30 protein-coding genes and 2 pseudogenes are annotated in these 40,890 nt (G+C 61.8%); 8 read left to right on the top strand and 24 right to left on the bottom strand.

The window, feature by feature from the left end; all coding sequences use genetic code 11:
* From JFX23_RS08565 to JFX23_RS08550, 4 genes and pseudogenes are all read left to right on the top strand, one after another.
* Window positions 1–201, top strand: a pseudogene (locus JFX23_RS08565) (ABC transporter ATP-binding protein); the annotation flags it as partial.
* Window positions 198–1,139, top strand: a complete 942-nt coding sequence (locus JFX23_RS08560) for a metal ABC transporter permease (protein ID WP_005961854.1) — start codon at window positions 198–200, stop codon at window positions 1,137–1,139. The pseudogene JFX23_RS08565 and the gene JFX23_RS08560, both read left to right, overlap by 4 nt.
* Before the next feature lie 47 nt (window positions 1,140–1,186).
* The gene (locus tag JFX23_RS08555; protein WP_198776540.1) at window positions 1,187–1,579 is read left to right on the top strand and encodes a Fur family transcriptional regulator; all 393 of its coding nucleotides are present in this window, start codon (window positions 1,187–1,189) and stop codon (window positions 1,577–1,579) included.
* A complete protein-coding gene (locus JFX23_RS08550; RefSeq protein WP_005961856.1) occupies window positions 1,576–2,094 on the top strand; it encodes a hypothetical protein in 519 nt (172 codons plus the stop codon). The genes JFX23_RS08555 and JFX23_RS08550 overlap by 4 nt, the downstream gene beginning before the upstream one ends.
* A 216-nt stretch (window positions 2,095–2,310) precedes the next feature.
* On the opposite strand, the gene JFX23_RS08545 is transcribed toward JFX23_RS08550, so the two are convergent.
* The 14 genes and pseudogenes from JFX23_RS08545 to JFX23_RS08480 all read right to left on the bottom strand — a co-directional run bounded on the left by JFX23_RS08545 (window position 2,311) and on the right by JFX23_RS08480 (window position 22,237).
* A complete protein-coding gene (locus JFX23_RS08545) occupies window positions 2,311–2,637 on the bottom strand; it encodes a DUF4176 domain-containing protein (protein WP_005961857.1) in 327 nt (108 codons plus the stop codon).
* Between the two features lie 24 nt (window positions 2,638–2,661).
* Window positions 2,662–3,153, bottom strand: a complete 492-nt coding sequence (locus JFX23_RS08540; protein WP_198776539.1) for a hypothetical protein — start codon at window positions 3,151–3,153, stop codon at window positions 2,662–2,664.
* 119 nt (window positions 3,154–3,272) lie between these two features.
* Entirely contained in the window at window positions 3,273–4,259 is a 987-nt protein-coding gene (locus JFX23_RS08535; protein WP_005961859.1) for a hypothetical protein, read from the bottom strand.
* Window positions 4,256–4,570, bottom strand: coding sequence for a hypothetical protein (locus JFX23_RS08530; protein WP_005961860.1), 315 nt, complete (start codon window positions 4,568–4,570; stop codon window positions 4,256–4,258). Before JFX23_RS08530 ends, JFX23_RS08535 begins: the two co-directional genes overlap by 4 nt.
* A 240-nt stretch (window positions 4,571–4,810) precedes the next feature.
* Complete coding sequence (locus tag JFX23_RS08525) at window positions 4,811–5,632, bottom strand: isoprenyl transferase (protein ID WP_005961861.1); 822 nt, start codon at window positions 5,630–5,632, stop codon at window positions 4,811–4,813.
* Complete coding sequence (gene recO / locus JFX23_RS08520) at window positions 5,632–6,366, bottom strand: DNA repair protein RecO (protein ID WP_040313497.1); 735 nt, start codon at window positions 6,364–6,366, stop codon at window positions 5,632–5,634. The genes JFX23_RS08525 and recO overlap by 1 nt, the downstream gene beginning before the upstream one ends.
* A gap of 254 nt (window positions 6,367–6,620) precedes the next feature.
* A complete protein-coding gene (leuA, locus tag JFX23_RS08515) occupies window positions 6,621–8,375 on the bottom strand; it encodes a 2-isopropylmalate synthase (protein ID WP_198776538.1) in 1,755 nt (584 codons plus the stop codon).
* Window positions 8,376–8,773: 398 nt separating this feature from the next.
* A pseudogene (locus tag JFX23_RS08510) lies at window positions 8,774–9,719 on the bottom strand (IS110 family transposase).
* Between the two features lie 394 nt (window positions 9,720–10,113).
* Window positions 10,114–10,545 (bottom strand): very short patch repair endonuclease, encoded by a 432-nt coding sequence (locus JFX23_RS08505; protein ID WP_233050713.1) that lies wholly within the window; start codon window positions 10,543–10,545, stop codon window positions 10,114–10,116.
* Window positions 10,535–13,531 carry a Z1 domain-containing protein gene (locus JFX23_RS08500; RefSeq protein WP_198776537.1) on the bottom strand — a complete coding sequence of 999 codons (2,997 nt, stop codon included), beginning with the start codon at window positions 13,529–13,531 and terminating at the stop codon, window positions 10,535–10,537. Before JFX23_RS08500 ends, JFX23_RS08505 begins: the two co-directional genes overlap by 11 nt.
* Window positions 13,528–14,508: a PD-(D/E)XK motif protein gene (locus tag JFX23_RS08495; protein WP_198776536.1), complete on the bottom strand. Its 981-nt coding sequence runs from the start codon at window positions 14,506–14,508 to the stop codon at window positions 13,528–13,530. Before JFX23_RS08495 ends, JFX23_RS08500 begins: the two co-directional genes overlap by 4 nt.
* Entirely contained in the window at window positions 14,501–16,018 is a 1,518-nt protein-coding gene (locus tag JFX23_RS08490; protein ID WP_198776535.1) for an ATP-binding protein, read from the bottom strand. Before JFX23_RS08490 ends, JFX23_RS08495 begins: the two co-directional genes overlap by 8 nt.
* A gap of 3 nt (window positions 16,019–16,021) precedes the next feature.
* Window positions 16,022–19,405 (bottom strand): DUF499 domain-containing protein, encoded by a 3,384-nt coding sequence (locus JFX23_RS08485; protein ID WP_198776534.1) that lies wholly within the window; start codon window positions 19,403–19,405, stop codon window positions 16,022–16,024.
* A 3-nt stretch (window positions 19,406–19,408) separates the two neighbouring features.
* Window positions 19,409–22,237, bottom strand: coding sequence for a DUF1156 domain-containing protein (locus JFX23_RS08480; RefSeq protein ID WP_198776533.1), 2,829 nt, complete (start codon window positions 22,235–22,237; stop codon window positions 19,409–19,411).
* A gap of 176 nt (window positions 22,238–22,413) precedes the next feature.
* Here JFX23_RS08480 and JFX23_RS08475 point away from each other — a divergent pair, with 176 nt between their 5' ends.
* Together JFX23_RS08475 and JFX23_RS08470 are read left to right on the top strand one after the other, a co-directional pair.
* Window positions 22,414–23,514, top strand: a complete 1,101-nt coding sequence (locus JFX23_RS08475) for a DNA cytosine methyltransferase (RefSeq protein ID WP_198776532.1) — start codon at window positions 22,414–22,416, stop codon at window positions 23,512–23,514.
* Between the two features lie 13 nt (window positions 23,515–23,527).
* On the top strand, window positions 23,528–24,373 hold the full coding sequence (locus JFX23_RS08470) for a hypothetical protein (protein ID WP_198776531.1): 846 nt from the start codon (window positions 23,528–23,530) through the stop codon (window positions 24,371–24,373).
* A gap of 1,864 nt (window positions 24,374–26,237) precedes the next feature.
* Here the strand turns inward: JFX23_RS08470 and era are convergent.
* From era to JFX23_RS08435, 7 genes are all read right to left on the bottom strand, one after another.
* Complete coding sequence (gene era / locus JFX23_RS08465) at window positions 26,238–27,527, bottom strand: GTPase Era (protein WP_198776530.1); 1,290 nt, start codon at window positions 27,525–27,527, stop codon at window positions 26,238–26,240.
* Between the two features lie 4 nt (window positions 27,528–27,531).
* Window positions 27,532–28,851, bottom strand: a complete 1,320-nt coding sequence (locus JFX23_RS08460) for a hemolysin family protein (RefSeq protein ID WP_198776529.1) — start codon at window positions 28,849–28,851, stop codon at window positions 27,532–27,534.
* Window positions 28,848–29,297 (bottom strand): rRNA maturation RNase YbeY, encoded by a 450-nt coding sequence (gene ybeY / locus JFX23_RS08455; protein WP_198776528.1) that lies wholly within the window; start codon window positions 29,295–29,297, stop codon window positions 28,848–28,850. The genes JFX23_RS08460 and ybeY overlap by 4 nt, the downstream gene beginning before the upstream one ends.
* A complete protein-coding gene (locus JFX23_RS08450) occupies window positions 29,294–30,343 on the bottom strand; it encodes a PhoH family protein (RefSeq protein ID WP_198776527.1) in 1,050 nt (349 codons plus the stop codon). The genes ybeY and JFX23_RS08450 overlap by 4 nt, the downstream gene beginning before the upstream one ends.
* A gap of 305 nt (window positions 30,344–30,648) precedes the next feature.
* On the bottom strand, window positions 30,649–31,242 hold the full coding sequence (locus JFX23_RS08445) for a TetR/AcrR family transcriptional regulator (protein WP_198776526.1): 594 nt from the start codon (window positions 31,240–31,242) through the stop codon (window positions 30,649–30,651).
* Complete coding sequence (locus JFX23_RS08440; protein WP_198776525.1) at window positions 31,239–31,994, bottom strand: ABC transporter permease; 756 nt, start codon at window positions 31,992–31,994, stop codon at window positions 31,239–31,241. Before JFX23_RS08440 ends, JFX23_RS08445 begins: the two co-directional genes overlap by 4 nt.
* Window positions 31,991–32,764 (bottom strand): ABC transporter ATP-binding protein, encoded by a 774-nt coding sequence (locus JFX23_RS08435; protein ID WP_040313498.1) that lies wholly within the window; start codon window positions 32,762–32,764, stop codon window positions 31,991–31,993. Before JFX23_RS08435 ends, JFX23_RS08440 begins: the two co-directional genes overlap by 4 nt.
* Window positions 32,765–32,989: 225 nt before the next feature.
* Here JFX23_RS08435 and hrpB point away from each other — a divergent pair, with 225 nt between their 5' ends.
* Both hrpB and JFX23_RS08425 read left to right on the top strand, forming a co-directional pair.
* Window positions 32,990–35,713 carry an ATP-dependent helicase HrpB gene (gene hrpB / locus JFX23_RS08430; protein WP_332874693.1) on the top strand — a complete coding sequence of 908 codons (2,724 nt, stop codon included), beginning with the start codon at window positions 32,990–32,992 and terminating at the stop codon, window positions 35,711–35,713.
* Window positions 35,714–36,236: 523 nt separating this feature from the next.
* The gene (locus tag JFX23_RS08425) at window positions 36,237–37,049 is read left to right on the top strand and encodes a DUF6630 family protein (protein WP_005961884.1); all 813 of its coding nucleotides are present in this window, start codon (window positions 36,237–36,239) and stop codon (window positions 37,047–37,049) included.
* A gap of 368 nt (window positions 37,050–37,417) precedes the next feature.
* On the opposite strand, the gene lysA is transcribed toward JFX23_RS08425, so the two are convergent.
* Genes lysA through JFX23_RS08410 form a run of 3 tightly spaced genes read right to left on the bottom strand, consistent with a single transcriptional unit; the run spans window position 37,418 to window position 40,733 of the window.
* Window positions 37,418–38,845: a diaminopimelate decarboxylase gene (gene lysA, locus JFX23_RS08420; protein ID WP_198776524.1), complete on the bottom strand. Its 1,428-nt coding sequence runs from the start codon at window positions 38,843–38,845 to the stop codon at window positions 37,418–37,420.
* Between the two features lie 2 nt (window positions 38,846–38,847).
* On the bottom strand, window positions 38,848–40,527 hold the full coding sequence (gene argS, locus JFX23_RS08415; protein ID WP_198776523.1) for an arginine--tRNA ligase: 1,680 nt from the start codon (window positions 40,525–40,527) through the stop codon (window positions 38,848–38,850).
* A 47-nt stretch (window positions 40,528–40,574) separates the two neighbouring features.
* Complete coding sequence (locus tag JFX23_RS08410; RefSeq protein ID WP_198776522.1) at window positions 40,575–40,733, bottom strand: hypothetical protein; 159 nt, start codon at window positions 40,731–40,733, stop codon at window positions 40,575–40,577.
* Window positions 40,734–40,890: the final 157 nt, after the last annotated feature.

The following is a 40,890-nucleotide window of genomic DNA, read 5'->3' as shown; positions in this document are numbered from 1 at the left end:
GTCCTCCACGAACTCGGCGAACTCGGCCCCCTCCTGGACCGAGAGCTCCACATCGGATCGGGACACATCAGCTACGACGGCGCACCCCACGTCCTCGACGACCACGAGCAGCACGCAGACGAAGGCGGACACCACCACGCTCACCCGACGGCCCCCACTGGCCCCGCCCTCGTCGACGACATCTTGAAGGGGGCGCAATGAGCACCATCATCGAAGGACTCATTTCTCTTCTCTCCTCCTCCCTCATGCAGCGCTCCCTCATCGCCGCGCTCCTGGTCGGCCTCTCCGGCCCCGTCATGGGCACCTACCTGGTTCACCGGCGCCTCGCGATGCTCGGCGACGGGATCGGTCATGTCTCCCTCACAGGCGTAGCACTGGGCTGGCTCGCGGGCACTTTCGCGAATGCGACTCCCCAGGATTCTTGGGCCCTTCCCGGCGCGATGATCGTCTCCGTGCTGGGCGCGATCACCATCGAGTTGATCCGCCAGTCGGGCCACACCTCCGCCGATGTTGCCCTCGCGATGCTGTTCTACGGGGGAATCGCAGGCGGAGTGCTCCTCATCGGTCTGGCGGGCGGTACCTCCGCACAGCTCAACAGCTATCTTTTCGGCTCGATCGCAACCGTCACCTGGGATGACATCCTCATTATCTCGACGCTTTCCGTTCTCATCTTGCTGGTCGGCGTTGGTATCGCCCCGGCTCTCTTCTCTGTGACGAACGACGAGGATTTCGCCCGCTCCACAGGCCTGCCCGTGAGGGGATTGTCGATGGTGATCGCCATTCTTTCGGCGCTAACCGTCGCTATCGCCATGCGCGTCGTCGGCTCCCTCCTCGTCTCCGCCCTCATGGTGATCCCCGTCGCCATTGCGCAGCTCAGCGCCCGTTCTTTCATGGCGACAATGGCGCGTTCCATGGTGTACGGCGCACTCATCTGCATCACGGGCCTATCTTTCACCTACTTCGTGGACCTTTCACCCGGGGCCTCGATCGTTGTTCTCGCCATCGGCATCTACGCGCTCGGATTCGCGGTGCGCACCATTATCGATGCGAAGCAGCGGGCCACCCGTATGCGCCAGGTCAGAGCCTCCGCGGAGCACCCTGAGCTCGCTCACCACAACGAACCCGCAGAGCGGGTATGAGCCGTGCCGGGTATGCTCCCTGTGGAGAGGAAGAGAAGGGTTACCTTATGCAGAGAATGACGAAGCAGCGTCAAGCGGTATTCGCCGAGCTATCCCGGGTGAACGACTTCCGTTCCGCGCAGCAGATCTTCGAAGACATCCAGTCGCAAGGCCAGCGCGTCGGCCTTGCGACCGTGTACCGCAATCTGCAGTCCCTCGCCGATGAGGGCACAGTCGATGTCCTTCGCTCCGCCGAGGGCGAGTCCCTGTTCCGCCACTGCAAGTCGACCGAACACCATCATCATCTCGTGTGCCGCAATTGCGGTGCCGCAGCGGAGATCGCGCAGCACGAGATCGAATCCTGGGTCAGTGAAGTCGCGGCCGCCCATGGTTACACCGATGTCTCCCACTCGATGGAGCTTTTCGGTCTGTGTTCGAAATGTACGAGGTCTGCTGAATGATTCCCGAATGGGCCGCTTCTGGGCCAAACCTGTTCATCTTCTTGTTCTTCGCCGTATTCTTCCGCGCACAAGGAACCTACTGGTTGGGACGCCTGACTGCCAGGGGTGCTCTTTCCGCCTCGCATCGCCAAGGCATCGTGGGGGCGATCGGTCGCTGGTTCGAAGGTCCGATCCCACGTAAAGGTGCCACGCTTTTGGGCCGTTGGGGAATGATCCTCATCCCTTTGAGCTTCCTCACCGTCGGTGTTCAAACCGCAGTGAACGCCGGTGCAGGCATCGTCGCGATGAAATGGCGAACATACACTCTCGCCATGCTCCCCGGCTGCGTCCTCTGGGCCCTGCTCTACGGGCTGGGGCTTCTGGCAATCTGGACAGCGGCAATCGCCGCCATCGCAGGTTCAACCGCGGGCCGAGTCACTATCCTCGTCCTCGTCCTCGCCCTCGTCACGAGAATCCTCCTACGCCGCCGCAAGCGCGGTGCACTCGCCCCGGCTCCCAGGCCCGCAATCGACTGAAGGCGCATCCAACCAAGGCAGAGTGCATCCAATCGTGGGAGGGTGGGTGCAGTCGGCGTGTCAGTCCCAACGCCGGGAATCACCTTGTCTGCTCCGCACCGCGCGGCAGAGTAACTGAGGCTTGAGCCTCGCACTCCACCAGTGATTACACAAAGGACCAACACTCCGATTGGAACTCGTCATCGAGTAAGGACACAGCTCGACGTTCTTGAAAGACTAGGAGCGAATATCGGCGGTGTTCAGTCGTTGGTAAGGAATTCCGCCTGAGGCAAGGGCCGAGGTGTAGGCCGTTTGGATAGCCTCATCTTCCTCATCAGCGAAACCTTCGAAAAGCACCTCCGCGATGTCCTCGGCGTTAAAGTATGCGACCGAGTCTTCAGTCAAACCGACCGGGTATCTCATCGCCATGTAATCGAAGTAGCCAAAAATACTCTCATCCCGATAGAGGGGGACGCGCCCGATAATCATCAGTTTGACATCACCGTTGTGGAGAACAACGACAGAACCGAGCGGCAAGAGCGGGCGAAGCGTTGAAACCGACATATCTATTCCTTTCAGTGGGGTGAATTATGTGGATCGGAGGGTCTGGCTCCACCGACGGCCCCATTGATGACGATGATGCGCGGCACGCGCCGCGTAAACAGACATTGGTGCAAGACCGAGAGCGAAGGCAGCACCGATGAGGTGATCTACCCGAGCCGTCGAAGCGGCGAACACGGCAAGGACGATGAAGAGAACAAAATGAGCGGGGGCGAGCAATGCGAGAATCTGGCCCTGTGGACGAGAACGCACTAGGAGGTCGAGCAGAGCTCGAGTTTCGATTTCCGAGCGCTCAAGCTCGAGGCTTTGACGAACCGCACCGAACTCGATGACAGCGGCAACTGGGAGGGCAGCGAGGCCAACTACGAGGAGAAGCGTTCCTAGCGTGGGTTCTCCGCCGAGAAGGGCTGAAGCAACAAGGGAGAGCACGGGAGAAAGGACAAAAGCACCAGCCCATGCGCCGATTGAAGCCGCGTGGGGTCCCGAAAAGCTTCGCTCAGCTGAAAGTAAGTACGGCACGCCATCTCCTACCCCAACAAACACGGCTCTGCCGTAATACTGCCCGATTGGGAAAAGATCTCTGCGGCGCAGGACAACCCCCCCGCTCTTCGGAGTGCTTTCGGACATCACAAAATAATTCACCTCCACCGCCCGAGAATTGCGTTCCCAATGCCCTTCCAGCCCCCGAGAGCATCGTAAGCAGCATCAAAGAGCCCCGACCCAGCAATTGACAGGACCGAACCTACGACAGCACCGCCGAGCGCGCCGACAACCGTTCCGACACCGGGGAAGACCGACCCCATAATCGCACCGGCTGCAACGGCCGAACCAATGCCGATTCCAGTATGAGCCGCCGTCTTAATGACAGCGTCACCGACATCCTGCTGCCCGGCTCTCACCGCCTGCATTTGCCCAGTGAAGTCTATGGCCGCGCCAATACCAACCGCGCCGAATTTGAGAAAGCCTCCCGCGGCTTTGACCAAGGCAGGGTCAGGAATGGAAACCGTTGCGACGCCACCGCCAACGAGCGCTCCAGCCCCTGCCCAAGATGGTGTCACTGCGGCGATCGCGGAAGCAATGCCCTCAGCAATCCTCTGAGCAACGTGGTCCTGCACGAGAGCTTTTCCTAGTTCGAAGAGGAAGCTCCGCACTGCCTGAGAGAATTGAAGGCAGGTCGACGATCGGAAGAATTCTGCGGCGGCATCAATCGCCCGTTGGACCAGGCGCGCGCACTCATCAAGGTCACTATGGACACTCGCCGCATCATCAGCAGTCGGTGGCGCGACGACCGAACCTTCAGCTGTGATCGTTAGACCACGCGAGGCCGCATAGTCGAGGGCACTGCGAACGTTGTTCCTCGTGCGATCAACCTGCGCTGCATCCGTGTCAAGATCCTGTGCTGTCTTGTCGATCTGCGAGGCAAGTTCGCCGAGAGCATTCGACAGATCTGACAGCTTGCGCCTTGCGGCATCTGCACTCTTCCCACTCCACTCGTCTCCGGATGGTCGGGCATTCCCAATGTCGTCCGCGACCGTGTAGATTCTTCGAGCCGTCATCGTCAATTCTGCTGAGGCCTGGCGGAGGGGCTCAGGATCCCAGGTGAGAAGATCACTCCACGTTGTCATCGCTCCCCTCCGATACTTTGAAGAAGGCCGCGCCCGTGTCCCTCAATTTGAGCGTCAGTGGTTTCCATATCGGATTCGAATGCGGCGATCGCATCAGCGGTTTCGACAAGTCGAGCCGCAGCTTCCCTCGTGAGTTCCATGAGGGCATCGCGCACCCTCGCATAATTCACTTCCATACCTGATCCGGGTGCCGCTGCCAGAACCATCTCACCAAGATCTGGAACCTGAAGTGCACACAAGTCCTCTGCGCTCACACTCAGTTCGTTCCGAGCTCTCGAAAGCGCCGCCCCATTGATGATGAGATCTGTCATTCTCACACTCTATCTGTCCGCCCCTGCTCTGCTCAATCGTCAGCGTTCTCGACCTTCAACGAGCGTGCTCGCGAAAACTCAACCTAGGGATTCAATCATCTGCATCGCGCTTCAGGTCAATAACTGTGCTCGCGAAGACTCGACACGAGGGCAATGTCCTCTTCCAGGGAGCAGCAAGATGGCCGATGCACCAGCGGATGAGCTTGCGGGCATGGCACCGGTCAAGAAACTACAAACCCCTCAAGAGCCCAGGGCATCGACCGCGCCACCGAAACGCCGATCGCGCCCCGCATACTCCAAAAGACAATCCCACAAGGCTTCTCTGTCAAAAGACGGCCACGGCGTATCGACGAACATCATCTCCGAGTAGGCGAGCTGCCAGAGCAAATAGTTGGAGATCCGCTTTTCACCAGAAGTGCGAATCATCAGGTCCACATCGGGAACATCAGGCAAGTAGAGGCGATGCCCGAAAGACTTCTCGGTGATCCCCTCGGGCCTTAAACGTCCGGCGGCGACCTCGTGCCCAATCTTCCTGACGGCGTCAACGATCTCTGCGCGCCCCCCATAGTTCACGCACATCACAAGGTCAAGGGTCGTGTTGGCATGAGTGTGAGCCTCCGCCTTCTCAAGAGCATCAATCACGGACTTCCACAAACGAGGACGCCGACCCGCCCAACGGACGTGAACCCCCCATTCGTCAAGCTGTCCAGTCCTGCGGGCCAAGACATCGGAGGCATAGGACATGATGAAGCGAACCTCAGCGGGACTGCGCTTCCAGTTCTCCGTGGAGAAGGTGTACACGCTCAGGTAGCGCACGCCCGCGTCAATCGCGCCGGCGATCGTGTCCATGAGCGCGTATTCTCCGGCCCGGTGCCCCTCGGTCCGGGCAAGGCCCCTGGAGTTCGCCCAACGCCCATTCCCGTCCATCACGAGGGCGACATGCGCGGGCACCTCATTGCGGGCGAAGATTGGGGCTTGTCTATGCCACTCCCCCGGGCCGGTGAGCCTGCCATTCGGGTCCCCTCCGGCGCGATCCATCGGGGTCGGTCGAGTACAAGGCATCATCGGCTCCTTTCCAGGACTCGCAGAGAGTGGATCCTGCGTTCCACGTGCCATTGAGCATAGGAGGAGACGAGGGCGTGCGCCTCGTTCCTGGCGAAGCCCTCGGCAGTGTCGGCACGCGCCCAATCCCCTGAGAGGAGCTCGCCAATGAGGGTCATGGTCTCAGGAGCGGGAGCGGCCGCTCCCGCGGGTCGGCATTGTCCGCACACGGCCCCGCCCTCGTGAATGGAGAAGGAGGAGTGGGGGCCTTGGGCGCCGCAGATCGCACAATCGAAGCAGGAGGGCGCCCAACCTGCGATCGCGAGGGCCCGCAGAATGTATGAAGTGAGGATCAGCGAGGGGTCGTGGCGCACATGGGAAAGGGCGAAGAGGGCACCGACGAGGAGCAAGTACTGGGAGCGCGCCCCCTCATCCGAGTCCTGGGTGAGTTTCTCAGCGGTTTCAACCATGACGGAGGCGCGCGTATACAACTCGAAGTTGGAGGCGAGCGCGTCTGCGTGGACGCTAATGACCTCAACCTGAGTAATGATGTCGAGGCTGCGGCCCTTCGCGATTTGGACGTCGACGACGCCGAAGGGCTCAACTCGGGAACCGAACTTCGAGGAGGTTCGGCGCACTCCCTTCGCGACTGCGCGCACGAGCCCATGCTCGGAGGTGAGCAGGGTGATGATGCGGTCCGCTTCACCCAGTTTGTGGGTGCGCAGGACTATCGCCTCGTCCCGATAGCTTCTCATCACCCCGGTATTGTCCCATTGATGAGGGGCGGGCGCGCCTCGGGGCGCGCCACAAGAGGGGCTCCTTCACGCAAGCCCTGGTCGCCCTCGTCGATTCACTCACCGAGGGCGGCCAGGGCTCACAGTTCAGCGTGGCGTCTCACTGCTCAACGCAATGGGTGATTCACGCTCAGCGCACGGCTGTGCGTGAAGGTGATCCCGGAGGACTCGAGCGCGCTTCGCTTCGCTACTCAACGCTGGGCGCTCTTCCCCGCTCAGCGCAGGGCGCGATTCACCGCCGAAATCACAGCCTTGTACGAAGCCTGAGTGATCGACGAGTCAATACCGACACCCCACACGATCTGCCCATCGACAACAGCTTCGACATAGGCCGCAGCCTTCGCGTCACGGCCCTGACTCATCGCGTGTTCTGAATAGTCGAGAACCCTCACATCGAGGCCGAGATCGTGCAGCGCCGAAACGAAGGCGTCAATAGGGCCCGAGCCGGTCGCGAAAATCTCAATCGCGGCTCCCCCATCGTTGAGGACCGCGTTGAGCTCGACGTGATTCTCACTCGAAGTCAGCACGCGCGAAGGACCCAATTCGAAGCGGCCCCAGCGAGTGAGCCCCTTCGCCGAAGAATACGGCAGGTATTCGTCAGCGAAAATGCTCCACAGAGCATCGCCGTCGATCTCCCCGCCGAACTCATCCGTATGACGCTGAACGATGCGGGAGAACTCGACCTGGAGGCGACGGGGCAGTTCCAGATTATGAGTCGCCGACATGAGGTATGCGACGCCGCCCTTGCCGGATTGGGAGTTCACACGGACAACGGCCTCGTAGGAGCGGCCCACATCGTGAGGGTCGATCGGCAGGTACGGGAGCTCCCAGACGACCGCGTTCTCGTCCCCACCAGCCGCTTCCACACGCTTCTTACGTTCCGCGAAGCCCTTCTTAATGGCGTCCTGGTGAGAACCAGAGAAGGAGGTGTAAACGAGGTCGCCAACGTAGGGCGCTCTGGGCGAGGTCGGCATCGAAGTGCAGAACTCGACGGTTTCACGGATCTCGTCGACGCGCGAAAAGTCGATCCCCGGGTCAATGCCCTGGCTGAACAGGTTGAGGCCAAGAGTCACCAGATCAACATTGCCTGTGCGCTCGCCCTGTCCGAGCAGGCAGCCCTCAACCCGATCCGCTCCGGCGAGGAGTGCGAGTTCGGCGGCGGCGATGCCAGTGCCCCGATCGTTGTGCGGGTGCACGGAGAGTGCGATGTGTTCGCGGCGTGAGAGATTGCGCGACATGTATTCGATCTGGTCGGCGTACACATTCGGAGTGGCGCGTTCAACGGTCGCAGGAAGGTTGAGGATGATTTCGCGATCCGCTTCCGGCTGCCAGACATCCATGACGGCCTCGCAGATTTCAAGGGCGAACTCGGGTTCAGTGTCGATGAAGATCTCCGGGGAGTATTCGAACCCGAAGATCGTCTCATCGCCGAGGCGTTTTTCCGCCTGTGCGATGACCTCGCGGGCACCGGAGACCGCAAGGTCGACGGTCTGTGCCTTATCGTTGCGGAACACGAGTTCTCTAAACAGCGGTGAGGTCGCGTTGTACAGGTGGACGGTAGCGCGCGGGAAACCGACAAGGGCTTCGAGGGTCCGTTCAATGATCTCAGGACGCGACTGCGTGAGCACGGAGATCGTCACGTCCTCCGGTACGGCCTCGGCCTCGATGAGAGAACGCACGAAGTCGAAGTCGGTTTGAGATGCGGCGGGAAAGCCGATCTCGATCTCCTTATATCCGAGATTGACGAGCAGGTCGAACATTTTCCGTTTGCGCATCGAGTCCATCGGCTCGATGAGTGCCTGGTTGCCGTCTCGAAGGTCCGTTGACATCCAGCGCGGAGCTTTCGTCAGGCGCTGATCGGGCCAGCGCCGATCGGGCACTGAGATCGGGTTCGTATCGAGGAACGGGCGGTATTTCGCGAACGGCATTCCGCTTAAGCCGGGGGTGGGAACGCTGCCAGTGGTTTTCACAGTGATGTCTCCTTCGTCGTGGATTCGCCTGAGGCCTCGGGGCCGGACACGACATCAGCCGCGACGAGTTTCCGACCCCTTCAGGCCTCGTCGCGGCGAAGAAGAAGGAGAGTTTCCATTCGTCGCATGGTCCCACTGTAGGGGGCGATCTACATCACATGCAGCCGCTGCGCGCAATGTGGACACTGCTGCGAGCTCGGGTGCCGGGATCAGATGCAGACATCGTGTCGTAATAACGCTCCGGCCCCTCTGTACACCCCTCCCTTACACATCAATCTCGGCGAGCAGATGTCATGCATGACGTTACGCGAAAGAGCAACGAGACCGCAGGCACTGCCAGTAGATTATTCTGCTATCAGGCGTCAGCCTCTTAGACAAAACATATTCTCTGGCAAGTTTTAGGCTGCTTGTTTGGCGGGTTTGGTTTCGTAGAGTGTGTTGTCGCGGACCATGGCATACAGGACGGTTCGACGATTGTGGGCTAGCGCGACAAGGGCTTGGTCATGTCGTTTTCCGGCGAAGCGTTTCTTGTCAGTAGTAGCGGCGTGAGGGCGGGGCTCAGCGCAGGGACGCGAAAGCGGAAAGGAATAGGGTCCTTTTGAGGCGTTTGTCGCCTGTGTGAGAGACGATTTCGGACTTGATCGAGGTTCCGGACTGGCGAGTTGTGGGCGTGCGTCCGGCATAAGAGGCGAGATGGGAGGCAGAAGCAAAGTCTTTACCGGCGAGCTCGGCTATGATCACAGCGACGGCCCTAACCCCAACTCCAGGCATGGAGGTTAGGGCCTGCTAAAGAGGGTGCTGGCTAGCCAATTCCTCGATTTGTTCTTCAATGTCGGCGCGTTGACGGTAGAGCTCGTTCAAGGTTGCAGCTAAGTGTGGGATGACGTTTGCTGCCGCGTTCGTCACGGTCACGGTTTGCGTTGCGAGCGCGTTGAGAATGTCCTCACTCAAGGCTTGCCAGTCCCGTGCTCGAAGAGTCCTGAGCGCGTGTGACATGGTGCGAGCTGCCTGGGAGATGATGAACGCATCGCACTGGTCCGTCCTTGCGTTGTCCGGATACAAGTCAGCGATTCGCCGCATCGCTAATCCCGACGGATGAGCAACCGCAACACCCATTGCCTGGGCAAGCGCGACGGTCAGCGCGCCGATCGTTGTTGGCTGGTCGCCCACGACCAGAACCCGCCCCTGGGTGGCAAGATCTGAATAGATTTGCCGTAGTTAACTCTCGTTATTAGGCAGCGAATGCGAGTAAACTTGCTTACCGGAAGCGTCAGTTGCTGTTGCCCGATGATTGGTCTTTCCCACGTCGATGCCAAGCCAAATGTTTATATCGTCAGGGTTCATGAGGGCCTCGCCTTCGAGATAGAACCAGCCAGTGCGCTTCCGTCGGTTTTACGGCAAACGCATCCATCTTACACCAACGTTACGACAGGCATCTAGTGCCACGCTCCTGATCAGCAATCACGAGTGTGTCCGTCCAATCCTGGTGACAACACCCCCGGATCATAAAATGACAGAGGCAAGCAATCATGCCAGGACCGTCCGGCCAACAAACCTATCACCCCGTAAAACGACCGAACTCAGGGCTCCTCAATAACGCAAATGATCCATTGCCCGCTGCAGTTGCTCCGGCAGACCGCTGGCCGTCCGCCGTCACAGCGCTCATAATTCATCTGGCGTTGTGACCTCATCCCGGTCATCGCATGGCACTGGGCCCGGCACTCATCAGATGCGCCGATCAGCGGTGGAGTTCCCGGATGATGGCCTCAACAGCCTCCTCGATGGGAATGTGTTCCCAGATGCGGAGCACCCGCCACCCCTCGGCTTCTAACAGCCGGTTCGTCTCGAGGTCTCTTCGAGCGTTCCATTCGAGTTTCGGACGCCAGTAGTCTTCATTGGACATGGGGATTGTGCCGTGCTGCGGACAGGAGTGCCAGAAGCATCCGTCGATGAACACAGCGATCCTGCGTCGGGTGAAGACGATGTCCGCGCGCCGCCGTTTGTTGCTCCACCCCGAGTAGTCGACCCTGTACCGGTACCCCCTGGCGTGGAGCCGTCTCCTGATGTCGAGTTCTGGGCCTGTGTCGCGTCGTCTGTTCGACTTCATCGATTTCATGACGCCGGGTGTCGAGGCCCAGGACTTTCCGGCCGCCGATGGATCAATCGGCATCGACGATGGCCTCCGATCCGTGGTTCTTCTTCTTGGCCCTGAATGCGATGCGAGGCTTGGGCGCAGCGAGGTAGGAGATCGCATACGAGAAGATCGTTGCGATGTCCTCTGCCGACACAACCTCCGGCAAGAGTTTCGGGTCTCTCTCATGCCCCTCAACGGGATCGGCCGCGAAGGTCAGCAGAAGTGCTCCTCGTGTCAATCGGTGGTAGTGACTCGCACACCCGATGCTGTTCACTCTCGGGTTGCCAGCGATCATCTCGATCGCGTCGCGCTGTCGGAATGACGAGCCCGAGAAGCCACCGCGGCTGCCGCTTCTCCTCGTTCTCTTGAGCACCGGGATTGTGAGTCCATCGACGACCTTGAAGGTCGTCTTCGTGAGCTCGGGCAGCAGAACGGCCCAGTCCTCCAGTTTCTCCTCCGCCATCGCCTGGCGGATCATCGTGGCGTTGGGCTCGAAGTCATAGTTCTGGGTCCAGTCGAACCCTTCGAGGACTTCGAGCATCCCCTCTGCCGGGACGATCGCGATGCGCCCCTTGAACGAGGCCTCCTTACGGCGTTGCGCATCGTAGTACTCGAACTCTTCGGTGTCCCCGAACAGCCCATCGTCGAACCATCCTTTAACCAGTTCGAAGTGCTTCCTGTTGATCGATCCGTCGCCCCTCTCGGGTTGGCGGGGAAAGTCCTGAAGCCTGCCACCGATGCCCTGCATGCTCAGCTCGGCGTTGTACATCTTCGTCGTACTAGTCGGTTTGAGCCACGGCAGCTGTTGAAACACCAGCGGTGGCACTTGGATGGGTTTGACCTTCGGAATGCCTCTCTCGTCGAGTTGGGAGAAGATTTTGAGCTGCGCTCTGAAGTCCTCCTCGTCTTTCATGATCGCCCCAAACGCCTCGTACAGGTCGTAGCTTTTGCCGGACTTCTGGATGTTGCGTGCCATGTAGAGGCGTACGAGGTCGCTGTAACCCTTCCGGTATCCGAACCAGCGGCCCATCTGCATGAGGCTGTCGGCCTGCAGGGCACGTCTCTTGAAATAGGTGATGGTGAGGCCTTCGAGGGTGAATCCTCGGCTGAGTTTGGTTCCTCCGACGAGGATCCTCCAAACGTCGTCGCTCTCGAAATCGACCTGCCGATACTGTTGTTCCTTGTCGCCGTTCACGACGACCACCGGATCGGCGACACCCTCCGGAGTGACTCTGTCGAGTACTTCGCCGACGAACGGTGCGACCTCGTCGAAGGAGTCGGGCAGAAGGAGCAGTCCCTGCTCCCAATCCCTTGCGGAGGAGACGATCTTGAAGTCCTCGTCGAAGAGTCTACGAAGCCGGGCGTTGGCAGCGGGCGAGCCGTATCCGTGCTCCTTCCAGATCCTCGTGATAGTTGCGGCAAGATCTGCGTGGTCCTGCGTTCTGACCGACTCGTGGACGAGCATCGTGTGGTGGCGGAAGCGCTTCACGAGCCCCGGCTGCTCTTCGGCGCGCCAGAGCTTGATCGCTCCTGTGAGGACGAAGGAGTCGATCGCCCGTCCGAGTTCTTCTTCCGCGTCCTCGGGCGTCACAGCCATCAGGTCCCTGACGAACGCCCGTTCGTTCGAGATCGACGGGTCTTTCTTCTCTTCGTCTGTGAGTTCCTCGAAGTCGTGATACGCGGCTCCTCCCCTGTACTCCTCGGGCGCGGCGAGGCTGACTATGAAGTCTCGTGGGAAGATGTCCTCCGAGTCCTCCGGTGAGACGAAAACGTTCGCGAAAGGCGTGGCGGTGTAGCCGATGTATTGGGCGCGCTTGAGTTCTCCCAGCAGCTCGGAGATCTTCTTGTTGATCGCGGTCCTCTCTTGAACATCGGTCGCCTTCTTGGGGTTGAGGGTGTTCACCGAGGCTTGATCGGCCTCGTCGTCGATGATGAGGGTCGGGATCTCGCCAAGGCTCGCGTGGATCCGTCCGAGATCCCTTACGAGCTTCTCGAGCACCCGTGTATTCTTCTTGACGACCGCGATCCGTACATCGGTCTCGTGGAGGTTTTCGGGCGTCCACATGGGTTTCTCGGGGCGCCTGAGTTCGTGGCCCTTGCGGAAGTCGAGTGCGTCGAGCCCGGCCTTGAGGTACTTGTAATCGTCCTTGGCGCGCGTGAGCCGGCGGATCTCGGGGACGCCTGCGTCTGTGAATCTCGCTCCGTGACTGACGAATCTGCCGGCAATCCAATCGGCGTCATCGTTGGAGGCGTAGTCGATGTCGATCATGTGGTCTGGATTCGCCGGATCCATGCCGCCGATGATGTTCTCCCTCCCGATGAGTTCCATATCGAGGCGCCTCTGGGTCTGGGCCCTCAGTAGTTCGATGGTCCCAGTGAGCACGATGATGAGGCGGTACCCAGCATCGATCGCCTTGGCGATGACACCGGTGAAGTTGGCGGTCTTCCCACTCTGCACGTGGCCCACGACGAGTCCGCGCGATTGGTAGGGCGTCTCGGAAGTCGGGTCGGCGAGCCTTCCAACGATCTGCGTCGTCGAGACATCGATCGCCGCGACGGATGCGGGGGGCAGTTTCTTACTCAGGACGTTCTTGTAGGCGTCCCAATAGAAGTGGTGCTCGCTTCTGCGTGCCTCGTCGTACCACGGCGCCCACTCGGGATCGAGGATGTACGCGTTCTCCTCAGCTCGGACGGGGAATGCTTCGTTGATGGCATTGTGGTCCTCTCTGGGGATTCCGAGGAGGGTGAGGATACGCGAACGGCGCTCCCGGGTCGCTGGGGCTGTTCCATCCGTCCACGTCGTGTCTTCCGAGTCGTCCCACCGGTAGAGGGCGAGGATGAACGCGGTCTTGGCAGGAGAGTTCGAGTCCGCGTCGAGGATCAGCTCGGCGAGTTCGTCGGTGTTGATCGTCTTGCTGCTCTTCCAGAGCATCGTGTTGATGAGCCGTTGGAGATCATCCGGCTCTCCCGTCATCGAGCGCATGGCGCGTTCGAATGCCTTGTCGTAATCGTCCTGACTCATCGTTCCTCCTGCTCGTCGCGCATCGTCATACTCCATGCCGGGGCGTCCGTCCCCTCTATCGCGGAGACGTCGATCCTGTAGTCCACGCCCCGGACCAGTTCGGGGCGTTCGAGGATTCTGGAAAGCCCGTCTGATGTGATGGCGGGGAAGGAGTCGTCAACGTCGTAGAAGCGCGGCGCAGTCCGCTGCAGGAAGCGCGACGTGAAGAGCTCCTCGGCGTCGGGGTCCCTCCAACCCATTAGTTCAAGCCTTTCATCGAGTTCCGTTCTCATCAGGCGAAGCCCCCGCCTGACCGCGCCGACGAGCTCGGTGAGCGTCAACCCCCGATTCGAGGCTCCGGCTCGTGTCAGCTGGATCGACAGCATCTGCAGTGGCCTGCCCGGGGTTCGGGTAAGCTGATCGACTCCGTGGATGATGTGGGTTCTCTTCTCGGATGTCGTCGTCTTCACCTCGACGTCCACGTCGGGCAGGACGAAATCGTGCTCCTCCCCGCGGGGGCCGAGCCACGCCTTGACGGAGGCCTCAGCGCCGATCTCGTCCGCAAGGGCGAGCAATTCGCCGAACAGTCCTGTCTCCTGATCGGCGCTGAGGCGCGGGATTCTTGAGAAGAGATCCCTGTATCCGTCGAGGGAGACGACGAGGGCGCGCTCGAGGCGCTCACCCTGCTGGAGATGTTCGGAGACCGATCGGAGCAACGAGTACGCCTCGTACTCGTGACCGGTGGCATCGATGGCGAGTCTGAACCACATGGCGCCCTCGCCGATCTCCTCAATGATCTTTCCTCTGATCATTCGGTAACCGGACAGGTCGAAGTCCTCGTCGGTCGCGGGGGTTCGGAGGGTGAGCTCGTCGTGTACGGGGTCGATGCCGAGGATGCATACGGGATCGGTCCCGATGCGAATCTGAACCGCTCTGCCGGAGCTCATGTAGACGGCGAGGGTCTGCGGCGTCAATGCCTCATGAGGATCTTCAGGCACCGTCTCGCTCCTTCCTGCGGCGGATCTCGTCTTCGAGCGCTGCATCGATGATCGAGTTCCAGGCCTCGATCTTGAGCTTCTCGCGCGGCCCGAGATAGGAGCCCTCGAAAAAACCGCCGTAGAGCAGGTAAATCAGTGTCTTGAGCAAAGGGGCGTCGTTCGGGTCAGTGGAGTCGGAGAGGATCGTCCTGTACCTGTCGTTGAGGTAGATCACGCCCGTTTCCCTCCTCACCTCGACGAGTTTCCCCTCCCGCAGGCGCTTCCAGCGGATCCCGACCGGTTCATCGGATGTGAAGTCCACGGCGTCCGCGATCGCGTCGTAGACCGCCCTTCCGATACCCGTCCCCACTTCGACCATCTCGATCGGGCGCCTTTCGCGAGTCTTCGATGTCCTCGCCAGTTCTGCGGCTTCGGCGAGGAGGTCGCCGAGGGCTCGCCCGTCCGAAACCCTCGCACTGCGCAGCGAACTGATGAGGTCGGCGTCGAAGACCGTTCCGCTCTTCTCGGGGTTGATCTCGACATGGTCCAGCAGTCGGCTGTCGATGTCGATCGCGACTCTGAGTCGGGAGTAATCCGCCGCGCCGTTCTCGTCGGCCATTGAGTTCCAGCCGCCGATCTGCAGGAGGCGGTCATTCCGGTAGACGTAGAAACCCTGACCGTCGGTCACAGGGGAAACCCTCGCTGCGGCGATGAATCCGCGCGCATTGCGTATGGCGTCGGCCACGAGGACCGCTGTTGCGGTGAAGTTCGCTCCGGCGCAATCCCCGTAAAGCTGCGCTGGCCGACAGGCCAGCGCAGCCAGGGAGAGGGGATCAATCGGATCAACGTTTCTGGGGGCGCCGGGCTCGTCCCGTTCGAGTTCGAATTCATCGATGCCCAGGCGGATGCCGCCAGATTCCAGGATCCTGTGGAAAGTCAAGCCGAGGTACGCTCTGAGTTCTTCGATCTTCTCGGACAGCCAAGTCCGGAGCTCCGCTGTGCTCGTCGCGTTAAGAGTCATGCGCGGCGCGCGCCAATAGACGATCGTTCCGTGCGATGACTCGGTTCGGGGAATCATCGCCCTGCGCCGTTTCATCTCCGCCTCGGCCTGCGCAGGGTCGAGTATCTCTATCCTCGTGGGCTCGTCCCTGGAGATCCGCCGTCCGACGGGAACCGACCCGAGGGAGTGCGAGTAGATTTCGAGGATCGTAGCCTGGCTGAGCGATGCGGCCTTGAGGCCGAGACCGAAGTACCCGAGTGCTGATTCCCCGTAGTCGCGCTTCCTCGCGAAGATCATCGCCGCATCAATGGTCTTCTCGTCCATTCCGGTTCCGTCGTCGATGATGTAGATGCCTTCGATCCGGTCGTCCTCCGTGAGGAATCGGATGAGGATGTTCTCCGCGCCGGCGTCGATGGCGTTGTCCACGATGTCGCCGAGTGCCGTGCGCAATTCGTGGTGGGTGCCGACAGCCCTGGTGATCGACGGGTCCGGCGGTGCCGTCCTCGATGAGACGGCTGCGATCGATTCCATCTCTCAGTCCCCCGTGAAGCGTCCTGGAGTCAGTCCCAGTGTCCTGGAGTTCTCCGTGACCGCGCGAACCGTCGCTTCGGGGAAGCCCGCGTACTTCCTGGCCTCGATATTCACACCGATCTCGAGAGAGTCGGCGTCCGCTTGGACGATGCGCTCGATGATCTCCTCGACGAGTGTTATGAGCTGGGTCTCAATACCCTTCCCGGGGTCGAGGTCGATGCGGCCCCGGTAGTAGGTGTTCTCATTGACGGGCGCTTCCGGCCTCTCAGTCGGCGGCTCGAGGCCGGAGTCGTCGTCCCCGGTGTCTGACGGGAGGAGGGAGAGGAGTGCCGGGGGGATTCCGGAGGCGTTCTCATGTTCCTCCTTCTCCCGTCTCCGCTGTGCCTGGGCGAGTGGCGGAGCGACCAGGACTGTGGCGCTGATGATCTCGGGCTCGTCGTCCTCGAGCGGTATCCGCAGATCCTCGAAGTCTCCTGTCCTCTCGTCGTAACCGGAGGCGAGGGCGAAACCGACTGAATGCCAGCCTATGTCGGCCATGACCGAGGCGACGGCGCTGCGCAGCACGCGTTCGTCTCGCAGACGTTTCATGTACGGATATCTCGTGTAGAGGGACCAGAGTTCTGAGACTGTGATCCATCCCCTGTTCCAGCGGGCCCGCAGGTTCGTCCCTTGCAGGTCGAGGGCGATGGAGGACGCGCTGCAGTGCGTGAGGATCTGGTCCTGTCGGCCGAGCTTGGCGCCCGCGCGAACCGCGATCCTCGATTCGTCCCCGTCTATCCTGGTGCCCCTGACCGTGAACGGCCGGGTTCCGTCGTCTTGCTCGGGATGGAGCGCCCACACCCAGGCCGCGGAGACGGCGCGCTCGGCGGCGGCCCTCGTCTCGAGGGCCTTCGCCTTCGCCTGTTCCGCCTGGCTGTGCGTGAGATCGTGAGTACGGACGGCTCCCTGCCCGGACATCTCCGACCATGCCATGTGGGTGCGGAGTGCATGCTCCGCATCGGCCCATTTCGACGCGTCGGGCGCCACGGCGATGATCGTATTCGCGTGGACGCGGGGCGCGGAGGAGCGTTTGCGGAGCATTTCGTCTGTGAAGTCGCGACCGGGACCGGAGACGGATCTGTTCTTCCCAGAAACCGTCAGTTCAGGGCCGAGGATGACCAGGCGGACTTCCTGCTCGTCGGGCACGTCACCGGTCGAGCTTGGTGCGATGAGGTTCTTCACGAATTCGGGGGAGCGCCCTGCGAGGCGTTCGATCATCTCGATTGCGGCTCTGCGGACGTCGGCGTCGGAATAGGATCTCGCCCGATCGCCGACGAGTCGGTTGATCGACGCCCTCCTGTCGTACCAGCTCCTCCCGGCTTCGTTGTAGACGTAGGTCGCATTGTCGGTGAGCAGTTGCAGTGCGGATCCGAAGTTGCCGAGCGTGTCTCCCGGCATTGCGACTCCGAGGAAGAGCCTCGCCCTTCCGACGCCCTTGTGAGCGTCGTCGGTTGCTGCTGCCGACCCAAGGAACAATGCCCTCGCGATGCGCCTGGTGAGCGCCCGTCTCCCATAGAGTGCCCGTTCCTTGTCTATACGCAGCGGGGTGGATGCCTGTCCGTCGACGTCGCTCTCGATGATGGATCGCCAGGAGTCGTCGAGGTATCCGCAGATCTCGTCCCGGACCACGGCGTCGTCGAGGGGGATCGATCCGGGCATGATGAGCGGCGAATCGTCGCACGATTCCACGAGGGAGTGGACGACCGCGCTCATGAGTCGCAGGACGCCGCGGGTCCTTTGGAAGCGTTCGAGCGAGGACCAGTCGTTGTAGAGCCTGTCGAAGAGTTCCGGATGAATGGGGTAGGCCTCGCGCAGACGCTGCTCGTAGTCGACTTGGATCGTTTCAGAGGGCAGTTCTCCCGGCTGTGCGCGGTAGTACTCACTGAACCTTCTGACCGTCGCTTCGCGTCTGCGGATGGCGTCGGCGTCGAGGTCGGTGAAGAGCCTGCGGCGAACGATCTCGAAGCTCTCTCCGGATGACGCTGGGCTCCAGTTGTAGGCGACGCGGCTGACGATGTGCTGGAGTCGGGCGAGGGCCTCCCGTCCGCCGGTTCCGCCGATCTCGAGTTCGAATGCTTTGGTCGGGGTGCCGTCGGCCCGAATGTCGGATGCGGGGATGGAGACGAGCAGTAGGGCTCCGGGAACGGCCTTGACTGCTTCTGCGAGGGTCTGCGCGAAGGAGAACTGGTCGTCGAAGCTTCCGCCCGGCAGATGCTCGTCCTCCCTGTTGAAGAGCCCTCTGGCGTAGGCGACCCATTCATCGATGAGGATCAGCGCCGGGGAATACTCGGCGATGAGGCTGCGCAGGGCACTTCCCGGGTTCGTCCCCGTCCTGTCCGCCTCTGCGACGAAGGCGTAGCCCACGGCTCCGCCGAGCTGCCAGGCGAGTTCCCCCCAGAGAGTCCGTACGACGGTGCCGTCGGCCTTCCTCATCGGTTGTCCGGGGGAGATCTCGTTGCCGACGATGGCGACCCGTCGGATCGTCGCAGGCAGTTCTCTGTCGCCCAGGAGGTCTTGGAGGTCCTGTGGCAGGTCGTGGAGCGGCGTTCCGCCCGCGAGGTGCCATGCGGCGAGCATCGAATGGGTCTTGCCGCCGCCGAAGGTGGTCTGCAGGTTGACGATGGGTTGGGCGTTGCCGTCACCGGAGAGTCTGTTGGCGCTGATGGTCAGGAGCGTCTTGAGGCCCTGCGTCAGGTAGGTGCGCTCGAAGAATCGCACGGGATCGCGGTATTCGGCACCGCCCTGGCCGTGTGCGACCTGGTAGAGGTCGGCCGCGTACTCGGCCTGTCCGAAATCCCCCGAGAGGATGTCGGCGTGGGGGCGGACGACGTCCTTCCAGGGTGTCAGGCCCTCCTCCCCCAGTCCGGGCATTGCGACCGCGGCCTCGCGACTGTCGCGTCGAGCCGCGGCGTCATAGGTTCTGCGCTGAATATCCACTCGGGTCTTGCGCGCGCGCACGGCCGCTTCGGGGGCGTTGATCGCCTTGAGCAGTCGCTCGACGGTGTCGAGCGCGCGGTAGGCGTCGTCGGAGCTGAACTGCACTCCGTGGGCCCATGCGTTCCTCACATCGCGGAGCTCCTGCGCGAGATTCTGCTCCGCGCGGGACAGGGAGTCGTTGAAGAGGAATCCGAGGTCGCCCATGTGCTCGGTGACGATCCGCAGTTGACAGTGAAGGTCGCCCGGATCGTAGGTCTTGCCGGTGATCCCGTCCTTCGCTGCGAGAAGATCCTCCCACGGGGTCTCGGCGGGAATCCTACCGTTAAGGGTTCTGCTGATCCAGGGCCCGAGGCTTTCGGCGAGGAGGTCGAGGCCTTCGCCGACGCTGTGGCGGTTGGAGGGGGACGCCATGAGTCAGTCCTCCTGCAGGGAGTCGAAGTCGAAACCGCTCTGGTTCTCGTATGACGATGCGCGTGCATCCGCTGCCGCCGCACTGATCTCGAGCCAGGAGGAGCCAAGGGCGTTGAAGACGGTTCCCTCCTTGGTCTGTTTGTTCCTCTCGGCGATCGAGTAGAGCCTGTAAGCGAGCGATCGCAGAACGTCGGTGTCGATGCCGCGTCCGCGGGCTCCGGCGAGGATCTTTGCGGCGCTATCCATGCCCTGGGATTCGAGCGCGTGTGCGAGGTTGATGACGACCTCCCACTGGGAGATTCGCTCGTCCGTCGTCGGATCGTATCCGTCCTGCATCTGGTCGACTGAGATCAGCGAGACCCGTCCGCCGCTGGCGTTGAGCACTCCGCCGAGCCTAAGGGCCTCGATCGAGGCGTTGCGGGCGTTTGCGAGGGTTTCGGCATCGCCGTACGGTCCCTCGTCGAAGCCCCTGGTCTCGTACCAGGCAAGACACCAGCGCGTGTCCGGATCGAGATCGTCGTCCTGGTCCGAGAGGATTTCATCGAGGAGGGCGTTGATCTGCACGAGGGCCTCCGCAACGGACATGCTCGTTCCGTCGGTGTTGATCACTCCTGCGTACTTCGAGAAGACTCCGATGCCGGGGCCGATCGCCGCCTGCGCCAGGTCAACGGGGGCGATGCCGCCGCTTCTGAGGGTCTCGATGGCGTCTGGAAGAGTTGAGTGTAGTTCACGCAACAGTCTTCGACGATCGATGATCGTCGCGTCCTCGGGACGGGGGCGGAGCACGAGGACGATCGAGGAGGCGAGGGCATTCGTGCCGACGGCGAGCATCCTTCCGGCGCGCTCAGAGCGCACGGGCCAGGTTGCGGTGATCGTCCAGCCTGACCGGATCATCCCCTCGAGGATCGTCGACCAGCCCGTCGAAGAACGGCCTTCTCTTTTCAGCTCGGACTGCTTGAATGCGTAGTACACCGTCATCGGATAATCCGTGTTCGCATCCTTCCGGGCCTTGGCGAACACTTCTCGGAATCCTTCTTCGAAGAACTCCTTGGCCCCTTTCCTGCCCCCGTGACGGTATGGATTGGCCACGAGTTCCTCCGCCTTCGGGACGAGCATCGTGGAGAAGAGTTCGGGATGGATCTCCTTCAGAGTCCTCCTGAGCCAAACGTAGAAGAAGTCCGAGAGGTCGGAGTATCCGATGTTGTCGTAGTACGGGGGATCCGTTGAAACCACAACTCCGGAGTAGGAGCGCGTAGCGGCGTCTGCTTGTTCCGCTTTGGCGAACTCTGAAGCCGGTATTCGTTCGACGGCGTTGGCCACAGCTCTCACCATGATGGCAAGACTTCCGGACGAGTTCGCAAAAGGATTGCCCTCGGCATAATCCCACGCCATGGGAATAGCCTGCCGAGCAAAAACGTTACGGAGGATCTCCATTTGCGGATTACTCGCCCAGGTATTGATCGATGAGGAATAATCAGCCAGCCGAGAAACAACGAGTCCCAGGTAAGTCGCAACGGCATCGGCATAGGCTTCCGCTCCGACTCCACCAGACTCGAGACGCCCATCTTCGGACATCCCGGTGGCGAGGGCGTCGGCGAGCACCTTCTCGCGAACATCCCCGACCAAATCTGAGAAAGCAGTCAACGCCACAAGCTGCCGGTTCGTAAATGCGTCAGCCCAAGTCGGCATTCCATACATCGGAAGACGATCGACATCATGATTGTTATCCGGAATCAGTTGCGAAGGCACATCGTTCGGTCGTGGAACGCCGGCTACTTCCACATGGATTTCATTTGGCGGCAGATATACCCGACTCACCTTCCTTTCTGCAACAATAGACAAAAGAACTCTACCCAGCCCTTCGTTTGTCGCACATTCCCGAATATACTTGTTGTCAATCAAAGTTTGACATCTTATGCACCTGCCTTTTCCTCCTGCGATTGTCCCATCCTCGTCCTTGGAAGGGCCGGGCAGAGCGTGCCCTATCGAATACTCGACTCGCCCATCCACAACGCTGGGAATGATGTAGGTCTCCTTGCCCTTCTTCTTGCCGAGCCACCAGGAGCGCACCAGTGGAGCACGGATCCCGCACGCGGGGTTCGGGCATACGACCGTCCGCGCCCAGATCCACGCGATGGCCGTCGTCTCAGTGCCGTCCTCAAGGGTCGCTTTCGGGTAAAGATGGCCGATCCTCTTCTTCGCCTCGTCACGCATCCATTCGCCGTAGCGGCGCACGTCCTCGGCAAGCCCCTGGGCGCCGCTCCACGACGCCATCCCCGTGTCCGCTCCGGGGAAGACGGGAGGACGCCCGGCAAACGTCGGGGGAATCTCGATGAGGGCCTTGTTGATGAGGACCGCCACAGGGTTGAGATCGGAAGCGTGCGTTTCGATCCCGAGTCTCTGCGCCTCCAGGGGAATGGTGCCGCCGCCCGCGAAGGGATCGAGGATTGCGGGCGGGTTATCGCCTGCGGATCGGCGGATTTCAGCGCGGACTTCGTTCATCAAGGCCCCATCGTTGATGTTGTCCCAGTTCACCATGCGCCTGATGAGATCGAAGAGGCGCTGGCGCTCCTCCGTCACGCGTTCCCGGGCAGACTCTTCCGGCTCCACCGCCCCGGCCCTTCTGGCATCGGAGAGGAACTCCCCATATCGTTCGGAGGGATCGTCGACGAGCTGTGCGAATAAGACTGCGCGGGCCGTTGCAAGAGGACGGCGAGCCCACCACAGGTGGAGTGTCGAAGGATGGCCCTTGCGGATCGACTTCTCGCGCCCAGACTGCGCGTTGATCTCGTCCAGCGGCAGGGCGACCTCGATCAGCTTCTTCTTCACCATCAGATCCTCATTGAGAAAAGTCCATCCGCTGTGCCAGTGGCGCCGCGAAACTCCCCGGGGAGTATCTCACATCACAAGGTTCCTCATCATTTCAGACGCTCTGACGAGCCGTTCGTTCGAAGGACATTCCCGCGGATTCAAAGGGCCCGCCGAGATCGGCCGGCTATCCTGGGGTCATGCCTGCTGACTCCCCGATCCGCGTCCTTGATCTGTTCGCCGGGGCCGGAGGCCTGACTGCGGGCTTCCATGTGGCTTCTCCGCGCTTCCGAAGCGCCGCAGCAGTGGAAATGGACACCTTCGCCGCAGCCTCCTATGCGGCGACCTTCGCCGGGACGGATGTGTTCGCCGGTTCGGTCCAGAGTTGGTTGGAACGCGGCGACACGCCGCAGGACATTGATGTCGTCGTCGGCGGCCCGCCTTGTCAGGGGTTCAGCACGTTGGGGAATCGAGATGCGAACGACGAGCGCAACTCGCTCTGGGAGCAGTACGCGCAGACCCTGAGCCGTGTACGGCCCAAGTACTTCGTCGTGGAGAACGTTCCCCAGTTCTCCACATCCCCCCAATACCGAGAGTTCCTCGATGAGACTTCTCCCACGGGGCTCCTGAGGGATTATTCCTTCGACTATCGGATCCTGAACTCCGCGGATTACGGGTCCCCTCAAGCGCGCAAACGGACCGTGATACTCGGGCACCACCGAGACCTCGACCCGCCCGCATTTCCCGAGCGCACTCATTCCCCCTTCACCGATGACACCCTCCCCGATTACAGAACCGTCCGCGAAGCCCTCGCCGGAGTCCCGCGTCGGCCCGACAAAGACCAAGCATTCGCAGAACGCACGATCGAGGTGAATGGGCGCGCGACCCACGGCGCATTCGCCCCTCGAGATCTCCACTGGAGCCGTTCCTACACCCGATTGTCACTCGATCGCTTCGCGGCAATCCCGCTTGGCGGCAACCGTACCGACTTGCCCGATCAACTGCTTGCGCCCTGCTGGCGCAAGCACAAGACCGGATCGATGGACGTCATGGGACGTCTGCATTGGGACCGTCCGTCCGTCACGATCCGAACCGAATTCTTCAAGCCCGAGAAGGGCCGCTACATCCATCCCGCGGAAGACAGGGCGATCACGCATTACGAAGCCGCTCTTCTCCAAGGATTCCCCGAAAGCCACAGGTTCATCGGGTCGCGAACGGCCATCGCGCGCCAGATCGGCAACGCCGTACCGATCGCGCTCGGAGCCGCGATCGCCGTTGCAATCGCCCAACAGCTTGTGTGAAAAGGAGACTCGTTTGAGAAAGAGCACGCCTGAAACGGAGACTCATTCGAAAGGGACCCCACCACTGACCAACACCATCCTGTCTTCTCTCCTCGTCCTTTTCGCCATCCTCTTCGCGACGTGGATAAGCGCGCAGTTCTTCGGAACCTGGTGGCGAATCCCGAATATGCCGACGCCTGAAGAATGGACCGCGGTTCTAGGCATCTCGGCGATCGGAGCCCTTCTTCTGACATTGAAACAACTCAAGCAGGTCGATGAGTCGAACCGGCTACTCGAGTCGAGCATGATCGAGGCAACGAGACCTAAGGTAATCGCCTATCTCGATCTCCAGTTCATCACATACCGCTCGATTCATAGCGACGCGGAGGCGTATGTCGGAATTATCATCAAGAACATCGGAGCCTCCACCGCTCATGATGTCAGGCTGTTCGTGACGCCACCCTTCGAACTCGATGATCGATTCTTCGAAAATCAGAATGCGAAACCGGCTCAACAAAAGATTAACGCTGACTTCAACGGGCAAATCCGTTTCCACACGCTCGCACCGAACATTCAGCACCAATGGATGCTAGGATACGCTCGCCAAATGTTAGCCTCCCACGGAACCATTCAGGATCAGTGGGAGATCACAATCGAATACACCGATCCGGCAGCCAATCGGTCATTTTCGGAAGTCTTTCACCTCCGCCTGCCAGAAGAGATTCGACGCCCCTTCAAAACCGATCAGATCACACGAATCAGCAAGAATATTGCCGAGATAGAGAAACACCTCAAGTCGATCTCACAAGGCATCAATATCAAGACGATTTCGAATGCGCGAAAGAACTCAATTGTCCCAGACAGCGAAGAGCCTGCGTAACGATCCCTTTATTCCACAAGCAGGAAGACTGTCCCCCTCACTTAGGACACTTGATGTGGTTGGATCGTCCTGGTTTTGTTCCTGGGTGGTGCTCATTTGATGGGTGTGCTGTGTCGTCCAGCTCACTGTGTAGCCCGTGTTATTCTACCAGTTCACCCAACATGGGGCCCTTCAGAATCTGGTGTGGGGACACCCCGATCTCCTCTGTCAAGTTCTAAGCTGCTTGTTTGGCGGGGGTCTGGTGCAGGTTTTGGTGACACTTGATGTGAGCGCACTTCGTGTTTTTTCGAAGGATGTTGACCATGCCTAAGGCTTATCCGACTCTTCCCAGTCAAGGGTGTAGGTGAGGTCTGAACCCGCCTGTTTCAAGGAGGCTGCGGGTGATGTCGTTGGTGAGGTTTTGAAAGCCTAGGGCACTGCCTCAGAGGTATTGCGCTCCTGGTTTGATTGAGGCAGTGATGATTGGGGAGAAGTCGCTGTTATGCCCCAGAGGAAGTATCCGCTTGGGGGGTGCGTGAGCGTGTGAGTGTGGGGTGTTGATGGAAGCTAGGCGCGATTCTGCGCATTCGAGAGGTGCGATCCGTCGGATCGTCTGGTGAGTGTGGTGTTCACCTCCTGGGGGCATTGCGGGTGTGGGGGTGTGAAGCGAGATCGACGAAAGGGGGTCAACCTAGGACGAGGGGTGTTGATGCTCAGCGGACCTGTGGAGTTCGAATCGGGAGAACGCGCGGGGCTTGTGTGGAGCGAATGAGATCTTGCGCAAAGCAAGCGCGAAGTTTTGCCCAGGCGGAGCCAGGGGCCGATAGAAGATATTGATGGGTTCATTAGCGGTGAATCAAGCCTGTTCTTCGGGGCCAGCGCCCATTCTATGGGGTGGAGGCGCGTGCTGGCATGCAAGTTGCTCCATCTGCCAAGCGGGCTCGTCTCACGCGCCCCGCCGTCAATCGCGCCACAGGCGTGATTGAACTGCCTCAAAACTTTGAGATTGAGCGCGTATATGCGGACAACTCCCCAGGCTTTCGATACTTCGCAAGACGAGGCATATTGTGTTGAACCGGCCCAAGATCGGAGCACAACATCAGACGCGGGACACGCTTGCACGACGCACCCCCTTGTCGGCTCATGCGCCAGACAGGAGATTGAACTAAGGGGGTGTCGCCGACACGAGGTCGCCTCGCACGACACGGTCCCCAACTAGAGAACCACGTGTCCGACGCGCCTGGTCAACCAATCAATTTTTCAGCATTTGCCCAGAGGGACGATTGTGGGCGGGCTGATATGAGCAACGTGCGCACTCTCCTCTGGGGTGTACGTTGCTTTCGCTTACCAACGTGGTTGTCAAAGGAGGATTTTGAGCTGGCAGCCCCCCGTTCTGACAGTCTTCCCCCCTGTCTTCGTCTGAGACGCGTTGAAAATAAGCCCCCTTGGGGAGCGTCGACGAGACGGGGCAGACCCTCACGAAGGCTCGTTCACCATTGTGATCGGGGTGTGCAATACCGAGCGATCCATTGCGGTGCAGCTTGAGCGCAGGAGAAAGCAGTTGCCTCCCTCGGTTCCACAGGTAATTCTTGCGATAACGCTGGAGCTTGGGCTCTCAACACCTTCCCTTGTACAAAGGCTGAGCGAACCGGTAACACGAGCCTCCTGGGCCCAGTTGAACGAAGTTGAAGTCCAAACCGCCCAAGTGGTGCGCTGGTACAACACCATGCCCTCGGCAAGTGGCCCAGCCCGCGATACCTGCCACCAGAAGCCACCAACAAGGTAACAGGTATCCTCTCCTCTTCAGCTCAAAACCTCAGGTCTTGCTCCCCTCAGAGCCAAAGGCATCACCGGCTCATTAGCATTCAGGACCTGGATCAAAGCCTTAGAACCCGAGGCGTCCGAGCATCTTCGGGTCGGACTGCCAGTCCTTCGCCGTGCGCACGTGAAGATCCAAGTAGACCCTCTTATCCAAAAGCTCCTCAATGAGCGGACGCGAACGCGAGCCGATCTCTTTGAGACGCGAACCGCGCTTGCCAATAATGATGGCCTTTTGAGAGTCGCGCTCCACATACACATTGACGTGCACATCGACCAGGGGCTTGCGCGTATCGCCCTCGCGCTGCGGGCGCTCAATGATCTCCTCGACCTGCACGGCAAGAGAATGCGGAAGCTCGTCACGCACCCCTTCAAGAGCGGCCTCGCGAATGAACTCGGCGATCAGGGTGTCTCGGGATTCGTCGGTGATATCTCCGGCCGGGTAGAGGGGCGGGGAGAGGGGAACGTTCTGGCTCAGCACATCGGAAAGGATGTCCACTCCCTCGCCCGTGTGTGCAGACACCGGTACGATCGCCGCGAAGTCCCCCATGGCGTCAATGGCGAGCAGGTGCTTCATCAAACGATCCCGGCTGACAAGATCCGCCTTCGTCGCGACGGCGATGATCGGGCGGCGCACATCGCGCAGTTCCCGGGCAATGAACTGGTCGCCCGGCCCAATGCGCTGATCCGCGGGAAGGCAGAAGACCACGCAATCCACTTCGGCGAGGGCCTCGCGCACCATGTCGTTGAGGCGCTTACCCAGCAGGGTCCGGGGCCGGTGGTATCCGGGGGTGTCGACGAGGACGATCTGCGAGTTCTCCTTGTGGACGATGCCGCGAATATTGTGCCGCGTCGTTTCCGGTCGACCCGAGGTGATCGCGATCTTCTGGCCGACCAGGGCGTTCGTCAGGGTTGATTTGCCGACATTCGGGCGCCCGACGATCGACACGAATCCCGCGCGAAAGCCTTCGGGATATTCGGGCATCATGAGGCCCTCGCCCGCGTTGGCGTCCTCGCGCAGGCCTTTCAGATCTTCAAGACGGGCGAAAACCTCATCCGGGTCGGCATCCTCCCAGTCTTCATCCCAGTCGGAGGCCTCGGCGGCGGCGTCCTCGTCATCGTCCACGAAAGCACCCTCGTCGGCGGCCTCGTCATCGCTGTCGGAAAAGCCCTCGTCAGTGCTCCCGTCGGCGGGCTGCTCCTCGAGTGTGCTAGCGGTCTTCTCTTCGCTCGAAACGGAGGCCACTGCCTCCACATCTTCACCGGCTTCAAGGCGTGAAAGCGTCTCTTCGTCGAACTCGATGCCTTCGAAGGCGTTCGGTACCGCCATGAGCTCGTCGTCACTGGGGAATCGCATGTCTTCAGTCCTCACTACCGGTTCCAGGGTCTTCATTATCGCTTTCACTGCGCTCGGCGAGAATCGTGCCGACCTGGCGGCGCCGCCCCCTCGCTTCTTCCGCCTTGAGCTTCACTCCCCCGATGGTGCCGATCGCTCCGGGAAGGGGGACTCGTCCAATGGCTTTGGCAAGCAGGCCACCAACCGAGTCGACGTCCTCGTCCTCGAGCTCCATCCCCAGGAGTTCGCCGAGCTCGGAGATCGGAAAACGCGTCGGCACCCGCCACAGCCCATCTCCAAGATCCTCGGGTTCGAGGATCACTCGATCGTGCTCATCGGTGAGTTCACCGACGACCTCTTCAATGAGATCCTCCAAGGTCACGAGGCCGGCGACGCCGCCGTACTCGTCAATGACGATCGCCATGTGGAAGTGCTCAGCCTGCATGAGACGCAGCAGATCATCCGCGGGCTTCATCTCGACGGTGAACTCGACGGGGCGCATCATCTGTTCGGCGTTCTGATCAAGATCCGCGCCATAAGTCTCGAGACGCTGAACAACATCCTTGAAATAGAGGATGCCGCGAATGTCGTCAACATCATCGCCTTCGACGGGAATGCGGGAAAAGCCCGAGCGCACAAAAAGACGCAGGGCCTTGCGGGCCGAAAGGCTCGCGGGAGCGGTGACCATTTCGGTTCGTGGAACCATGACCTCGCGCACCAGGGTGTGCCCGAGGTCGAGGACGGAGCGCAGCATCTGCCTGTCCTCCGCCTCGAAGCCCTCAGTCTCGCCGACCTGATCGACCATTTCACGAAGGTCATTCGCCATTGCGGCGCGCGCTTCAGCTTCGGTTTGAGCCGCCTGAGGCAGTTTGCCGCGAAGCGTACGCACAAGGGGGTCGAGGACGCGGGTCGTGTTCACGAGATGTGTTGCAAGGGGCGCTCCGCGAAGTGCAATTCTCTCCGGCTTGCGAGCCCCCCACCGGCTCGGCAAGAGGGAGATGAACACGAAATGCAAGAAGGTGATGAACGAGAGGGCAAGGAGTCCCGTCGCCCACCAGGATAGGCCGAGTCCTGCGAGCGCAAGAGTGAGGGAGACGGAGAAGACGACCTGCCAGAAGGTGCGAAAGCCTCGCACGACGAGGGTCGTCCTCGTCCTTTGCTCAATGAGGGCAGAAAGGAGGGGCGCATGGTGGGCCTCATCTTCGACGAGGTCCTCGACGGTCGCGAAGGAGAGTCGCTGGAAGGCAACATCGAGCGCTTGGAGGGTTGAGGCGATGGCTGCTGCGGCGACGCCGATGGCGAGGAGAGCGCCGACGGGGATCCCCTCCCCCCAGGGGCTGGTCATCGGGTCGCGAGGAAGGTGAGGAGGAGGGTGCGCTGCAGGGCGAACATCTCCTTCTTCTCATCTTCTTCGGCGTGGTCGTAGCCGAGGAGGTGGAGCATCCCGTGGGTGGCGAGCATGAGCATCTCCTCCACGGTCGTGTGCCCCGCGTCCTTGGCCTGCTGCTCGGCGACCTGCGGGCAGATGCAGATGTCCCCAAGTGTGCCCGTCGGGGTGGGACGATCGGCGGTCCCGGGGCGCAGCTCGTCCATGGGGAAACTCATGACATCGGTCGGTCCGGGAAGGTCGAGCCAACGGATGTGGAGGTCTTCCATCGGTTTCGGGTCGATGAAGAGGATGTTCAGTTCGGCGTCCGTGGCGACGTGCATGCTCGTGAGGACGTGGTCGGCGAGGGCCGCGAATTCGGCTCCGTCGATCTCGTAGTCGGTTTCGTTGATGACCTCGGTCATCCTTGTCCCCCTTGGTGGCGATCCGTGCGGCGAAGTGTTCGGGAGCGGGAAGTCAGGGCCCGTTTCTCCTCCATACGGTCCTCCCAGCGGCCGTAGGCGTCAATGATCTCGCCCACGAGCTCATGGCGGACGACATCCGCGCTGGTGAGTCGGCAGAACTCAATGCCCTCGATCCCGTGGAGGATCTTCTCAATGGCGGCTAGGCCTGAGCGTCCCGAGCCCGGGAGGTCGACCTGCGAGGCGTCGCCTGTGACGACGATCTGCGAGTTGAAGCCCATTCGGGTGAGGAACATCTTCATCTGATTCGCTGTGGTGTTCTGCGCTTCGTCGAGAATGATGAAGGAGTCGTTGAGGGTGCGTCCGCGCATGTAGGCAAGTGGGGCGACCTCGATCGTTCCCGCGGCCATGAGTTTGGGGAGGACTTCAGGGTCAAGCATGTCCTGCAGGGCGTCGTAGAGGGGCCGCAGGTAGGGGTCGATCTTGTCGGTCAAGGATCCGGGCAGGAAGCCGAGGTTTTCGCCCGCCTCGACCGCTGGACGGGTTAAGACGATGCGTTTGACTTCACCGGAGAGGAGACGCTGGACCGCCTGAGCCATTGCCAAGTAGGTCTTCCCCGTTCCGGCTGGGCCGATCCCGAAGACAATAGTTGATCGATCAATCGCTTCGACGTAGGCGCGTTGTCCTTCAGATTTCGGGCAGATCGAACGGCCCCGAACGGACAGGATCTCTTCTTTCGGGGAGGCCCTCAGTCCCGTCTGTCCGAGAAGGGAGATCGCCCGGTCAACGGCCGGGGCTTCCAAAGGATGGTCTGTGCGGGCCAGGGCGATGAGTTCTTCGACGAGTTCAGCGGCGACTCCTGCGTCGGATGCGAGGCCGCTGATCGCGATGTCTCGTCCGATGACGTGAAAGGAGACTCTTGGGAAGCCTCGTTCGAGGGAGCGCAGGACCTGGTCGGCGGTTCCCAGCAGAAGAAGCGGATCGAGGTCGGCCGGGATCGTGATGTGGCGTGTCGTCGCGATGTCGCGCGGCGCGTCTTGATCGGTCACTGGCCCTCCGAAGTCTCGAGTACTCCCCCTCAGTCTACGCAGCGAGGGGCTTCGGGTCTCCCTCAGCTTCGTCTCTTGCCCTGCCTTCACCGCTTCCTCCCCCGCTTCTTCACCTTCTCCTTCTTTCCCGTTTCGAGTTCTTCCCGCCGCCTCAAGGATTAGGGTCGATGCGGGGTTGTGCTGCTCACGGGTTCTTCCCACTGTCGCAAGGATTGCGGACTAGGACGAGGGCCCGACATATTCCTCTCAGGAGACGGGGGGAAGATCAGCCCCTGGGAAGAGAGCAGCCTCTACGGCGCATTCCTCTACTGTGCAGTCCCCGTCTCGAGCGGCATCTCGATGAGGCGTTGAAGGATCGGCCCGTAGATCGCGATGACTTCATCATCGCTCAGGGCTGCGATCACCTCGATCCCCACAATGTAGCGGGCCATGATGAGACCGCCGACTTGTGAGCCGATGATCCCGGCGCGCAGGCGGGCCTGCTTCTCATCACCCCCGATGCGCTTGGCAACGGTTGTGAGAACGAACTCGACAAGGTAGTCCCTCAGCGCGCCGAGCTCGCGCTTCGGAGCGAGCATCGAGCGGATGAGCGCGCGATGGGCGATGCCCGCCGGAGAGTTCATGAGGCGGATGATCGTCTCGATGATGGCCTCCCCCAGTTCTTCGTCCGCTCGGCCCATCGCCTCGGCCGCCACATCTTCGGGGTCGAAGGGGATGCGGGTCGCCTCGAGGTAGAGGGCTTTCTTCGTCCCGAAGTAATGGTGGACGAGGGACTGGTCGACTCCTGCTGCAGCTGCGATCTGGCGAACTGAGGCCTGGGTGTAGCCAAGTTGAGCGAAAACGGCCTGGGCGGTGTTGAGGATTCTTTCGCGCGTGGCCTCGCCTTTGCTTCTTTTCATGCGCTTGTCCTTGGCATGGTGAGGGCGGCGAGGATGAGTGAGCCGATTCCCCAGGCGAGGACGATCGCGAGAGGCCCCCAGTAGTCGGAAGAGACTTCCGTCTGGGTTTTCACCGACTCGATGGCTTTGACCCCGTAGGTGAGGGGGAGGAGCAGGGCGATCCGTTCAAGGATTCTCGGCAGGTGTTCCAGGGGCACGAGGAGCCCGCACAGGAACACCTGTGGCAACACGACGATGGGCATGAATTGAACGGCCTGGAACTCCGAGCGGGCAAATGCGCTGGTCATGAGTCCGAGAGATACGCCGACGACGGCGCATGCCGCAGCGTTGAGGACAACCCATCCGGGATTGCCCTGCGTTTGCACTCCGAGGAAGCAGTAGCCGACTGTGCATAGGATCGCCGCTTGGATCACTGCCACGACGACGAAGGCACTCGAATATCCGAAGAGGAGGTCCGCGCGGTGAAGATTCGTCGTCCACAGGCGTTCGAGTGTTCCGCTCGCCCTTTCACGCTGCATGGTGATCGAGGTGATGAGGAACATGAAGAACATGGGAAGGACGGCGAACATCGTGAGTGCAATCCCTGAGAAAAAGCTTTGCGAACCGGGAATGAGCGGCACTTCGCTGTACATGTAGTAGAGCAGGGTCAAAAGGAGGGGCGGAGCCGCCATCATGAGGCCGATGGTGCGCTTATCGGCGAGCAGTTGCGCGAGGACTCTTCGACTCGTCGCCCACCAGGTGCGGGTGTTCATGCGCTGTCTCCTTTATTCTCCGCGTCGGCGCGAACGAGGGCGAGGAAGGCCGCGTCCGGGCTGCTCTTCTCCGTTTTCTTGAGGAGCTCATCGGGGGTCAAAATGTCGAGGATGCGCCCTTCGCGCATGAGGATCAGCCTGTCGCATCTCATCGCCTCGTCCATGACGTGACTGGAGATGATGAGGGTGTGCCCTTGGCGTGCGAGATCATCAAAAGCGTCCCACAGGGCTTCCCGGGTCAGAGGGTCGAGGCCGACGGTCGGTTCGTCGAGGACGAGGAGTTCGGGATCTGCGACGAGGGCGCAGGCGATCGAAGCGCGTGAGCGCTGTCCTCCCGACAGGCTGGAGACGAGTTGGCGGGAGCGCTTGGCCAATCCGACGAGTTCGATGACGGCTTGCGCTTCAGCGCGTCCAACCCCCATGAGGGTGGCGAAGTAGGTGACGTTGTCTAAGACGCTGAGATCGGGGTACACGGCGGCGTCTTGGGAGACGTAACCGATTCTTGAGCGCAGGGAGCGGTCCCCCGCTCGGCGTCCGAAGACGGTGATGCTTCCAGAGTGGATGCGCTGGGCACCGATGATGGCGCGCATGAGGGTGGTCTTCCCGCAGCCCGATGGGCCGAGCAGTCCGAGGATCTCGCCTGCGTGGATTGTTGCGGTAATGGAGTTGAGGATGCGGGTCTTCGAGCGAATGATCTCGAGTTCGTGAATGTCCACTGCGGTGCGTGTCCGAGAACCTGCCATGTGTTCATCACACGATGAATTCATCATGCGATGAATTGTAGTGAGGCTCGATGCACCGGTCAACGCCCGCACATCCTTGTTTCTTCAGCCCCCTCCGGCACAAGTCGGACGATCACCCCCATCGCTTGCAGCCCCAGGATTGATGCGCCCCTCGCGTGAAGCTCGCTGACCAGCGGAAACCAATTCACGACTCACCGGTACCCGCATGCACCGTCCGACTTGTGCCACGAAAAGCGCCCCGCCCCGCTCCGGGTGACTGCCCGCCTCGGGTTACGCCCCCGCCCCGGGGTACTGCCCACCCCGGGTGAGTACCCGCTCCGGGGTACTCCTCGCCCCGGGGTACTGCCCGCTCCGGGTTACGCCCCCGCCCTCGGCACCGGTCATACTGAAGAGGTGAACCGCTTCGACGACGTCCTCGCCACCCCTCCCCCGCTCCCGGTCGTCGACGCACTCCCCCGCCTTAGCGACGCCGTCCGCCCGGGCCAGGCCCTCGTCCTCAGCGCTCCCCCGGGCTCCGGCAAGACCACCCTCTTGCCCCTCCTGCTCGCCTCGGCGACTCCCGCTCGGGTGCTCGTCACCCAGCCGCGCCGCATCGCGGTGCGCGCCGCCGCCCGCAGGCTTGCCTCCCTCCTGGGCACACGCCTCGGAGAAGAGATCGGTTACACGGTGCGTGGCGAGCGAATAGTCGGGCCCGAGACCCGCATCGAGGTGATGACGTCCGGGGTCCTCCTTCGTCGGCTCCAAGCCGATCCCTCACTCGAGGGCGTATCAGCGGTCATGCTCGACGAGTTCCACGAGCGCGCCATCGACACCGACCTCGCGCTCGCCTTCCTGCTCGACGTGCGCGCTGTCATGCGTGAGGACCTCCACCTGAGCCTCACCTCGGCGACCCTGGAGGCCGAACGCACGGCGCGCCTCCTGTCCACCGCCATTGACGAGGTCGAGACCCTCTCCGTTCCCGGCGCTCTCCACACCCTTGAGTTGCACTACGCGCCAGCGCGCAGCGGCGCGCTGAACGCGAACGGGAACGGGCGCATCAGCGTCAACCGAGACTTCCTCGCCCACGTTGCCCGCACCGTCGAAGAGGCGCTTCACAGTGCGGCGGGCGATGTCCTCGTCTTCCTTCCCGGGGCCCGGCAGATCGACGAGCTCGCCTCCTTCCTCGGCGGATTCGGCCTTCACCTCATCGGCGGTGAACAGGTGGAGGTCCTCCCCCTCCACGCCTCCCTGCCCTCCACGGCCCAGGACCGGGTCATGAGCGGAGCCGAACAAGGTCGGCCCCGCCGCATCATCGTGTCGACCGCAGTCGCCGAATCTTCCCTCACCGTCCCGGGTGTGAGGATCGTTGTCGACGCGGGATTGTCCCGGGAGGCGAGGCTGGATGCCGCCAGGCGCGCGAGCGGCCTCGTCACCGTTTCCGCTTCGAAGGCCCAGTTGGAGCAGCGCTCGGGACGCGCGGCCCGCCTCGGACCCGGCCTCGCCATCCGATGCATGAGCGAGGTCGATTTCGCCAGGCGCACCGCCCAGCCGCTCCCCGAGATCGCGACTGCGGACCTCACGGACGCCGCCTTGCAAGCGCTCGTGTGGGACTCCCGTGGCCTCGACGGACTGCGACTCCTCGACGCCGCGCCCCGCGCCGCCCTGGACTCGGCTGTGACAACCCTGAGGATCCTCGGACTCGTCGACTCCGCGGGGGTGGTGACTCCCCTGGGGCGCTCCACCGCCGCTCTCCCCCTCGATCCAGCTCTCGGTGCGGCCCTGCTCTCCCTCGCTCCGAGGATCGGGAAGGCTCGCTGCGCGCGGCTCATCGCCTTTCTCGGCGAGAATCCGCGGGTCCGGGACGCGGACGCCGCTGCCTTCATCCGGGACCTACCACGGACGGGTGATCGGGCACTCGTTGAGCGGGTGAAGACCCAGGCCCGCAGACTCGAAGGACTGTGCCCGCCCCCGTCGGCAGACGCGGCATCCGGGCGGGAAGGAAGCGATAAAGCTCTCGGCGCGCCGTCACAGGAGGAGGCGCTCGGCCTCGTCATCGCGAGCGCCCGCCCTTGGTGGATCGCCCGTAAGAGGCCCGGCGGCGCCTCTTATCAGACGATCGACGGGCAGGGAGCCTCCTTGCCCTCCCACTCCCCGTTGGAAGGATCCCCCTGGCTCGCCATCGCAGAGATCTCGCGCGAGGCGGGGCGCGTAGACGGGCTCATCCGCCTCGCAGTCCCCATCCGGGAGGAGGTCGCCCGCACAGCTGGCGGCGGTTTCCTTGCTGAGGAGTCCCGCTGTTCCTTCGAAGGAGGGCGTCTCCGCTCGCTGCGCTTTACACGCCTGGGGGCGATCCTCTTGAACGAGGGGGTGAGGACGCAGCCGAGTATCGAGGACGCGGCCCGCGCCCTCGATGAGCTCCTCACCTCACGCGGACTCGCCGCACTGGATTGGTCCGAGGGAGCCTCCTCACTGCGAGAGCGCCTCTTAGCCCTCCATGAGGCCTGCTCAGAGCCCTGGCCGGATGTCTCCGATGCCCGCCTTATTGCCGATGCGCGCGAGTGGCTCGCCCCGGAGCTTCCCCGCTTGGCGGGAGGGGCGCCTCTGTCCTCGATGCGCTTGGAGGAAGCCCTGCGCGCCTTCGTTCCCTGGCCCCAGGCCGGAATGATCGACGAATGGGCTCCGAGGTCCATCGAGATCCCGACGGGCGCGAGGCGCCGCATCGACTGGTCGAACGCACGGCCTGTCCTGTCATTGCGCGTCCAGGAGGCTTTCGGCTGGGTCGACTCTCCCGTCTTCGCTGGTGGGCGGCTCCCCCTCGTCCTCCATCTGACGGATCCGGCGGGAAGGCCCGCGGCCGTCACCTCGGATTTGAAGAGCTTTTGGGCCGGGCCCTACCGGGATGTGCGCGCTCAGTTGCGGGGGCGTTATCCGAAGCACCCCTGGCCGGAGAACCCCTTCAGTGAGAAGCCAACCTCGAGGGCGAAGCCGCGGCGCTGAACGGAGCTTCAGTCCTCCAGGGACTTTCCGCGGGCCTTATGTCCTCCAGGTACTCTTCTCAGGCCTTCCTGTTCCCCAGGGACTCTCCCCGGGCCTTCCTGTCCCCCGGGGTCTGGGGGAAGGCGAAGCTCGCGGGGTCCCTCCGAGGCACCCCCTCTTCGGCGTGGAGCTCGTCGAAGGGAACGGGTGACGCGTCTCATCTGTCGGTCTTTCCGGGAATGCGTGGCGGGGATGCGTCGTCCAATTGGAGGCATCAGCCCAGCCTGAAGGGATCAGCCTAGGAGGCCTTCTTCTGAGGGCATGTTGCCCGCAGACGCTCTCGACGACGGTGGGAAGCATCTCTTGAGAGCACCGAGAGAGGTATATGCCGCGCTCGATGCCGCGGGGTCCTCGCGCTTGGGAAACTGAAGGAGGGAATAGGCGGGGGTAGGAATGCCACCGCGTAAGCTCTTCATCGGTCCCGACCTGGACGGGTGCCGATTGTTGAAAATTATCGAAACCGGGATATCAAGGATCACTACTCATGAGTTTCCACGCCTTCATTCAAAGGGTCTTCTTCAACACCTATGTCGACTGGCACATGAAGAACCCGAGCTTCGACCGGGACGGTTTTCACATCGTGGGAATCGATAACTCTGTGAAAGCCATGCGCGACGGCTATTTCACCTACACGCAGATCCGCCCACCCCGACCGATTCACGGCTGCACCTCGATAACGGCACGAGTTGCGGACGCTGAGGGGGTGACGAATCTCCACCTGAGGATTGCCGATACGACGTATCGCATCGCGAACGTGAGCTACGAGGAAACAACCCGGCTCTTGAGGGCTTTTGTGACGAAGTCTGTTCTCCCCGACCGCTCGCGATGGGTCGAGGTCCCAAGTGGTGAGGAGGAGAGGACTGCGCAGAGGTTCGCCGAATTGGTGGACCTCCTCTTGGGGGATCCTCAATCTGGACAGCGATTCCTCTCCACAGCACTGCCGAAGAACAGCGGGGACTTCGAGGAGGCATGGCTGGAGCTCAGCGAGGAGCTGATCGGATGCGGAAAGGCCGTGGAACTCGGTCTCAGGACCGAACGCGATGACTTCCTCGTCTCTGTCAAGGGTCTGCTCCCGGACTCCTTACCGAGGATCGACGAGAGCGCTTTGTCCGAGGACGCTTGCATCATGCAGTGGTGTGCTGCGATCAACTCCTCCTGGTCGGAGCATGTCCTTGCGGCGATGGACATCGGGAGCGACACCTACGTCATGCTCGTGCTCGACGCAGAAGAATTCGCCAGGGCGCGCAGACTCGCGAGGAGTGTTCTTCTCAGGATTGCGCCCGCTGAGCAAATGTGAGGCTCCTCGTTCCCGGGTTTCGTCCCGCTGCTGTTCGTCGGAGAGGAAGTGGTCTCTCAGGGCCTCGACATCGTATTCGCGCCACGAGTCGTCAACGCCCTCTCTCGTGGGAATGCTCCGCGTGGTGCTCGCGCCCGACCTCGTGCATGCGCTCCCTCGGCGAAGGTGTGGAATGAATCCCCAAGCGCTGAGCTCACGGCAATCCTGTAACGCGGAGACGCCGGGCTCGCCCAATGAATCCCCGCGCGTCGAGGCTCGCGGGGATGAAGCCAAGTTCCCCAATTTCCGGGGGTTCTTGGGTACCGAGCACTGGGCTCGCGGTGATGAAGCGCGGGTGAAGCGGCGAGCACGCCCCACCTCCACCGCGTTCAGTCGAGCCCGGGGTCGAGGGCGAGAAGGTCCTCGACCGTCTGGGGTCGCATGATCCATTCGGCGGCCCCGTCTTCAACGGCGATCACGCCGGGCTTCGTCAGCATGTTGTAGTTCGAAGCCATCGAATACCCGTAGGCGCCCGTCACGGGCACCGCAAGCAGGTCACCCGCGCGAACATCCGAGGGCAGATCGACATCCCATACGACGATGTCCCCGCTCTCGCAGTGCTTACCGACGACCCGTGACCGCACCAGCTCAGCATCGGAGACCCGGTTCGCGAGGGTCGCCGTATAGCGGGCCCCATACAGGGCCGGGCGAATGTTATCCGCCATTCCCCCATCGACCGCAACATAGCGGCGCGTAAATCCCTCGGCGAGATTCGCGTCCTTGACGGCGCCCACCCTGTAGAGCGTCACCGTGGAAGGGCCTGCGATTGACCGCCCCGGTTCGACCGATACCCGAGGAATCTTCATGTCGAGCCTGGTGCACGCCTCTCGAACGCTTCGCGCGATCTGACGGACGACATCCACGGGAGGAGTTGGAGGCTCATCATCGCCCGTATAAGCCACACCAACACCTCCACCCAGGTCGATCTCTTCAACAGGGCGTCCGATCATCTCGGAAATCTTCTTCCCAAGAGAGCAGATGATTGAAGCGGCCTCTTCGAATGCGGCGGTCCCCTGAATCTGTGAGCCGATATGGCTGTGAAGTCCACGGAATTCGAGGTGGGGCGCAGCCTCGATCGCGGCGACGACCTCCTCGAGTTGACCGTCGAAGGCACCAACACCGAACTTTTGATCCTCGTGCCCGGTCGAAATGTACTCGTTTCCTCCTGCGTGAACTCCCGTTTTCACGCGAATCATCACGCGGGCGCTCGTGTTGAGGCGCGCGGCGATTGCTTCGATTTGGGCGACCTCGGGCAGGGAGTCGACGAAAATCCTCTCGATCCCCTTGCCCCCTCCGGCGCTAAGGGCGAGCTCAATCTCGGAGTCGAGCTTATTGTTCCCGTGCAGGCCAATCCTTGAAGGCTCGACTCCCGAACGCACAGCCATGGTGAGTTCACCCAGTGAGGCCGTGTCGATCCCCATTCCGACCTCGCTCACGGTACGCACGACATCCGAGCACAGGAATGCCTTGCCCGCGTAGAAAGCATCGCCGCCGTTCATTCCATAGCCGTCCCAGAACTCTTCGGCCATCGCGGTCGCCCAAATGTTCGCGCGTCCGCGAAGGTCTGCCCGGTCGAGGACGAAGAGGGGGGTGGCGAATTCTTGTGCGACGTCGCTCAGCGCGACGCCCCCGATTTCGAGGACTCCATCCTCTCGTCTGCGTGCACTCCAGGGCCACAGGTCCGGGCGTTCTTCAGGTTCTGGGCACAGGAGTTCTCCGAGCGGGCGAAAGTCCATGAAATCAAGGGCCTCGCTCATCGTCACATCCTCTCAGGGGCGCTGACCCCAAGAAGCCCAAGGCCCGTATGAAGAACCTGGGTCACGGCGTCGTTGAGCCACAGGCGAGCCACGTGTCCGGGCTCGACGGGGTCGTCTCCTCGGGGGGTCACACGGCACTGGCCGTACCAGGCGTGGTAGGCGGAGGCGAGCTGCTCGAGGTAGCGGGCGAGGCGATGTGGTTCTCTGAGTTCGGCGGCCTGGGCGACTTGGGCCGGGAAGCCCGCGAGAACTCCGAGGAGTTCAGCATCGGCCGGGGTGTCGAGGGCTGCGGGATCGAATCCGGCTTCGCGGTTCACGCCGTGCTCGGCGGCGTTGCGGGCGACGTTTCGGGTCCTGGCGTGCGCGTATTGGACGTAGTAGACGGGGTTCTCGTTCGTATGCGACGCGAGAAGGTCCAGGTCAATGTCAAGATTCGAGTCCATCGACACGCGGACGAGGGCGTATCTCGCCGCGTCAACACCGACCACGTCAACGAGGTCGTCGAGGGTGACGATCGTGCCAGCCCTCTTGGACATGCGCACAGGGGCACCGTTCTTGAGGAGATTGACCATCTGGCCGATGAGGATCTGCATGTTCACACCCGGCGTATCACCGAATGCCTGGCACATCGCCATCATGCGGCCGATGTATCCGTGATGGTCCGCGCCGAGCAGGTAGATCGCTGAATCAGCCCCGCGGTTCCTCTTATCGAGGTAGTAGGCGACGTCCCCAGCGAAGTAGGCGGCCTGCCCATCCGATTTAATGAGGACACGGTCCTTATCGTCCCCGTAGGAAGTGGTACGCAACCACACGGCGCCGTCCTCGTCGAAGACTTCGCCGCGCTCACGCAGGGTTTCGATCGCGCGGGCAACCGCACCGGACTCGTGCAGGGAGTCCTCATGGAAGAACACGTCGAACTCGGAGCGGAAATCGCGCAGGCGCTCTTTGATCTCGCCGAACATGAGTTCAACGCCTCGGGCTCTGAAGGCTTCGACGGCCTCGTCCTCGGGCAGGGTGATGGGGTCAGCCTCTCCCGCTTGGAGCGCATCGTGGCGGACCTTTTCAGCGATGTCGGCGATGTATTGGCCGCCGTATCCATCCTCGGGGGCTTCGCGTCCCATGGCGCGCGCATACAGCGACTTGGCGAAACGGTCGATCTGAGAGCCGTGATCGTTGAAGTAGTACTCGCGGGTGACTTTCGCACCCGAAGCCGTCATAAGACGGGCGAGGGAATCACCGACTGCGGCCCAGCGAGCACCGCCCAGATGCACGGGGCCGGTCGGGTTCGCTGAAACGTATTCGAGGTTGATGGAGGTTCCGGCCAGGGAAGAGTTCGATCCGTACGAGTCTGCCGCTTGCACGATGGTTCGGGCGAGTTCGCCCGCGGAGGCTGCACCCAGACGAATGTTAATGAAACCGGGGCCGGCGATGTCAATGGAGTCGATGCCCTCGACCAGGCGCAGAGCTTCGGCGAGGATTTCAGCGAAGGCACGGGGGGCGAGGCCTGCGCGCTTGGCGAGCTGCATGGCGACATTGGTCGCCCAGTCGCCGTGGTCGCGGTTGCGGGGGCGCTCAACTTTGACGGTTTCAGGAACCGCTTCAGGGTCGAGGGCGAGGACGCCGGAGTCGATGCTGTCGAGGAGTGCGCCGCGGATCGCGAGGGCAAGTTCTTCAGGAGTCACGCCCCTAAGCCTATGGCGTTGCCCGGCTATCGGGCCACCTGGCTCTTTCAAGCAAGTCCGAGCTTATTCGAGCTCTTCTCGCAGGTCATGACGGAAACGTTACCGGCGAGGGTATCAGCTGTGAGGAAAACACTCTCCCCCCCCGTTACCTTGTTGGTGGTTGCCGGTGAATGAGTGCCGGTGGCTGGGCCAGCGGTGGTCGGCATGATGTTTTGCCCCTGTCTTTGAATGGTCCGGGGGGGTGTTGTCACCGGCCGCCGCGGGGCTGCTGCTCACCGCTGATCAGGGGAACGACCCGCTCGAGGTCTTTCGTAACGTGGGTGCGGGATCGGCGGCTCAAGGCTGGCCCGATCTCCTACGAGA

The sequence above is a fragment of the Schaalia cardiffensis genome (genome assembly GCF_016405145.1).
GTDB lineage: Bacteria > Actinomycetota > Actinomycetes > Actinomycetales > Actinomycetaceae > Pauljensenia > Pauljensenia cardiffensis.
The sequence above is the reverse complement of the archived record's forward strand: the minus strand, read 5'-3'. Positions and strand labels throughout refer to the sequence as shown.

Coding starts and splice junctions, on each gene's coding strand:
- JFX23_RS08550 (WP_005961856.1), top strand. CDS start 1,576: ATGATTCCCGAATGGGCCGCTTCTGGGCCAAACCTGTTCATCTTCTTG.
- JFX23_RS08505 (WP_233050713.1), bottom strand. CDS start 10,545: ATGCCGATTGATCCATCGGCGGCCGGAAAGTCCTGGGCCTCGACACCC.
- JFX23_RS08435 (WP_040313498.1), bottom strand. CDS start 32,764: ATGATGAATTCATCGTGTGATGAACACATGGCAGGTTCTCGGACACGC.
- JFX23_RS08425 (WP_005961884.1), top strand. CDS start 36,237: ATGAGTTTCCACGCCTTCATTCAAAGGGTCTTCTTCAACACCTATGTC.
- JFX23_RS08545 (WP_005961857.1), bottom strand. CDS start 2,637: ATGTCGGTTTCAACGCTTCGCCCGCTCTTGCCGCTCGGTTCTGTCGTT.
- JFX23_RS08535 (WP_005961859.1), bottom strand. CDS start 4,259: ATGACAACGTGGAGTGATCTTCTCACCTGGGATCCTGAGCCCCTCCGC.
- JFX23_RS08500 (WP_198776537.1), bottom strand. CDS start 13,531: ATGAGTCAGGACGATTACGACAAGGCATTCGAACGCGCCATGCGCTCG.
- JFX23_RS08525 (WP_005961861.1), bottom strand. CDS start 5,632: ATGCCTTGTACTCGACCGACCCCGATGGATCGCGCCGGAGGGGACCCG.
- JFX23_RS08555 (WP_198776540.1), top strand. CDS start 1,187: ATGCAGAGAATGACGAAGCAGCGTCAAGCGGTATTCGCCGAGCTATCC.
- JFX23_RS08490 (WP_198776535.1), bottom strand. CDS start 16,018: ATGGAATCGATCGCAGCCGTCTCATCGAGGACGGCACCGCCGGACCCG.
- ybeY (WP_198776528.1), bottom strand. CDS start 29,297: ATGACCGAGGTCATCAACGAAACCGACTACGAGATCGACGGAGCCGAA.
- JFX23_RS08485 (WP_198776534.1), bottom strand. CDS start 19,405: ATGGCGTCCCCCTCCAACCGCCACAGCGTCGGCGAAGGCCTCGACCTC.
- JFX23_RS08560 (WP_005961854.1), top strand. CDS start 198: ATGAGCACCATCATCGAAGGACTCATTTCTCTTCTCTCCTCCTCCCTC.
- JFX23_RS08440 (WP_198776525.1), bottom strand. CDS start 31,994: ATGAACACCCGCACCTGGTGGGCGACGAGTCGAAGAGTCCTCGCGCAA.
- JFX23_RS08480 (WP_198776533.1), bottom strand. CDS start 22,237: ATGGTGAAGAAGAAGCTGATCGAGGTCGCCCTGCCGCTGGACGAGATC.
- JFX23_RS08475 (WP_198776532.1), top strand. CDS start 22,414: ATGCCTGCTGACTCCCCGATCCGCGTCCTTGATCTGTTCGCCGGGGCC.
- JFX23_RS08460 (WP_198776529.1), bottom strand. CDS start 28,851: ATGACCAGCCCCTGGGGGGAGGGGATCCCCGTCGGCGCTCTCCTCGCC.
- JFX23_RS08530 (WP_005961860.1), bottom strand. CDS start 4,570: ATGACAGATCTCATCATCAATGGGGCGGCGCTTTCGAGAGCTCGGAAC.
- lysA (WP_198776524.1), bottom strand. CDS start 38,845: ATGAGCGAGGCCCTTGATTTCATGGACTTTCGCCCGCTCGGAGAACTC.
- era (WP_198776530.1), bottom strand. CDS start 27,527: ATGCGATTCCCCAGTGACGACGAGCTCATGGCGGTACCGAACGCCTTC.
- recO (WP_040313497.1), bottom strand. CDS start 6,366: ATGAGAAGCTATCGGGACGAGGCGATAGTCCTGCGCACCCACAAACTG.
- JFX23_RS08445 (WP_198776526.1), bottom strand. CDS start 31,242: ATGAAAAGAAGCAAAGGCGAGGCCACGCGCGAAAGAATCCTCAACACC.
- JFX23_RS08410 (WP_198776522.1), bottom strand. CDS start 40,733: ATGCCGACCACCGCTGGCCCAGCCACCGGCACTCATTCACCGGCAACC.